The organism is Aquimarina litoralis (genome assembly GCF_039523995.1).
Lineage (GTDB): Bacteria > Bacteroidota > Bacteroidia > Flavobacteriales > Flavobacteriaceae > Aquimarina > Aquimarina litoralis.
On record NZ_BAAAGE010000001.1, the window covers coordinates 2,059,780 to 2,117,450 of the forward strand.

The 57,671-nt window shown below is 33.2% G+C and carries 54 protein-coding genes (2 of these 54 only partly in view); 37 read left to right on the forward strand and 17 right to left on the reverse strand.

Going from position 1 to position 57,671, the window contains the following annotated elements; translation table 11 throughout:
- From ABD077_RS08390 to ABD077_RS08445, 12 genes are all read left to right on the forward strand, one after another.
- Positions 1 to 1,394, forward strand: partial view of an aldehyde dehydrogenase family protein gene (locus ABD077_RS08390; RefSeq protein ID WP_343911875.1) — the 3' portion only. The gene continues 46 nt to the left of window position 1, outside the view; the window shows 1,394 of its 1,440 coding nt (coding positions 47-1,440); the start codon falls outside the window, past its left edge; the stop codon is at positions 1,392 to 1,394.
- A 2-nt stretch (positions 1,395 to 1,396) separates the two neighbouring features.
- Positions 1,397 to 2,347, forward strand: a complete 951-nt coding sequence (locus ABD077_RS08395) for a 2-dehydro-3-deoxygalactonokinase (RefSeq protein WP_343911876.1) — start codon at positions 1,397 to 1,399, stop codon at positions 2,345 to 2,347.
- Positions 2,340 to 2,975, forward strand: coding sequence for a bifunctional 4-hydroxy-2-oxoglutarate aldolase/2-dehydro-3-deoxy-phosphogluconate aldolase (locus tag ABD077_RS08400; protein WP_343911877.1), 636 nt, complete (start codon positions 2,340 to 2,342; stop codon positions 2,973 to 2,975). Before ABD077_RS08395 ends, ABD077_RS08400 begins: the two co-directional genes overlap by 8 nt.
- Before the next feature lie 4 nt (positions 2,976 to 2,979).
- Complete coding sequence (locus ABD077_RS08405; RefSeq protein WP_343911878.1) at positions 2,980 to 4,464, forward strand: sulfatase family protein; 1,485 nt, start codon at positions 2,980 to 2,982, stop codon at positions 4,462 to 4,464.
- A 53-nt stretch (positions 4,465 to 4,517) separates the two neighbouring features.
- Positions 4,518 to 6,506 (forward strand): glycoside hydrolase family 127 protein, encoded by a 1,989-nt coding sequence (locus ABD077_RS08410; RefSeq protein ID WP_343911879.1) that lies wholly within the window; start codon positions 4,518 to 4,520, stop codon positions 6,504 to 6,506.
- Positions 6,507 to 6,744: 238 nt separating this feature from the next.
- The gene (locus ABD077_RS08415; RefSeq protein ID WP_343911880.1) at positions 6,745 to 8,571 is read left to right on the forward strand and encodes a Xaa-Pro dipeptidyl-peptidase; all 1,827 of its coding nucleotides are present in this window, start codon (positions 6,745 to 6,747) and stop codon (positions 8,569 to 8,571) included.
- A gap of 274 nt (positions 8,572 to 8,845) precedes the next feature.
- On the forward strand, positions 8,846 to 10,366 hold the full coding sequence (locus tag ABD077_RS08420) for a pyridoxal phosphate-dependent decarboxylase family protein (protein WP_343911881.1): 1,521 nt from the start codon (positions 8,846 to 8,848) through the stop codon (positions 10,364 to 10,366).
- 1 nt (position 10,367) lies between these two features.
- Positions 10,368 to 11,702, forward strand: a complete 1,335-nt coding sequence (locus ABD077_RS08425) for a lysine N(6)-hydroxylase/L-ornithine N(5)-oxygenase family protein (protein ID WP_343911882.1) — start codon at positions 10,368 to 10,370, stop codon at positions 11,700 to 11,702.
- Between the two features lie 14 nt (positions 11,703 to 11,716).
- A complete protein-coding gene (locus ABD077_RS08430; protein WP_343911883.1) occupies positions 11,717 to 12,901 on the forward strand; it encodes an MFS transporter in 1,185 nt (394 codons plus the stop codon).
- A 10-nt stretch (positions 12,902 to 12,911) separates the two neighbouring features.
- Entirely contained in the window at positions 12,912 to 15,359 is a 2,448-nt protein-coding gene (locus ABD077_RS08435) for a GNAT family N-acetyltransferase (RefSeq protein WP_343911884.1), read from the forward strand.
- A gap of 13 nt (positions 15,360 to 15,372) precedes the next feature.
- Positions 15,373 to 17,817, forward strand: a complete 2,445-nt coding sequence (locus tag ABD077_RS08440) for a GNAT family N-acetyltransferase (RefSeq protein ID WP_343911885.1) — start codon at positions 15,373 to 15,375, stop codon at positions 17,815 to 17,817.
- Between the two features lie 48 nt (positions 17,818 to 17,865).
- Positions 17,866 to 18,996 carry a heparan-alpha-glucosaminide N-acetyltransferase domain-containing protein gene (locus tag ABD077_RS08445; protein WP_343911886.1) on the forward strand — a complete coding sequence of 377 codons (1,131 nt, stop codon included), beginning with the start codon at positions 17,866 to 17,868 and terminating at the stop codon, positions 18,994 to 18,996.
- Between the two features lie 33 nt (positions 18,997 to 19,029).
- On the opposite strand, the gene ABD077_RS08450 is transcribed toward ABD077_RS08445, so the two are convergent.
- Positions 19,030 to 20,055, reverse strand: a complete 1,026-nt coding sequence (locus tag ABD077_RS08450) for a helix-turn-helix transcriptional regulator (protein WP_343911887.1) — start codon at positions 20,053 to 20,055, stop codon at positions 19,030 to 19,032.
- Between the two features lie 115 nt (positions 20,056 to 20,170).
- Between ABD077_RS08450 and ABD077_RS08455 the strand changes: the two genes are divergently transcribed.
- The 3 genes from ABD077_RS08455 to ABD077_RS08465 all read left to right on the forward strand — a co-directional run bounded on the left by ABD077_RS08455 (position 20,171) and on the right by ABD077_RS08465 (position 25,228).
- Complete coding sequence (locus ABD077_RS08455; protein ID WP_343911888.1) at positions 20,171 to 22,546, forward strand: TonB-dependent receptor; 2,376 nt, start codon at positions 20,171 to 20,173, stop codon at positions 22,544 to 22,546.
- 30 nt (positions 22,547 to 22,576) lie between these two features.
- A complete protein-coding gene (locus ABD077_RS08460) occupies positions 22,577 to 23,860 on the forward strand; it encodes a DUF4374 domain-containing protein (RefSeq protein WP_343911889.1) in 1,284 nt (427 codons plus the stop codon).
- Positions 23,861 to 24,058: 198 nt separating this feature from the next.
- Positions 24,059 to 25,228: a PepSY-associated TM helix domain-containing protein gene (locus ABD077_RS08465; protein WP_343911890.1), complete on the forward strand. Its 1,170-nt coding sequence runs from the start codon at positions 24,059 to 24,061 to the stop codon at positions 25,226 to 25,228.
- Between the two features lie 46 nt (positions 25,229 to 25,274).
- On the opposite strand, the gene ABD077_RS08470 is transcribed toward ABD077_RS08465, so the two are convergent.
- On the reverse strand, positions 25,275 to 25,706 hold the full coding sequence (locus tag ABD077_RS08470) for a hypothetical protein (RefSeq protein WP_299602829.1): 432 nt from the start codon (positions 25,704 to 25,706) through the stop codon (positions 25,275 to 25,277).
- Positions 25,707 to 25,742: 36 nt separating this feature from the next.
- Positions 25,743 to 25,964, reverse strand: a complete 222-nt coding sequence (locus ABD077_RS08475) for a hypothetical protein (protein WP_299602827.1) — start codon at positions 25,962 to 25,964, stop codon at positions 25,743 to 25,745.
- A gap of 217 nt (positions 25,965 to 26,181) precedes the next feature.
- Here ABD077_RS08475 and ABD077_RS08480 point away from each other — a divergent pair, with 217 nt between their 5' ends.
- The 4 genes from ABD077_RS08480 to ABD077_RS08495 all read left to right on the forward strand — a co-directional run bounded on the left by ABD077_RS08480 (position 26,182) and on the right by ABD077_RS08495 (position 28,795).
- Entirely contained in the window at positions 26,182 to 26,964 is a 783-nt protein-coding gene (locus tag ABD077_RS08480) for a patatin-like phospholipase family protein (RefSeq protein ID WP_343911891.1), read from the forward strand.
- A 5-nt stretch (positions 26,965 to 26,969) separates the two neighbouring features.
- Complete coding sequence (locus ABD077_RS08485) at positions 26,970 to 27,602, forward strand: Crp/Fnr family transcriptional regulator (protein WP_343911892.1); 633 nt, start codon at positions 26,970 to 26,972, stop codon at positions 27,600 to 27,602.
- 82 nt (positions 27,603 to 27,684) lie between these two features.
- A complete protein-coding gene (locus ABD077_RS08490; RefSeq protein WP_343911893.1) occupies positions 27,685 to 28,101 on the forward strand; it encodes a rhodanese-like domain-containing protein in 417 nt (138 codons plus the stop codon).
- Positions 28,102 to 28,150: 49 nt separating this feature from the next.
- Positions 28,151 to 28,795 (forward strand): Crp/Fnr family transcriptional regulator, encoded by a 645-nt coding sequence (locus ABD077_RS08495; RefSeq protein ID WP_343911894.1) that lies wholly within the window; start codon positions 28,151 to 28,153, stop codon positions 28,793 to 28,795.
- On the opposite strand, the gene ABD077_RS08500 is transcribed toward ABD077_RS08495, so the two are convergent.
- Complete coding sequence (locus ABD077_RS08500; RefSeq protein WP_343911895.1) at positions 28,796 to 29,401, reverse strand: class I SAM-dependent methyltransferase; 606 nt, start codon at positions 29,399 to 29,401, stop codon at positions 28,796 to 28,798.
- Positions 29,402 to 29,627: 226 nt separating this feature from the next.
- Between ABD077_RS08500 and ABD077_RS08505 the strand changes: the two genes are divergently transcribed.
- From ABD077_RS08505 to ABD077_RS08520, 4 genes are all read left to right on the forward strand, one after another.
- Complete coding sequence (locus tag ABD077_RS08505) at positions 29,628 to 29,834, forward strand: YgaP family membrane protein (RefSeq protein ID WP_343911896.1); 207 nt, start codon at positions 29,628 to 29,630, stop codon at positions 29,832 to 29,834.
- A gap of 136 nt (positions 29,835 to 29,970) precedes the next feature.
- Positions 29,971 to 30,444, forward strand: coding sequence for a methyltransferase family protein (locus ABD077_RS08510; protein WP_343911897.1), 474 nt, complete (start codon positions 29,971 to 29,973; stop codon positions 30,442 to 30,444).
- A gap of 68 nt (positions 30,445 to 30,512) precedes the next feature.
- Entirely contained in the window at positions 30,513 to 31,073 is a 561-nt protein-coding gene (locus ABD077_RS08515; RefSeq protein WP_343911898.1) for a YeeE/YedE family protein, read from the forward strand.
- A 2-nt stretch (positions 31,074 to 31,075) separates the two neighbouring features.
- The gene (locus ABD077_RS08520) at positions 31,076 to 31,489 is read left to right on the forward strand and encodes a DUF6691 family protein (protein ID WP_343911899.1); all 414 of its coding nucleotides are present in this window, start codon (positions 31,076 to 31,078) and stop codon (positions 31,487 to 31,489) included.
- Between the two features lie 97 nt (positions 31,490 to 31,586).
- Here ABD077_RS08520 and ABD077_RS08525 read toward each other — a convergent pair whose 3' ends face one another.
- On the reverse strand, positions 31,587 to 31,733 hold the full coding sequence (locus ABD077_RS08525; RefSeq protein WP_219006587.1) for a hypothetical protein: 147 nt from the start codon (positions 31,731 to 31,733) through the stop codon (positions 31,587 to 31,589).
- Between the two features lie 921 nt (positions 31,734 to 32,654).
- Here ABD077_RS08525 and trxA point away from each other — a divergent pair.
- The 7 genes from trxA (at position 32,655) to ABD077_RS08560 (ending at position 37,800) form a co-directional block, all read left to right on the forward strand.
- On the forward strand, positions 32,655 to 32,954 hold the full coding sequence (gene trxA, locus ABD077_RS08530) for a thioredoxin (RefSeq protein WP_343911900.1): 300 nt from the start codon (positions 32,655 to 32,657) through the stop codon (positions 32,952 to 32,954).
- Positions 32,955 to 32,967: 13 nt separating this feature from the next.
- A complete protein-coding gene (locus ABD077_RS08535) occupies positions 32,968 to 33,240 on the forward strand; it encodes an acylphosphatase (protein ID WP_343911901.1) in 273 nt (90 codons plus the stop codon).
- A 168-nt stretch (positions 33,241 to 33,408) separates the two neighbouring features.
- Positions 33,409 to 34,284: a sterol desaturase family protein gene (locus ABD077_RS08540; protein ID WP_343911902.1), complete on the forward strand. Its 876-nt coding sequence runs from the start codon at positions 33,409 to 33,411 to the stop codon at positions 34,282 to 34,284.
- A gap of 18 nt (positions 34,285 to 34,302) precedes the next feature.
- Positions 34,303 to 34,488: a hypothetical protein gene (locus ABD077_RS08545; RefSeq protein WP_299895710.1), complete on the forward strand. Its 186-nt coding sequence runs from the start codon at positions 34,303 to 34,305 to the stop codon at positions 34,486 to 34,488.
- A gap of 74 nt (positions 34,489 to 34,562) precedes the next feature.
- Positions 34,563 to 35,948: an MBL fold metallo-hydrolase gene (locus ABD077_RS08550; RefSeq protein WP_343911903.1), complete on the forward strand. Its 1,386-nt coding sequence runs from the start codon at positions 34,563 to 34,565 to the stop codon at positions 35,946 to 35,948.
- Positions 35,949 to 36,148: 200 nt separating this feature from the next.
- Complete coding sequence (locus ABD077_RS08555; protein ID WP_343911904.1) at positions 36,149 to 36,955, forward strand: zinc-dependent peptidase; 807 nt, start codon at positions 36,149 to 36,151, stop codon at positions 36,953 to 36,955.
- A gap of 140 nt (positions 36,956 to 37,095) precedes the next feature.
- Positions 37,096 to 37,800: a Bax inhibitor-1/YccA family protein gene (locus ABD077_RS08560; RefSeq protein ID WP_299895717.1), complete on the forward strand. Its 705-nt coding sequence runs from the start codon at positions 37,096 to 37,098 to the stop codon at positions 37,798 to 37,800.
- 102 nt (positions 37,801 to 37,902) lie between these two features.
- On the opposite strand, the gene ABD077_RS08565 is transcribed toward ABD077_RS08560, so the two are convergent.
- The 6 genes from ABD077_RS08565 to ABD077_RS08590 all read right to left on the reverse strand — a co-directional run bounded on the left by ABD077_RS08565 (position 37,903) and on the right by ABD077_RS08590 (position 42,750).
- Entirely contained in the window at positions 37,903 to 38,877 is a 975-nt protein-coding gene (locus tag ABD077_RS08565; RefSeq protein WP_343911905.1) for a YpdA family putative bacillithiol disulfide reductase, read from the reverse strand.
- The gene (gene rpe, locus ABD077_RS08570; protein ID WP_343911906.1) at positions 38,877 to 39,536 is read right to left on the reverse strand and encodes a ribulose-phosphate 3-epimerase; all 660 of its coding nucleotides are present in this window, start codon (positions 39,534 to 39,536) and stop codon (positions 38,877 to 38,879) included. Before rpe ends, ABD077_RS08565 begins: the two co-directional genes overlap by 1 nt.
- Before the next feature lie 42 nt (positions 39,537 to 39,578).
- A complete protein-coding gene (locus ABD077_RS08575; RefSeq protein ID WP_343911907.1) occupies positions 39,579 to 39,995 on the reverse strand; it encodes a BLUF domain-containing protein in 417 nt (138 codons plus the stop codon).
- 113 nt (positions 39,996 to 40,108) lie between these two features.
- Entirely contained in the window at positions 40,109 to 40,534 is a 426-nt protein-coding gene (locus tag ABD077_RS08580) for a BLUF domain-containing protein (protein ID WP_343911908.1), read from the reverse strand.
- Positions 40,535 to 40,743: 209 nt separating this feature from the next.
- Positions 40,744 to 41,607 (reverse strand): sigma-70 family RNA polymerase sigma factor, encoded by an 864-nt coding sequence (locus ABD077_RS08585; RefSeq protein WP_027395748.1) that lies wholly within the window; start codon positions 41,605 to 41,607, stop codon positions 40,744 to 40,746.
- Between the two features lie 174 nt (positions 41,608 to 41,781).
- Complete coding sequence (locus tag ABD077_RS08590; protein WP_343911909.1) at positions 41,782 to 42,750, reverse strand: hypothetical protein; 969 nt, start codon at positions 42,748 to 42,750, stop codon at positions 41,782 to 41,784.
- 243 nt (positions 42,751 to 42,993) lie between these two features.
- Here ABD077_RS08590 and ABD077_RS08595 point away from each other — a divergent pair, with 243 nt between their 5' ends.
- The 6 genes from ABD077_RS08595 (at position 42,994) to ABD077_RS08620 (ending at position 48,084) form a co-directional block, all read left to right on the forward strand.
- Positions 42,994 to 43,758, forward strand: coding sequence for an LA_2272 family surface repeat-containing protein (locus ABD077_RS08595; protein ID WP_343911910.1), 765 nt, complete (start codon positions 42,994 to 42,996; stop codon positions 43,756 to 43,758).
- 2 nt (positions 43,759 to 43,760) lie between these two features.
- Complete coding sequence (locus ABD077_RS08600) at positions 43,761 to 44,150, forward strand: hypothetical protein (protein WP_299602773.1); 390 nt, start codon at positions 43,761 to 43,763, stop codon at positions 44,148 to 44,150.
- Between the two features lie 153 nt (positions 44,151 to 44,303).
- Positions 44,304 to 45,401, forward strand: coding sequence for a fatty acid desaturase family protein (locus tag ABD077_RS08605; RefSeq protein WP_343911911.1), 1,098 nt, complete (start codon positions 44,304 to 44,306; stop codon positions 45,399 to 45,401).
- A complete protein-coding gene (locus tag ABD077_RS08610; RefSeq protein ID WP_343911912.1) occupies positions 45,391 to 46,446 on the forward strand; it encodes a fatty acid desaturase family protein in 1,056 nt (351 codons plus the stop codon). The genes ABD077_RS08605 and ABD077_RS08610 overlap by 11 nt, the downstream gene beginning before the upstream one ends.
- 180 nt (positions 46,447 to 46,626) lie before the next feature.
- Complete coding sequence (locus tag ABD077_RS08615; RefSeq protein ID WP_343911913.1) at positions 46,627 to 47,181, forward strand: hypothetical protein; 555 nt, start codon at positions 46,627 to 46,629, stop codon at positions 47,179 to 47,181.
- Between the two features lie 183 nt (positions 47,182 to 47,364).
- Positions 47,365 to 48,084 carry a hypothetical protein gene (locus ABD077_RS08620; RefSeq protein WP_343911914.1) on the forward strand — a complete coding sequence of 240 codons (720 nt, stop codon included), beginning with the start codon at positions 47,365 to 47,367 and terminating at the stop codon, positions 48,082 to 48,084.
- A gap of 53 nt (positions 48,085 to 48,137) precedes the next feature.
- Here ABD077_RS08620 and ABD077_RS08625 read toward each other — a convergent pair whose 3' ends face one another.
- From ABD077_RS08625 to rpsO, 3 genes are all read right to left on the reverse strand, one after another.
- Positions 48,138 to 50,645 (reverse strand): chondroitinase-B domain-containing protein, encoded by a 2,508-nt coding sequence (locus ABD077_RS08625; protein ID WP_343911915.1) that lies wholly within the window; start codon positions 50,643 to 50,645, stop codon positions 48,138 to 48,140.
- A 137-nt stretch (positions 50,646 to 50,782) separates the two neighbouring features.
- Positions 50,783 to 52,972, reverse strand: coding sequence for a polyribonucleotide nucleotidyltransferase (locus tag ABD077_RS08630; RefSeq protein ID WP_343911916.1), 2,190 nt, complete (start codon positions 52,970 to 52,972; stop codon positions 50,783 to 50,785).
- Positions 52,973 to 53,216: 244 nt separating this feature from the next.
- Positions 53,217 to 53,486 carry a 30S ribosomal protein S15 gene (gene rpsO / locus ABD077_RS08635; protein ID WP_299602757.1) on the reverse strand — a complete coding sequence of 90 codons (270 nt, stop codon included), beginning with the start codon at positions 53,484 to 53,486 and terminating at the stop codon, positions 53,217 to 53,219.
- A gap of 164 nt (positions 53,487 to 53,650) precedes the next feature.
- On the opposite strand from rpsO, the gene ABD077_RS08640 reads away from it, so the two are divergent.
- A complete protein-coding gene (locus tag ABD077_RS08640) occupies positions 53,651 to 54,481 on the forward strand; it encodes a hypothetical protein (protein WP_343911917.1) in 831 nt (276 codons plus the stop codon).
- Positions 54,482 to 54,547: 66 nt separating this feature from the next.
- Here ABD077_RS08640 and accD read toward each other — a convergent pair whose 3' ends face one another.
- The 3 genes from accD to tamL all read right to left on the reverse strand — a co-directional run.
- On the reverse strand, positions 54,548 to 55,414 hold the full coding sequence (gene accD / locus ABD077_RS08645) for an acetyl-CoA carboxylase, carboxyltransferase subunit beta (RefSeq protein ID WP_343911918.1): 867 nt from the start codon (positions 55,412 to 55,414) through the stop codon (positions 54,548 to 54,550).
- Positions 55,415 to 55,479: 65 nt separating this feature from the next.
- Entirely contained in the window at positions 55,480 to 56,547 is a 1,068-nt protein-coding gene (gene fbaA, locus ABD077_RS08650) for a class II fructose-bisphosphate aldolase (protein WP_343911919.1), read from the reverse strand.
- A gap of 87 nt (positions 56,548 to 56,634) precedes the next feature.
- Positions 56,635 to 57,671, reverse strand: the final stretch of a protein-coding gene (gene tamL / locus ABD077_RS08655; protein ID WP_343911920.1) for a translocation and assembly module lipoprotein TamL. It continues 1,528 nt past the right edge of the window; the window shows 1,037 of its 2,565 coding nt (coding positions 1,529-2,565); its start codon lies beyond the right edge, outside the window; its stop codon occupies positions 56,635 to 56,637.

The following is a 57,671-nucleotide window of genomic DNA, read 5'->3' on the forward strand; positions in this document are numbered from 1 at the left end:
ATGCTACAGATAATAAGAGTTTTGATGTAGTTTCTCCTTTAGATGAAACTACTGTAGCTACCTTAAGTTGGGCCACAAAAGCAGATACACTAAAAACCATAGAGGCAGCTCAAAAAGGATTTATGTATTGGTCTAAATTATCAGTCGAAGATCGCGAAGAGTGGATTTTAAAATTACGTGATAAGATTCTAGAAAAATCAGAGATTCTTAGAGAGATGATGATGTATGAAATGGGTAAAAGTTGGAAAGGTTCTGAGGAAGATATTACGAGTATCACGAACTCTTTAGCATTCTACTCAGAAGAGATCAAGAATAAAATTGATATTCCAATCGCTGATAAAGAAGGGACTCACGCACATAAAGTAATTCATCAACCCGTAGGAGTAGTAGTAGCTTTTTTAGCGTATAATTTCCCATTATTGAATTTAGGGTTTAAACTCGGTCCGGCATTAGCTGCTGGATGTAGTATTATTTTAAAACCTTCAGAGTTTTCACCACTCTCAGCATACATGATTGGAGAAATTTGTGAAGAAATTGATTTCCCAAAAGGGGTTATCAATGTCATATGTGGTGATGTAGAGGATGTTGGGATTCCATTGTGCGAGAGTACTATTCCAAAATTAATTACGATGATTGGTTCTACGGAAACAGCTCAGAAATTAATGGAACAGAGTAGTAAAACATCAATAAAGCGTTTCAGTATGGAGTGTGGCGGTAATGCTCCTTTTGTAGTGTTTGCAGATGCTGATATTGATAAAGCTGTGTCCGATGGAGTAGCTTTAAAATTTGGAAATAGTGGCCAGGTATGTGTAGCACCCAATAGATTTTATATTGAAGATTCCGTTTTTGAAAAATTTGTAGAAAAATTTGTTCAGCAAGTTAAAGAAATAGGAATTGGTTATGGTAAAGATAAAGAGGCTGTAGTTTTAATGGGGCCTTTAGCGAATAAGAAGTCTCTAAAAAAGGTAGGCGATATAGTAAAAGAAGCACAAGAAGAAGGTGGCGAATTATTATACGGAGGCGATAGAGTAGAAAGAAATGGGTATTATTATGAACCTACCGTAATTGCTTTTGAGAATAATGAAGCAAAAATATTGCAACAAGAAATTTTCGGACCAGTAGCATTTATTACTTCTTTTTCTTCGATCAAAGAGAGTATTGCATTAGCAAATAGTGTGGATGTAGGTCTTGCTTCCTATGTATACTCATCGAATGAGAATACACTTCGTCAATTCACAGAAGAATTGGAATTTGGAGAGGTTCACCTCAATGGATTCAAATATGATATCTACCTTCCTCATGGAGGAATAAAAAATAGTGGAATCGGGGTTGATTGTTCTGTATTTGCACTCGATGATTATTTGATTAGAAAGAGAGTCACCAAACAATTGTAAAAATGAATTTACCAAAACAATTTGTGAGTTGTGATTGGGGTACCTCTAATTTTAGAATAAGATTGGTGGATTCAGAAGATTTAATAATAATCCAAGAGCACAAAACTAATGTAGGAGTAAGCAAATTGTATCAACAATCTCTGAACCAGAAGGAAGTATCACAAGAAGATTTTTTTAGAAATTATCTATTAGAACAGTTGGATGTATTTACTGAACTACCTAAAGATCATATATTGATCATAGCTTCTGGAATGATAACTTCCTCCATAGGTATGAAAGAGTTGCCATATGCATCGGTTCCGCAACCATTTAATGGAGTAGATGTCAATTGTTCTTTGTTTTCATTGGATGAAAAGATCCAAACATTATTAATATCTGGAATTCGAACAGAATCGGATATCATGAGAGGAGAAGAAACTCAGGCAATTGGAATTATAGATCATGTATCAGATGCGTCTGAAGGGGTAATTATCATGCCAGGAACACATTCTAAGCATATTAGATTTTCTGGAGATGAAATTGTCGATTTTTCCACTTATATGAGTGGAGAACTTTTTGAAATCTTAAGTACTACAGGTTTATTATCCTTATCCGTAAAAAACGGAGAATGGGATCCAAAGTTCTCTGGGATTTTTCTAGAAGGAGTACAAAAAGGAATAAACGATGAATTTATGAAAACACTTTTTTCAATTAGAGGGAATGATATTTTGAAGAGGACTTCAAAGGAAATGAATTTTTATTTTCTTTCTGGATTAGTTATCGGTAGTGAGCTTTCTTACCTAAAGAAAAATAATCAAAAAATCTTTTTGGGAGCTTCAGGAATGCTGCGAGAACTTTATTTGCTAGCGTTGGTTTCCAATTTGCCACCTGAGAGATTTACTTGTTTTAGACCAGAAATTATAGATAATGCACTATTAAAAGGTCAAAAAAAAATAGCACAGTCTTATGCTTAATCAAAAATTTTCTTGGGAAAGATTTGAAAGTACACCTGTCGTTGGGATTCTTCGCGGTTACTCTTTAGATACTGTTATGAATATTATGCCTGTATATAAAGAAAATGGATTTTCTACTGTAGAAATAACTATGAATTCTCCCAATGCAGTCGATATAATTAGAGAGTTGCTGAATAGTTTTCCCGAATTGAATATTGGAGCAGGTACAGTCTGTACTATGAAAGAACTAGAAGAAGCTTTACAAGTAGGAGCACAGTTTATTGTTACTCCTATTACAAATGAAGAAGTGATTACCACTTGTGTGGCTAAAAAAATACCTGTGTTCCCTGGAGCCTTTACACCAACAGAAATTTATAAAGCATGGAGTTTAGGAGCGGATATGGTAAAAGTATTTCCTGCTACTCAGCTTGGAACTCAGTTTATAAAAGATATAAAAGGACCTTTGAATGAAATCAAATTAGTACCTACTGGAGGTGTTTCTAAGAATAATATAGCAGATTTCTTTGCAATAGGATGTCAAGGTGTAGGGATGGGAAGTTCTCTTTTTGATAAGAAGGCTATTGCTCATAATGATTTGAAGTTTTTAGCACGGCATTTTAAGGAAATTAAAAGGATGATAAAACAATAATAGTATGAATTCTAATCTATATAAGATCTTAATTTGTTTTGGGATCATTGCATGGAATACTTCATGTAAAAAAAGCGTACAGGTTGAGATTAAGAATCAAAATATTACAGAATCATCCAAAAGTGATCGGCCTAATATTGTATTAATTTTATGTGATGATCTTGGATATGCAGATGTAGGATTCAATGGTTCTGAGGATATTAAAACACCAGAATTAGATGCTTTGGCAGGCAATGGAATCATTTTTTCTTCTGCTTATGTAGCACATCCTTTTTGCGGTCCTAGTAGAGCAGCATTAATGACAGGAAGATATCCACATCAAATAGGTTCTCAGTACAATTTACCAAGATCACATAATAATGCAGGGAAAGGGATTTCATTGCAAGAAACTTTTATTAGTAAAGTACTTCAGCAAGCGGGATATTATACAGGAGCTATTGGTAAATGGCATCTTGGAACTGTAAATAAATATCATCCTAACAATAGGGGTTTTGATGACTTTTATGGTTTTTTAGGAGGAGGACATAACTATTTTCCAGAGCAATTTAAAGCAGCATATCAAGAACAGAAGAATGCTGGTAATACAGAAATTTGGGATTATATTACTCCCTTAGAATATAATGGAACCGAAGTTGATGAAAATGAGTACATCACGGATGCATTATCACGAGAAGCATCAAAATTTATAAATAATGCTTCAGAGAAAGAATCCCCTTTCTTTCTGTATCTTTCTTATAATGCTCCGCACACTCCTTTAGAAGCTAAAGAAGAAGATTTGAAAGTATATGCTCATATCAAAGATGAAAAAAGAAAGACCTATGCTGCCATGGTACATGCCGTGGATAGAGGAGTAGGACAGCTAATAAATACTTTAGAAAAAACTGGACAATTAGAAAATACCCTTATTGTATTCCTAAGTGATAATGGAGGCAGGACAGATCAAGGTGGAAACAATTTTCCGTTAAGAGGAAGAAAAGGAAACACTGCAGAAGGGGGAATCCGTGTTCCTATGTTTTTTCATTGGCCAAAACAAATATCAAAAGGGAAAACTTTTGATTATCCTGTATCTGCTTTAGACTTTTATCCTACGTTCGCAGGATTAGCCGAGGTAGAATTGCCTGATCACAAAATAGTGGACGGAAAAGATATATGGAGTGATCTTATCGTAGGGGAAAATCCTAGAAAAGGAGTACCTATTCTTACACTTAGACATCGAAAAACAAGTAATGAGGTAGGAGTTCGTTTAGATCATTGGAAAGCATATAAACCTGAACGTGCTCCCTGGAAATTGTATGATATCGAAAAGGATATTGGAGAAGAGAATGATATCAGTAATCAACATCCTGATATACTAAAGGAATTGATTGAAAAATCAAATGAATGGGCAAAAACACATACAGTTCCAGAATGGTTTCATAATGAGGAAACGGAAGAGAATTGGTATAAAATGAAAATGCCAAAGTTTGAAGAAACTTTTCAACTGAATTAACAGCTAATTACTAGTAGATTAAACCAATTTAATAAAGTATAAACCTTACAATGATGAATATTGATTTGGAAATAGAGAAAAGAAATGAATTAAAATCTGTGGAAAGCCCATTTAACAAAATGAGAGCGTTAGAAGTTACGGATTGTGAATGGACGGACGGTTTCTGGGGAAGTAAGTTTGATAAATTGTATGAGACAATGCTACCGTATATGGGAGAGGTATTATGTGGAGATATTGGTCATGCATTGAATAACTTTAAAATAGCGGCAGGAGAAAAAACAGGGAAACATCAAGGAATGTTCTGGCATGATGGAGATTTCTATAAGTTTTTAGAGGCAGAAGCATATGTTTATGCTAAAACTAAAGATCCTAAGCTATTAGAAAAATTGGATGAATATATTCGGATCATCGGCAATGCACAAGAAGAAGATGGATATATTCATACGTATGTGCAAACTACTGATGGAGTTGATCGATTCGAAAATAGAAAATATCATGAGATGTACAATATAGGTCATCTTTTGATCAGTGCTTGTGTTCATTATAAAGCAACCGAACAAAGAAGTTTATTAGATATAGCTATAAAACAAGCGGATCTGTTATGTACCATTTTTATGCCAGAAACAAAACATTATGGGCGTTTTGGGTTTAACCAAACGCAAATAATGGGATTAGTAGAACTGTATCGGATTACCATGGATAAAAAATACCTGAGCTTAGCAGAACGCTTTATTGACAATAGAGGAAAATATGAAGTAGAACATCATGCTACTACCGAAGGGTATCCAATTGGCGATATGGTACAAGAAAGAACACCCTTAAGAGAGGCTACAGAAGCTGTGGGTCATGCTGTTCTTGCATTATATTACTATGCTGGAGCTGCAGATGTATATGCAGAAACTGGAGAAAAAGCTTTAGTCGATGCATTAGACAGATTATGGGAAAATGTGACGGGTAAAAAAATGTATGTTACTGGGGCTGTTGGTCAAGCGCATTATGGAGCTTCTACTAATCTAGATATGATCGAAGAAGGTTTTATAGATGAATATATGATGCCTAATATGACTGCATATAATGAAACCTGTGCCAATCTCTGTAACGCCATGTTCAGTTATCGAATGCTACAAATTCATGGAGCATCGAAATACGCTGATATTATCGAGTTAGTTTTATATAATAGCGCGTTATCAGGGATAGGCATAGAAGGTAAAGATTATTTTTATGCAAATCCGCTTCGTATGATTCATAATACTAGAGATTATCAAGCACATGAGAATATCACAGAAACTCCCTATAGAAAACCATACTTAGATTGTTTTTGTTGTCCTCCAAATTTAGTAAGAACACTGGCCAAACTTTCTGGATGGGCTTATAGTCTTACAGATAATGGAGTATCGGTAAATTTATTCGGAGGAAATCATTTAGATACTGCAATGATCGATGGATCCAAGATTAAACTAAAACAAGATACAGAGTACCCATGGAAAGGTATTGTAAAAATTACTGTCGAGGAATGCAAGACAACTGATTTTGAAATAAAAATTAGAATTCCGATTTGGGCAACTGGAAGTACCTTAAAAGTTAATGGTGAAACGGTGACCATAGATGTTGTTCCTGGAAAATATGCAGTAGTAAATCGCGCATGGAAAGCAGGTGATGTGATCGTTTTAGATATGCCAATGGAAATCACTTTTGTAGAAGGTCATCCGCGTATAGAAGAAGTTCGTAATCAAATAGCGATAAAAAGAGGTCCGATCGTTTATTGTATAGAATCTCCTGATCTGCCTGAGAATACCAGTATTTTGGATGTTTATATAAAAGGAAGTGAAGATTTTAAAGCAAATCATAGAGAAGATTTCTTGGGGGGAGTGACGACTATAGAAGGTGAAATTTTGATTCGCTCAGATAAATCAACAGATATTTATAATGTAGTAAAACGACCAAATTGGAGTGCATATAAAACACAACTTGTTCCCTATTTTGCTTGGAGTAACAGAGGACAGGCAGAAATGACTGTATTTATGCCAGTAGTTTGGGGTTAGAGTATAGAATAAAGTTCAAGCTATTCTAAATATTAAAGTGAACTATAGGGGTTTGGTTCATGAGATTTGAAAAGTCTACAATGTAATTGTAGGCTTTTTTTAGTAGAACAATTAGATTCCCATCAAAAAATCATAATTCTATTCTATATTTGTTATATACAAAAATTAGATTACCATTTTTGAACGGAAATCTTTTGCATCTAACTAAAGGTGGTTGTAGTAACAAATCTCAATTGTAATGACTCATAAAAATAATACTCATTTTCTAATAGTATTTCTATTCCTAGTAACACTCATAACAGCACAAGAAAAAGCGGTTCCTGTATTTAAAGATGGAGAAGCACAAATTGTCGAAGCTTTTAATAATCCTGGAAAATGGATTCGTCATGATCTATGGGTACCAACAGAATTTGATACCGATGGTGATGGAGTGTTGGATAGAATGCATGTCTCCGTAACACGTCCATATCAAACAGAAGAAGAAGGATTAAAGTTACCCGTCATTTATGTTTCTAGTCCTTATTTTGCAGGTGTCGCGGCAAATGCAGATGGATTGTTTTGGGATGTACACCATGAACTTGGATCGCAACCAAAACCAAGAACGCATGTAGAAGTGATACGAAGAGGACAAAGACCAATCATTTCCAATTCACATATTCATAAATGGGTTCCAAGGGGATATATTGTAGTACATTCTTCTTCTCCAGGAACAGGATTATCGCAAGGAGCTCCAACTGTTGGCGGGGATAATGAATCCTTAGCTCCAAAAGCTGTGATTGATTGGTTATGTGGTCGCATTGATGGATTTTCAGAACCAGTAGGAGGAGACAAAGTGAAGGCGTATTGGTCTACAGGGAAAGTTGGAATGACCGGTACTTCGTATAACGGAACTATTCCTTTAGCCGCTGCTACTACAGGAGTAAAAGGTCTAGAAGCTATTATTCCTATCGCGCCTAATACTTCGTATTATCACTATTACAGATCTAACGGTTTAGTGCGTTCTCCTGGTGGGTATCTAGGAGAAGATATCGATGTGTTATATGATTTTATTCATAGTGGAGATGAATCGAAACGTCCTTATAATAACAAGACAGTTCGAGATACGGAAATGAAAAATGGGATGGATAGAATTACTGGTGATTACAATGATTTCTGGTCAGGTCGAGATTATTTAAATGATATAAAACCTATGAAAGCTGCACTATTAATGTCACATGGTTTTAACGACTGGAATGTCATGCCAGAACATAGTTATAGAATCTATAAGAAAGCAAAAGAAATGGGGATTCCTTCTCAGATCTATTATCATCAGAATGGACATGGTGGTCCACCACCAATGACCTTGATGAATAGATGGTTTACTCGATATTTACATGGAGTAGAAAATAATGTTGAAAAAGATGCACGTGCCTGGATTGTTAGAGAAAATGATCCACAGGATAAACCAACAGCTTATAAAGAATATCCTAATCCTGATGCTACAGATGTCACTCTTTTTCCAAATAAAGGAGGACGAGAAATAGGAGCGTTAGGTAACAGTAAACCAATCAAACAGGGAAAAGAAAAATTAATGGATGACTATACCTTTTCTGGAGATTCTTTAGCAGCATTACCATCATCTAATCACCGTTTATTGTATACAACACCCATACTAAAAGAGGATATTCATATATCTGGAACTTGTAAGATGAGCATAAAATTGGCTAGTAGTAAACCTGCTGCTAATCTTTCTGTTTGGTTGGTTTCCTTGCCTTGGAAAAAGAAAACAAGAAAGATTACCAATAACATCATTACTCGTGGTTGGGCAGATCCACAAAACTATAAGTCCTTAACGGAAAGTGAACCTCTAAAGCCAGGAGCTTTTTACGAGTTGTCTTTTGAACTACAACCAGATGATCAAATCATTAAAAAAGGACAACAAATCGGACTGATGATTTTTTCAAGTGATAGTCAATTCACTTTATTACCCAAGCCTGGAACAGAACTTACTATTGATCTTGATGAGACCTCTGTTATCATTCCTATTGTTGGAGGTACTAAAGCATTTGAAAAGGCGGTAAAATAAGTTAAGTAAGGATTGATTCGAATGAATCCATCTAATAATGTTAGTTTGGGACAATATTAGAAGGGTTTGATACTAAGGGAAATGTTGTTTTGATATATCTACCTTGCTAAAACCTTTACTCTGGTATTTTCTTTAATATGCTAATAAAGAGAGGTGTGTTTTTGAAAAAATCTCTCACATATCAATTACGTCTTTTTTTATCCTAGATACGTCATAAATATATTTTTGTTTGCATCTACATTTGCAAAGCTTATTTAGATCAAATAAAAATAAAATGTTATTCGATACTCAAACGAACCTGACCGTTGATCAAAAAGTTGATCATTTTTTCGATGCTCAATCGAAATATACTTACGAAAATTATATTCATAAGGCTTTACAATACGTAATGTCTTTCTTAGATAGAGATCATTTTTATCCAGGAGAAATATGTGATTTTCAGGAGAAAAAACACCTGTTATCCTCTGATACTAATGAAACACTTTCTATTGCAGAAGCATTAGAAGAAATCAAGGAATTGTATTTAGATCATACCATTGCTTTTCATCATCCAAGTTATGTAGCACATTTAAATTGTCCTGTCTTGCTTCCTGCTTTAGTAGGAGATTTGATAGCTTCTTCAGTAAATACTGCTGTAGAAACTTGGGATCAGAGTATTTCTGCCACCTATATAGAGCAGGAAATGATTCGATGGATTTGTAATAAAATGAATTTACCTTCCACATCAGATGGAGTGTTTACCAGTGGCGGTACACAGTCTAATTTTATGGCGTTATTGATCGCTAGAGATGATTATGCTTTTAGGCATTTTGGTCTAAATCTAAAAGAGAATGGCTGGTCTGATGAGGTATCTAAGTTTCGATTTTTTTGTTCGGATAAAGCACATTTTAGCATTAAAAAGAATGCTGCATTAATGGGAATGGGATATGACGCAGTAATTCCAGTGAGTACTGATGAGAAAATGAAGATGAAACCAGAAGCATTAGTGCAGGCAATTGAAAAGGAAAAACAATTAGGAAATATACCAGTAGCAGTTGTAGCAACAGTAGGAACTACCGATTTTGGAAGTTTCGACCCGATTGATATCATTGCCAAAATTGCCAAAGAATATGACATATGGTTTCATGTAGATGGAGCCTATGGTGGTAGTTATGTGTTAACCGAAACGCATCGCCAGCTTCTAAAGGGAATAGAACATGCAGATTCTGTGACTATAGATTTTCATAAAACCATGTTTCAGCCAGTTTGTTCCAGTGCCTTTTTAGTAAAGGATACGAAATATTTTAAATATGTTTCTTACTACGCAGATTATCTAAATCCATTAGAGCATAGAGATTTGGAATGTCCAAATCTGATAGAAAAATCTATTCAAACAACAAGAAGATTTGATGCGCTGAAACTTTGGTTTACCCTAAAGATGACAGGAGAGAAAAACATTGGAGCTTTTCTAGAAAAAGTACATTATCTGGCACTCGATCTCTATTACAGTATTAAGGATGACCCATATTTTGAACTTGTACATAAACCAGAATTAAGCACATTAGTATTTAGATTTAACGATCCTGAAATTGAATCTGATAGTGTGCTAGATATCATCAATTTATATATCAAAAACACCTTGTTCAAATCAGGTCAAGCATCTGTAGTAAGTACAAAATTTGACCAGAAAATCTATTTGAAGTTTACATTATTAAACCCGAAAAGTACCATTGATGATCTGTTGTATATCATTAGAATGATTAAAGAAACAGGACTGAATTACCTCGCAGAAAAGTCATCATTAATTGAAAAGTAACATGAAGAACGAAGAAAAGATATTTGATTTTATAGCCGTTGGAGTAGGTCCTATGAATTTAGGATTGGCTTGTTTAACGAATCCAATTGCCGAACTAGATGGACTATTTCTGGATAAAAAAGATAAGTTTGATTGGCATCCAGGAATGATGCTTCAGGATACTACATTGCAGATTCCTTTTATGGCAGATTTGGTAACCTTAGCAGATCCAACCAATCCTTTTAGTTTTCTAAACTATATCAAAGAGCAAGGTAGAATCTATTCATTTTATATTCGAGAAAACTTTTTATTGTTACGAAAAGAATACAATCAATATTGTCAATGGGCAATTGGGAAATTATCGAATGTTCAGTTTTCAACAAAAGTATTAGAAATTGCTTATAGTGAACAAGAAAGATGTTATACCGTATTTTCTAAATGTACGAAGACAAACAATCGAAAAGTTTTCAAAACGAAAAGACTTGTATTGGGTACAGGTACTAGCCCTTATATTCCTAATTGTTGCAAAGCATTAAAAAATGAAGCGATTCATTCTAGTGCATATCTTCCGAATAAGGAAAAGTTACAGTCCAAAAAATCCATAACAGTCGTAGGAAGTGGACAAAGTGCGGCAGAGATTTTTTACGATTTATTACAAGAAATAGACGATAAAGGGTATGAATTAAATTGGATTACAAGATCGCCTAGATTTTTCCCTTTGGAATATTCCAAATTAACCTTAGAAATGACTTCTCCAGAGTATGTAGATTATTTCTATAATCTATCAGGTGCTAAGCGTAATCAATTGATTAAAAATCAAAAACACTTATATAAAGGAATCAATCAGGATCTTATTGCAGCTATTTTTGATATGATCTATACCAAAAGAGTTATAGGAGGTAATATCAACATCAATCTACGTACTAATTCTGAGTTAAAACATGTTGTTTATGATGATACATTAAACAAATTTTATGTAGAAATACATCAACACGAACAGGATAAGTACTATAAGCATACCACGGAAGGATTAGTGCTAGCGACAGGATATCAGTATCAGCAACCACAATTTATTGAGGGTATTAAGGATCGAATTCGATGGGATGAACAAGGAAGATATGATGTACATCGTAATTATGCAATTGATCACGAAGGGAACGAAATCTTTGTGCAAAATGCGGAGTTACACACCCATGGTTTTGTTACTCCAGATTTAGGTATGGCTGCGTATCGCAATTCTTATATTATCAAAGAACTTACAGGGACAGACTATTACCCAATTGAAAAAAGAATTGCATTCCAACAATTTGAGGTTACAGAAGAAGAAGAAATTACGGAAGAAACATCCGTATTGTAGAAAAGGATATTTAAATGAGGAACTTTTTGATCGTAATGACATTGGTAGCTGTGGTAAGTGATTATTTACTACATCCGTTTTATCCACAGTTTTTTGAAGCTCGGTTTGGCGTTAAAAATCCAGAGCTGGTAGGATATTATTTTGCAGCGATTTGTTTTATGGTGATGATTGCATTTCCGTTCTGGGCATATGTTTCAAAAAAAATAGCAGAGCTTCGTATTCTCGTATATACCCAATGTATTGCTGGAATTTTAGCACTCTGTTGTTATATCACTGATTCTTACATCAATTTCTGGATCATCTCGCTAGTGATGGTACTGTTTAAAGGAAGTTATTTATTAGTCTATCCGTATATCCTTAAAATTATTTCTAAAAAAGAGCATCCAACTACGATTGGGATATTATCAGTAGTTGTGCATCTTGGAGGTATATTAGGAGCAGTTATCGGTGGTGCCACAGTAGATTTTATAGATGCGAGTTATATATTTTTAATCATGGCTCTTGGGGATTTTGTCCAAATGGGCATGAGTGCTTTTCTTTTAAAAAGTAAAAAATATAATACCACTAAAATTTCTGAACCAGAAAATACTAATACAGAAACTAAAAAGAAGGTGATTCCAAAAGGATTTATATTAAAAATAGGAATCATTACGATGATTCTTTACTTCAGCGATTTTTTGATAAGACCTTTTTTTGTAGCCTATTGGGAAAATATATCTGGATATAGTTCCAAACTTATTTCGGGAGTGATGTATGCGATTCCTGGATTTGTTGCATTAACGGCATTATGGATCAATACAAAAAGAAAACAATCTGATAGTCAGTTTGGAGCGATAATTCCAATACTAGTATTGGGGATTCTAGGGCTGTTGCTACAAGGAATCCCTGATACGACTACCACAATTTTCGGTAGAATTATTTATGGCTGGGCTATTTTTCAAGGTGTTGTGAAATTTGATGTATTGCTTTTTGAACTTAGTACACCAGATTCTTATGCCATGGATTATAGTAAAGTTCACTTTTTTCAAAATTTGGGAGTATTACTGTCTTCTTTTTCTGTAGGTCTATTAGTAGAATATAACGGATTACAAATTCCATTTATAGTAGCGCTTGGTGGTTTTGTGATTACCTTATTATTGTACTATTTCATTTTCAAAACAGGTGTAAAACGGACTTCTGAATTACTCCTAAAATCATAAGATATTCTAAATGGAAAAATTAGAAAACCATATTCAGTATTCATATCACAGTGTCTACTCAAAATTCTTTTCAAATTTTGGTACTATCGATATAAGACCTTTTCGGTTATCCGAAGATTCAGAAATTTTGTATGAATGGGTAAATATGGATTATGCATTCTTTTGGGGAATGAAAGGATATAATTTGCAGCAGGTACGACAAGAATATGCTCAATTGATGGAACCAGAACATTATGATGTATTTGTTGGCGTTTTTGAGGGGAAACCAGTTTTTGTATTAGAACGATACAATCCTAAAGAAGATATCATACATACCTTATATCCATCAAAACATGGAGATTGTGGGATTCATATTATTGTAGCTCCTCCGCATGTTAAGATTCCAAATTTTACTTGGTATTTGTTCACTGCCATCATGGAGTTTGTATTTAAAGATCCAGTTGTTGACAGAATACTAGTAGAACCCGATATCCGCAATAAAAAGATGTTTGCCCTATGCCAGCGCATAGGTTTTCAGTTAGATAAAATTATTGAGCTCCCAAACAAAACTGCACAACTTGCATTTTTAACAAGGGAATCATTTGAAAAAATGAAGTCAATTTCAAAAATAAATAAGAGAAGTGCTATGAATACATTAGACAATGCCGTTTCACCCCAACAATCAATAGCTCACTTACAACCAGAAGTATGGAATAAAGTGAATACTCTTTTTGTAACGAAAGCCATTACAGAATTTAGCCATGAACTGCTGATACAACCTGTTGTTTTAGAACAGTTAGAAAATGGCTGGAATAGTTATATATTGAAAACAGACAATCCTACCATACAATACCAGTTTAATGCAAAACCACTCGCATTAAATCACCTTTGGATTCGTTCAGAGTCCATTAAAAAATATGATGAGAGCGAATCTGTTAGTATCGACGGAATTCTGTTTATTAAAGAATTTAGAAAACAATTGGGTATAAAAGATACTCAAATGCCAGTATATCTTGAAGAAATCATAAGTACGCTGTACGGAAGCGCATTTAAATTTTTAAAAGGAAATCCAACTTCAGAGGAGCTTGCTACCTCAGATTTTCAAACTATCGAACAGTCTATGACCGAGGGACATCCTGGTTTTGTCGCTAATAATGGGCGTATTGGATTTGATAGTAGTGATTACAGGTCGTATGCTCCTGAAGCTGGAAATTCTTTTTCATTACTTTGGCTAGCAGGTCATAAAAGTAGAGCAGTGTATGCTGCCATAGATTCGTTACCCTACGAAACTTTGATACAACAAGAGCTAGATGCGGATACCATCCGAGTATTTAAAGAAACTATAGAAAATAGAGGTTTTGATCCAGATGAATACTTCTTTATACCAATGCATCCATGGCAATGGTTTAATAAGTTAGCCAATATATTTTCGCCTGAAATTGCTACTGGAAATTTGATTTGTTTAGGATATGGACCAGATCAATATCTAGCACAACAGTCTATAAGAACTTTATTTAATAATACGAATCCCAAAAAGTTCTATACCAAAACAGCACTTTCCATTTTAAATATGGGGTTCATGAGAGGACTTCCTTTATATTATTTAGGTACAGCTCCTAAAATGGCAGTTTGGTTAGAAGAGCTGTTATATCAAGATTCATATATTAAGGAAACAGGCTTTAGAATGCTAAGTGAAATTGGTTCTGTAAGTTATGTAAACCCTTATTTCGAAGAATTTGGACCTCACAATGATTACAATAAAATGTTAGCATCGCTTTGGCGAGAAAGTCCTGCGGCAAATATTACAGAAAAGCAACAAGCCATGACCATGGCAGCTTTCCTACATGTTGATCATATAGGGGAAGCATTACTTCCAAAGATTATTCAAAAGTCTGGATTGTCAATCGGAGGATGGCTAGAAAAGTATTTGAAAGCGTATTTAAGTCCATTACTACATTGTTTTTATCATTTCGATTTAGTGTTCATGCCGCATGGAGAGAATATTATCATGGTTTTAGAAGATCATATTCCTGTAAAGGTATTTTTAAAAGATATTACAGAAGAAGCCTGCATTTTAAACCCAGATGTAATACTGCCAGATCATTTGAAACGTATGTACGCTCCAGTACCTGAAGATGTGAAACTGTTATCTGTTTTTACAGATATATTCGATGGTTTTTTCAGGTTCATGTCACAAATATTAGAAGCGCATGCTGATTTCGAGGAAACAGAATTTTGGAAAGTTGTTGCTCAAGTAATTCAAGAATATCAAGATCGTTATCCAGAAAAAGAAGCAAAGTTTCAGCAATATGACTTGTTCGCTCCAGAATTTCATTTGTCCTGCTTGAATAGACTACAACTAAACAATCATAAACAGATGATCGATTTAGATGATCCTGTTGCTTTACTTCAGTTTGCAGGTAAGTTAGAAAATCCAATTGCAGCCTATAGAAAAGATTTAGTCAATGTTATCTCATAATTCACTTTATATTATGGAAAATATAGGAGCCATTCAAAATATCGTGTTCTCTAGGACGATAGAAAATTTTGGAACTATACATCTACGTCATTTAGATTTTGATAGCGACATCAATACGATCCATCTATGGGTGACAAATCCGTATGCCAAATATTGGGGAATGTTAGATAGCACATTAGCTGAAGTTCGGTCTGAATATGAAACACTAGTTTCCAGAAAGGACTATGATGTGTTTGTAGGTGTCTATAATGGAGTTCCCATCTTTTTAATGGAAAAATACAAAGCATCTACCGATCGAGTTGCAGAACATTATGCTGTTAAAGACACAGATTATGGGATGCACATTTTGGTTGCGCCCTCAGAAGAAAGGATTACAGGATTTACCTGGAATGTTTTTAGTACGGTGCTTGAGTATTTTTTTCAATTACCCGAAGTGGAAAGAGTAGTTGTGGAACCAGATGTTAGAAATGAAAAGATTCATAAGCTGAATAAAAAAGCAGGGTTTGTTTATCAAAAAGAAATAGAGCTTCCAGAAAAAACGGCAGCCTTAGCTTTTTGCGAACTAGAAGATTATAAAATAGCAAAGAAAGCTTTGCACGAAAATAATAATCCAATGACCAACTTAGATACCAACCAACTAGAAACCTCAGATACTCACCTTAATCCAACTACTTGGGCCAAAGTAAATAGATCTTTAGTGGCTAAAGCCATTAGTGAATTTACCCATGAATTACTTTTAAAACCAGAACAACAAACAAACCATAGCCAGTTTAATACGTATCGACTGAAAGCTGATAATCCATCTATTGTTTATGAATTTAAAGCCAAAATATACGCACTAGATCATTGGGATGTGGATGCACAATCTATCATTAAGAAAGTTGATCATAAACAAATGCCTATTGATGCATTAAAATTTGTAGTAGACTTTGTATATACCTTGGAAATACCAAAACACTTGCTACCAGTATACTTAGAAGAAATTTCTAGTACACTTTCTAGTGCTGCTTATAAAGAAGTGAATAGTACTTTTTCTGCTAAAGAATTGGTCAATAATTCTTTTCAAGTTATCGAACATGCGATGACAGAAGGCCACCCTTGTTTTGTAGCTAATAATGGTAGAATAGGTTTTGATCATCAGGATTATCTACAGTATTCTCCAGAAGCAGATACACCTTTTAAAATCTATTGGGTAGCGGGACATAAGAGTAAAACTACTTTTACCTCAGTAGATTCATACGAGTATAAAACTTTTATAAAAGAAGAACTTGGAATACAATTAATTGCAAAATTTAATACCAAATTAGAGTCTTTAGGATTAGATACAAGCTCTTATGTTTTTATTCCTGTGCATCCATGGCAATGGAATAATAAGATATTTCAAGTATTTGCGGCAGATATAGCAAATCAAAATTTGGTGTTTTTAGGAGAAGGTGAGGATTATTTTTCTGCACAACAATCTATCAGAACATTGTATAATAAAAGTAATCCTAAAAAGATGTATACCAAAACGGCCTTGTCTATCCTAAATATGGGGTTTATGCGTGGACTTTCGCCTTCTTATATGCAAAGCACGCCGCATATAACCACTTGGATAACTGATTTGTTGGAGAAAGACCAATATTTAGAAAAACAAGGTTTCACAATGCTAGGTGAAGTAGCTACCGTAGGTTTTCAAAATACCTATTATGAATTATTGGGCAAAACAAATGCCCATAATAAAATGTTATCTGCTTTATGGCGAGAAAGTCCGCATAGCAAAATACACGAGGATCAACAATTAATGACTATGGCAGCGTTACTTCATAAGGATTCGCTTGGCAACTCTTTAATTGTTGCATTGATCAATGCTGCTTCTTGTGAAGTTAACCTTTGGGTCAGAAAATATTTAAGTGCTTATCTGTCTCCTTTATTACACTGTTTTTATAAGTATGGGTTCGTTTTTATGCCTCATGGCGAAAACATTATTGTGGTATTAGAAAATTATCTTCCTGTAAAAATTTTGATGAAAGATATCACAGAAGAAGTTATTGTTTTTAACCCAGAATTGGAATTGCCTAATAAGGTAAAACGATTGTATACCGAGACTTCTGATAAGATGAAAATCTTAAGCATTTTTACAGATGTCTTTGATTGCTTTTTTAGGTTTTTGACTCCTATTTTGGAAAAAGAGTTATCATTTCGAGAAGAAGATTTTTGGAAAGAAGTTGCATTATGTATTCATTCTTATCAGCAGGAACATCCAGAATTACAATCCAAGTTTGATAGGTATGATCTTTTTGTACCAGAATTTGATAGGTGTTGTCTCAATAGATTACAGCTTAAAAACACGCAACAAATGCTAAATCTTGCAGATCCAATGGCAAGTTTAATCTTAGAAGGAACCTTAGAAAATCCCATAGCTCAGTTTAAGAACATAGATCACTTAAGGGACAAAGAAGAAGTTGCTATAGTGTAACCCATTTTAATGTATTTAAAATTTTAACAGAAATCCAAACAAACTAACATGGAACTACAAAAAAAGACATCACACGCGACACTAAAAAACAATAGGATTTTAGCTATTGATTTTGGGAGAGGATTTAGTGTAATTGCCATGATAATGGTACATACCTTATGGATTCATGCTCAACAAAATGTTCAGTCAGATACTTTGTTAGGACATTTTATTCATTTTGTAGGAAGAGGTACACCAGTTTTTCTAATAACGATGGGTGTATCTTTTATGATCTCTAGAAATCAGAGTATGCAAAGTGCAGTGAAACGTGGAATATTAATTCTTGGAGTAGCTTATTTAATGAATTTTCTAAAGTTTCTCGTTCCCATTTTGATTGGACTTATGCCAGATAGTTTTATAGCTGCATATGGTTGGGAAAATCCTCTAGATATTGAAAAATATGTGTATCTCTTGCTAACAGGTGATATCTTACAATTAGCAGGAATATCCTTATTGATATTGGCATTTGTAAGAGCTTATCTTAAAAATAAATTTTTGATTTTAGGATTGGCCATTATAATCGCCTTTTTGTCTGTAGAATTAAGAGAGTTTCAATCAGGAATAGTAGGATTAAGCTATATTACTCAATTGTTGTGGAGTGATGGATACTGGGTGTATTTCTCTGTATTTCCTTGGATTTCATTTATACTATTAGGGATGTTTTTTGGACGATGGTATATAGAAATGGACTACGATCAAAATAAGTTATTTAAGAGAATGTTTATAGGCGGTATCATATGCGTACTCGTTGGAGGGCCTTTAGTGTTTATAGGTGAAAAGTATCATTTCAATGATTTTTTCCATTTAGGACCAGGAGGAGTTATTTACCTTGCAGGTTGGAACTTTGCGGTATTATCTTTATTTCATTGGTTGCTTGCAAAAACTAAAAATAATTGGGTATATAGAACCTTTTATTATTGTAGTAAGCATGTTACCTCGTTATATGTGATTCAATGGGTTTTAATTTGTTGGGGGATGATATTTTTTGGGTTTCAAAGTATGAATGAATTGGATACAATTCTATTAATGCCATTGTTTATGGGACTAACATTTATGATGCACTTCATTTTTATCAAATTGAAAGAAAATTTTACATCTAATAGGTATTTCTTTAAACGAAAATTATCCGTAGAAAGTTAGTAATTTAAGAAGAGTGTAAGGATAGAATGATAGTTAAGATAAATTATTTTCAGAAGATAATTTTGTTCTATATTTTTTTGGTGTTATGCCTTCTATTTTTTTGAAAGCAGCTGTAAAATGAGTAGAGTTTTTATACCCTACTAATTCTGAAATTTCATAGATCGGTTTTTTGCTATGAAGTAGTAATTGTCGGGCTTTATTCATTCTTAATTCCGTAGCATATTCAAAGATTGTTTTGCCAAACAGTTCTTTAAATTCTTTTTTAAGAATGAAATCATTAATACCCACTCGTCTAGATAAGTCATGAATAGAGTATTGCTTAGACAGATCGGAGCTGATCAAATGTTGAATATTATAAAGCTTTTTAACAATATGATCGGTAGCAGTAATGTGATTAGTTTTAGATTGCTTAGAAGTGTCTTCCAGTTTTAAGGCAACAAGTTCTAGTACCTTGGATTCAAGGAATAACCGCTTTAATAATCCGTTTCTTTTGTCTATTAAAATTTCGGTAAGAATGTTCTGAGTTTTGGAGCATAATGGTTTTAAAAAATTCTCTTTTAGTTTTAATAAGGAGTGTGTTTCCAGAATATTGTATTCTTCATCTAATCGATGTCTTTTGATAAACTCTTTACTCATTCTTACCTTAACTTCTTTTAATCGTTTCCTTTTGTGATAGGAAATACTTCCTTTTATACGTTCTAAATACAATAGATAACATTCTTGACTTTCATAAATTAGATCTTTTGATATACCGTCGATTCTGATGATTTGTTCCCCTTCAATCAAAAAAGACATTTCTAAAAAGTCTCTAGAAGTAGCACCTTCGATGCGCAAGTCTTTTTCAAATAAAACATCAAAAATCGTGATAGATAATCCTTCAAACTTATGTTTTAGAAAATACCCAACACCATAGTCCTTTAAAAACTGAAATTTTTTAGAGCTAATTCCGCAGCGATCATAGGTGTTTATAAGCTCAGAAACAGTATATAAAGTATTCGTTTTTTGAGCATTGTCCATCTCTTTATAAGTCAAATTATTTTTACGTCTTTTTTTATCCATAATGCGTCATTTTTCTCTTCCCTTAGATCCTAATTTTGCATTTTAAATTTATTTAGACTAATTATAAATAGTTATTGTTTGGGTCGCTAAAATAGATAAAAAATCGTTACAGTCAGTGGTTATTTTAAAAAGAAAAATTAATGTCTTTTTAATGCTTTTGGTTACACTTTGTTGTCAAAGTCAAGCATTACTTAAAGGAGTGGTGGTGGATGAAAAATCCCAACCAATACCCGAAGCTTCTATACGTGTTTTGGAACTAAATAATATTGGTACTACCACTAATTTTGATGGGAAATTTAATCTTTCGATTCCAGAGGGTAATTATACTTTACAGACTAGTTTTATTGGTTTTGAAACAAACTTTTTAGAGGTAAGAGCTGATGCTAATAAAGAAAGATTTATTCGTATTGTTCTAAAGGAAAACATTGAAGAGCTTAACGATGTCATTGTTAAGTCTAAAACTGCGGGTCAGAAAGCAAAAGAAAAGGCTTTTGAAGTAGAAGTGATTGAAATTAAGGAGCTTAAAAACACTAGCGCGGATATCAATTCGATTTTAACTACGATCCCTGGTGTTAATGTGCGACAACGTGGTGGTTTAGGCTCTGCTTTTGATTTTTCGTTAAATGGTTTATCCGGAAAACAGGTAAAATTCTTTATAGATGGAATTCCCATTGAAAATTTCGGAAGTTCTTTATCATTAAATAATTTTTCTGCCACTCTGATAGAAAGAGCAGAAATATATAAAGGTGTTGTTCCTATTCATCTGGGAACTGACGCTTTAGGTGGTGCAGTAAATATTATAACCAATAGAAGAAGAAAGGATTACCTTGATGTATCGTATGATGTTGGTTCTTTCAATACCCATCGAGCAACAATTAATGCCCAACATTACAGTAAAAAAGGATGGATGTTTCAGCTGTCCTCTTTTTATAACCATTCTGATAATAATTACACGATTGATGATATTGAAGTAAGAGACGAATTAGGTAATGATACAGGAATTAGACGTGATGACGTAGAACGATTTCATGATGCCTATAATTCTCAGATGATTACGGTTAAGACCGGAATGTTAGAAAAATCATTCGCAGATCGATTGATCCTTGGATTTACGGCTTCAGCTAACGAAAATGAAATACAGCATCCTATAGATCCACAAAACCCATTTGGAGAAGTGTTTTCGGAAAATGATATTGTTTCTGGGTCTATTGAATATGAAAAAAACAGTCTTCTTAAAGATAGGTTGAGGTTAAAAATCTACGGATCCATTACAAGAAATAGAGAGAAAGTGGTAGATACTTCATCTAGGAAGTATGATTGGTTTGGAAATTTTATTGAACGTGGTGATCAAACCTTAGGAGAATTTGAAGCAAGTAAAACCTTATTCGAATTTAAAGATAATTTGCATTTGATAAACGCTTTAGCTAGTTATAATTTAAGTGATAATCATTCAGTAAGTATTAATTACACTAAGAATTATATTCGACGCAAAGGAGAAGATGAAGCACGAACGGGAAGGATAGCATTTCAAGACCCGCATATTGTAAATAAAAATATTATTGGACTTTCTTATGATTTAAGTGTATTAGACAATAGATGGAAAACCGCCATTTTTTCTAAAGGATATCTCCTGAATTCAGAAGGGATTATAGAGGATCTTTTCGCCAGTACTGAGGAAGAACGCTTTACCAAAATTGAAAATACTTTTGAAGAGTTAGGATACGGTTTAGCAACGACTTTTAAGATTATACCTGATTTTCAGCTCAAAGGATCCTTTGAAAGAACATTTAGAATTCCTGAAGGATATGAAGTTTTTGGTGATGGATTTTTGCTGAAATCAAATCCAACATTATTACCAGAAGAAAGTTACAATGTCAATCTAGGCGCTCTTTTTAATACAGAAATAAATAAACTCAAGCTCCAGCTGGATAGTAATATCTTTTTTAGAGATGCTAAAAATTTTATTGCCATAAGATCTGAAGGTATCTTCTCTAGATATTATAATACTGCGGATGCCCGAAGTACGGGAATTGAAGGAGAAGTTAGAATGCTGTATAATAATTCTTTCTTTTTAGATCTCAATGCTACTTACCAAAACATCATTGATAGGAATGCTGGAGAAAATGCAGGTGTTGATTTTTTAAAAAATCAACGTATCGCCAACATCCCTTATCTATTCGGCAATGCTCGAATAGGAGGTAGATTCAAAAACGTATTGGCTGCAAAAGATCAATTCAATATTTCTTGGAATACTTACTACGTGCATGAATACCCACTTACTTCTTTTGTAGAAGGGAATCCGGAAGATAGGGATATCATTCCAGAGCAATTGTCACATAATCTAGAGTTGGGATATTCTTTCAAAGAGGGAAGGTATAACCTATCAGTGTTAACGCGAAATATAACAGATGCTAAGGTTTATGATAATTTCGAAATTCAACAACCTGGAAGAGCCTTTTATGTAAAACTTAGGTACTATATATCAAACTAAAATAATTTTTAAACATCAAAATCATATACAATGAAAACAATAAAATGGATACAAAGTGCAATGCTAGTCGTAGCAATTGCTATGATTGCTACTTCTTGTAGTAGTGATGATAATGGAGGTACGATTACTGATCCAGATCCGGATCCAGTAGCTGTATCAAAATATGTAGTGGGATTTGAAGCATTTCCTGTAGGTGATGAGAGTCCTGTAGATTATATTTTGGAATTACCTTCTTTAGAGTCTTTAACTACTGGAGAAATTTCTGTAGAAGGACAAGGAATCCCTTTAAGAGGATGGAGATTTTTTCATGGAGCTGGTAATACTGTTTTTACAGCAGGATATTCTGATGATGATAAATGTATTGCATATCAGCTAGATGAAAATGGAGATTTGGTAGAAAAAGCAAATTTTGCTTTTCAGTCAACACTAGATAATTATGCTGCCATTGATGATAATACATTAATTGCTGTAGAACTTACCTATGGCGGACTTTCAGATAAGCGTTTTCACATCGTAAATGCAGAGACAGGACTTTTAGAAGAAATAAAAGAGCATCCAATAGATATTGATATGGGTGATGGAACTGCAACAAATCCAGGATCTATTCCTTGGGTTACAGGAATGGTGCTTAGAGATGGGAAGTTATTTGTTTCATACCATAAATGGTTAGCAGATGGATCATTTATTACTCCAGATGTGGATCGTGCTTATGTTGCGGTATATAGCTATCCAGCATTCGAATTAGAAAAAATAATCGAGGATGATAGAACAAGCCCAATCGGTGTTAATGGTCATAGTACAGGAATCGAGCAAACAGAAAATGGAGATATCTATTCTTTTTCAACTTCTGCATTGAGTGCTGGTTTTACAGCAGCTTCAAAACCTTCTGGTATTTTAAGAATTAAAAATGGAGAAACAGAATTCGATTCGGATTATTTCTTCAACGTAGAAGAAGCTCTTAATGGAGGAAAGATATTCTGGATGGACTATGTAGGTAATGGAAAGGCCATTGCAAGAATTATTCTGGATGATACCAATGGAGCCGGAGAATGGGGAGCGTTTTTTAAGAAAGATGTTTTCAAAATGGTAGTTATTGATTTGGTAAATCAGACAGTAACTGATGTAGCTGGAGTACCAACACATGGTCATCGTTATACTTCTCCAATGTTTGTAGAAGATGGAAAAGCGTATATCAGCAGCTCTACCGATACAGAGACGTATGTATATATAGTGGATCCAGAAACGGCTACCGCTACGCAAGGAGCAAAAGTTTTAGGTCTTGGACTTAAAGGAATATTTAAAATAAGTAACTAATTAACTCAACTGTGATTCGTACTGGGTACTAAGAAATGTATGTGCATTAATGCTAAGACAACTATCCGAATAATAGTGTTTTTAGGTTTCGATAGATGGTCTTTGAAAGTAACTATGTTTTGTTTGCAAACCTTTTTAAAAACCCCAATAACTAGTTATCATTTTTTAGCTATCCAGTATGATTTCATTCATCTATAAATGACTAGTAAAAAGAAAAATAACAGGCGAAAGAGAATATTACAAATCCATAAAATACTTGGACTAACAACAGGTTTGGTGCTTTTTGTTGTTTCTATTACCGGTTGTTTATGGGTTTTTAAAGAAGAAATAGAAAGCTTTTATGATGATTATAAATATGTAGACGTTCAGGATCAGAGTTTTTTAGTAGCATCAGAGATCAAAAAGATAGCTGAAAAAATTATACCGAATAGAACTATCCATGGAGTTGTATACGGCCAACCAGGTGAAGCAATAGAGGTGGTGTTTTACGAATCAGAACCAGAAGTATTTTATCAGAGTGTGTATTTGAATCCTTATTCAGGAGCATTTATCAAAAGAGTAGATAATGATGCAGGTTTTTTTGGCTTTGTCCTAAAAGGTCACTTACGATTATGGTTACCAGATGCGATCGGCTCTAGAGTAGTATCCTATTCCGTTTTACTATTTCTAGTTATTATTATCAGCGGACTTATCCTTTGGTGGCCAAGAAACAAGAAAAATTGGCGACAGAGATTACGATTTGATTGGAATAAAAATACTAGATGGAAGCGTAAGAATTTTGATCTACATACCGTTGTAGGCTTTTATGTATCCTCCTTTGGATTGATACTGGCATTTACTGGATGTGTCATGGCATTTAATTGGTTTTATTTCATTGCTTATAAGGCTTCGGGAGGTTCTAATGATCCAAGGTTTGTGATCCCAGAAAGTGAGCAAGTCATAGCATCAACCATAGCATCTAGCTACCCTTATGATCAATTGATTCCAATACTAAAGGAAAAGTATCAGAATGCTCATAGTTTCGAACTACATTATCCAGAAAATGATACTACTTCTGTTTTGGTAGAGGTAAGTAATTCTAAGGGATTGTATTACAATATGGATTATCTATTCTTTGATCAGTATACGCTTAAAGAAATAGAAACTCCAAGTATTTATGGGAAATATAAAAATGCCAGTTTTGCTGATAAGGTAATTCGTATGAATTATGACATTCATATTGGGGCAATTGGTGGACTAGCAGGTAAAATCATTGCGTTTTTGTCCAGTTTACTTTGTGCCTCTTTACCAGTAAGTGGAGTGTTGTTATGGTATGGTAGAAAATATAAAAAGAGAAAGAAGCATAATGCCTCTTTGGTCATTACATAAGATTCTTAGATACATAAATACAAGAATATTCTATTTTAGAAAATATCTATAAAGAATCTACATGCGGATATTGCTGATCATATTCGGTTTTTAAACGGATCATCTTTTTAAAAAATAATGCATTTTCCTTGTGTGTACGATTGTTTCTGAAATGGACAAATTTCCCCTGTGCGTGTATGCTAATACCGTTAGTTTTGTAAAGATAAAATTGATAATAAGGAATAACCCAAGTGTAATTTTGTAAACCTTTGGTAATAGCTATCAAAATTCCATACGGACGTAATTCGATATTGCCGTAATTAAGATCAGAAACTGAATTAAGGATCTTTCTCAAGTTAGGGCTAACTTCTTCTATGATCATTCGTTTAGATCCAATGCCGCCCATTTTGATTGATTGTAATATAGAAAAGGGTTTTCCAACCAGATCATTAATGAGCTCCTTATTTTTTTTATTTTTATAGGTAGTTTCTAATAACATTTGTGATTATTCCTTATGCTGGTAATTAGTAATGGTTTATACTGTTGGAACACCTTTCAGGCGTTTTTCAATTTTCTTTTTCTTTACGGTTAACAGCTTCATAATATCCATCAATTTAGCATCCTTTGTTTTTTTATAAATTTCGTTGATTGCCAAAATCAATGTCTTTGCTTCTCTAGAGGCTTTTACTCTATCACTGGTAGTCATATTACTCATCTTTCTACCTTCAAATTCCAATGCTTTCTCTATTAATTCCATATTTTTCTTATAAAGATAAAAAATGTTTAACTTTTTATAAAAATTATTAAACAAGATTAACGTTTGTTTATTAACTAGTTTTGTTTTGTTTTAGAAAGACGGATGGATAATACTTAAAATACGCTGGATAGTATCTTTAAATTTATCTAAATAAATAGGTAGTATTTCAGGAATACTTTAAATTAGAATCCTAACAATATTTTGCAAGAAAAGTAAAATGAAAGTTCCAAGTAATATAGGTTTGGTTTTGTCTGGAGGAGGTTTCAGAGGTTTAGCGCACATAGGTGCTATTAAAGCAATTGAAGAGGCTGGTATATTTCCTAATTTTGTTTCTGGAACTAGTGCAGGAGCAATAGTAGGAGCATTGTATGCTGCAGGAAATTCAGTTCCTGGGATCAAAGACTTTTTTAACAAAACACCGGTTTTTAAACTCAATAGATTCACAAGAAGAAAACCTGGGTTTTTGGATTCAGAGAAATATTATGATGACCTTATAAATCATTTTGTAGATAATACATTCGAAAGTTTAGAAAAGAAACTTTTTGTAACAGCTACAGATTTGGTAGAAGGGCGGGTAAGTGTATTTAGTACTGGAGAATTGATAAAGCCAATACTTGCATCGGCAGCTTTTCCAGGTGTTTTTTCTCCCGTTATGATAGATGGACATCTGTATTCTGATGGAGGGATTTTGGATAATTTTCCGATAGCACCTATTATGGATATGTGTGATATGATCATAGGTATTGATGTTTCTCCAATTCGAAAGCCTAAGATTACGGATTTTAAGCATGCGCATAATGTCATGCAAAGAGCTTATTACTTGCGTGCAATGCCTAATTCGGAAGCAAAGTTGACAAAATGCGATATTATTATACATCCAAAGAAAGTAAGTAATCATGGAGTATTCAATACAAGTAATTTAGATCAGGTTTTTGAAATCGGATATGAAGAAGCTAAAAAACAACTAGATCGTTATTTTGAGAATCAAAAATTATACTAATCATTGTGATTGAGGAATTAAATAATAGTTATTCGCACCTTTTTGAAAAGGAGCTGTTAGAAGAAATCAATAAGGTAGCTATAGCCAAAGAAGTTCATGAGGGCACAGAACTGATACGATCTGGGAGCTATATCAAATCAATGCCGTTAATCATTCATGGAGCTATTAAAATTTTGAGAGAAGATCAAGATGGAGATGAGTTACTTTTATATTTTTTAGAAAAGGGAGATACTTGCGCAATGACATTATCTTGTTGCATTGGACATCACAGGAGCGAAATTAAAGCAATTGCCGAAATGGACTCCAAGTTGGTGATGATCCCAGTAGAAAAAATGGAAGAGTGGACAACGAAGTATAAGTCCTGGAGGAATTTTGTGTTCGAGAGTTATCATAAGAGATTAATGGAAGCTATTGAAACGATTGATAGCATTGCATTTTTAAAAATGGATGAACGATTACTAAAGTATCTAAAAGATAAAACTAAGATTAGTAATGATCCTCTTATAAGTACTACGCATCAACAGATTGCTTATGATCTTCATTCTTCTCGTGTTGTTATTTCCAGACTATTAAAAAAAATGGAAAAAGAAGGTATTATCAAATTGAATCGAAATAGTATTGAAATTTTAGAGGCTTAAATCGTGTAACTTTTGTTACTTGATACTAATGAAGAGATCCCTATTTTAGCCAAATACGGTTCAAGAAGTTTTAATAACGATTATGATAAGAATATTAAGTTTTCTATTGCTATTGTATGTTTCTACATCTTGTGCACAACAAAATGCAAGCAATACAGGAGAAGATTCTAATCCTATACACTCGGAAAAAGTTGTGGTTATAGATATATCTGTAATACAAAAAGAAGTGCTAGGAAAAAATGTACAGTTTATAGATATCCGTACTCCCAAAGAGTATCAAGAGGGTTTTATAGATGATGCTGTAAATATTAGTTTTTCGGATAAAGAAAATTTCGCATCTAAATTTGAAAACTTAAATAAGAACGAGCCGGTTTATATCTATTGTTATTCTGGCTGGCGAAGTCACCGGGCGGCTAAATTATTGGCTACTTTGGGTTTTGAAAAAGTTTATGATTTTAAAGGAGGGTATAAGGCTTGGACCGAAAACACAAAAAGATAATCTTAGCTTGATAGTGAAGGAATTATTACCTTAGTAAAAAACCAACAGATTGATTTCAGAAGCGATAGATAGGTGTTTTCCGAGACTGGCCACAATGCCAGAATTAAAAGCAGAACTCGTTAAAATCAGTCAGCTTCATAGATTCGAAGCTGGTACCGTTATCTTAAAACAAGGATCATACATAAAAGTGATCCCATTACTTATTTCTGGTTTAGCTAAAGTGTTTAAAGAAGAACCAGAAGAAGGCAATGAAGTTTTACTGTACTATATTAAACCCGGAGAAAGCTGTGTGATGTCTGTTACTACATTAGTCAAAAACCAAACTAGCCAGGTAAAAGCAGTCATCGAAGAGGATTCCGAAGTAGTCATCATTCCGGCGGAGCAAGCACTTGCAATTGCCAAGAAGTATCCGAAATGGAATGAATTTATTTATGATCTTTTTAATTTGAAGTTCGAAGAATTATTACAAGTGATTGAGATACTTACTTTTTCCAAAAAGGATAAACGATTGCTGGAGTACTTAAAGAAAGAGGCGAAATTAAAAGACCGCAGGATATTGCATACTACGCATCAACAAATCGCTTATGATTTAGGATCCTCGAGAGAGGTAATATCCAGATTACTCAAAAAACTAGAACAAGAAGGTTTTATTCACCTAAAACAAGGAGCAATAGAAATAGTTGATAACACTTAATTAAGAAGGATCTTTTTGTAGAATCAATGTCGACATAGATCTAAGGTCGTGCACATTTGTGGACTTTAATGGCTCTAAGAAAGACAACGAGTGTTTTTTCATAAGATTTGACAATATTTCCCTAGTTAGTAAAAAACGATAAGATTCATCGCCTAAAAGGTAGACTCCATCGTTTACGGGAGTTATTTTATCTTCTATTCCAATATTAGAAGTCATACGAATAAATAGTGTTCCAAAAGGTTTCAGTACTCTTATGAGCTCAGAGAACATAGCTTCGAAATGTGTCATATCAGATGCAAAATGAAGAACAGCACTGCAAATGATATGATCGAAGTAATCATTTTTAAACTTTAGTTGTTCTAAAGCGCAAACCTCCATTTTTCTACTCCATTTTGGATACACACTTTTTATATAATCAATCGATTCTATTTCTTTATCTACGGCGTATAAATTGTATTCATTATTGTAAAACCAATGCAAGTTTCTTCCGCTTCCACATCCTGCATCTAATATCTTATCGGTTTTATGATATCGTTCTTTAAGTATTTGATCCAATAAGTAAATATCAATATTTCCTAAGGTGGTTTGTAATTTTTGGACAGCCATTATAAAATAGTTTGTGTTGTAACAATTGTCACAGCTTTTGTGTTTCTGCTTTTCTAAGTTTGTAATGTAAATATGAATAAAAAAATAGAAATATAATCATAACTAGAGAATACATGAAGTTACATAAGGGAGTAAAACTTTTGATAGTTTGTGTTTTATGTATAAGCATTATTACAATAGTTACACTTCTAATAGAATTTCTAAACGCTCATTAAAATATAATACTATGAAAAAGAATATGGGAAATACAGATAGGATCGTAAGGTTTATAGTTGCAATAGCAATTGCATTACTGTATTATTTTGGAATACTTCAAGGTACATTAGCCTATGTTTTATTAGCATTTGGCGGAATACTTTTAGTAACTGGTTTTGTAAGTATTTGTCCGTTATATTCAATCGTTGGACTTAATACTTGCAAGGTGAAGAACTAAGCTTAACGTTCTGATTATTAACTTAGAAATCTGACTTTTCTCTGGGAAGTCAGATTTCTTTTTATATAGAAGTATTAGTTTTTATATAGAAATTAGTGTAAGTTGATTGTATTAAAAGCACTCAAAAACTGCATTCATGAAATTGGATTATAAGGATTTTGTATATGTTATTATTCAAGGGATATTGTTTGTATGCTATCTCTTAAATCCTAAAGTGATCAATTTCGATTGTGCATCTTTATTATATATGTTAGGACTTTTATTACTTGGTATTGGGATGGTTATTATTGTATATGCCTTATTTCAGCTTCGAGAAAGTTTATCTCCTTTTCCTTCGCCCAGAGCAGATGCAAAATTTATTCAAACAGGGCTTTACAAATTTATTAGACATCCAATTTATACAGGAATATTATGTGTGGTATTTGGTTATGCGGTATTTACTTGTTCTTCATTTAAAGTAATAATATCTTTTAGTATCTACATACTTTTTCATTTTAAAGCAAAGTATGAAGAAAAGAAATTAACCATCTTTTTTTCTGAATATGCAGATTATCAAAAGACTACAGGGAGATTTTTGCCGAAAATATCCACATTTTTAGCTGAAAAATAGTGTAATGTAACAATAGTTACTGACTTTCCTTTTTTAAATCCAGTAGTTTGTAGAGAAAATAAAATTGCATGAATTGGATACAACAACCTTGGCCATGGTATGTTGCAGGACCATTAATTGCACTAGTGATGATTTTATTGCTAATGCTTGATAAAAAAATGGGAATGTCATCTAACCTTCGAACACTCTGCGCTATTTGCGGAGCTGGAAAGACAACGAGTTTTTTTAGATTTAATTGGAAAGCGCAGCGATGGAATCTAGTTGTTGCTTTGGGAATGGTATTGGGAGGTTTTATTGGAGAAAATTTACTTTCTGAAGATCCAACGGTCCATATAGCGTCTAATGCAATTACAGAAGACTTAAAAGAAATGGGTTTTAGTGATGTTGATAATGCTTACGCACCAGATAAATTATATGCTGATAATGTATTCAATGATCCAATAATATTACTAATTCTGATAATAGGTGGTTTATTGGTTGGTTTTGGAGCTAGATATGCTGGAGGATGTACCTCTGGTCATGCGATTTCGGGATTAAGCGATTTGCAGTTACCTTCTTTAATAGCCGTTATAGGATTCTTTATAGGTGGTTTACTAATGGTTCATCTTATATTCCCATTAATATTTTAGATATGAGAACAGTAATTTATTTAGGTGTCGGAATTTTATTTGGGATTGTTCTTTTTAAATCAGAAGCAGCCTCATGGTTTAGAATTTACGAAATGTTCCAGTTTGGATCTTTTCATATGTATGGAATTATTGGTTCTGCAGTTGTCATCGGTAGTGTTTTTATCCAATTCGCGAAAAAAGGAAAGGTAACATCCTTCTCTGGAAATAAAATCAACATGATTCCAAAAGAAAGAGGATTTTATAGATATCTATTAGGAGGAATAATTTTTGGCTTGGGTTGGGCTTTAGCTGGAGCTTGTCCAGGTCCTTTATTTGTTTTGGCTGGAGCTGGTTATGTACCTATTGTCATTGTAATAATAGCATCAATATTAGGGACATTTTTGTACGGATTGTTAAGAGATAAATTACCACATTAATTTAGAGTAATTGATAAGAAGAAAATATTAAAGTCGTTGCTATGAAAGAGAAGGGCTGAATTTTAAATTAATTTTTAAGATTCAGCCCTTTAAATGATCATTCTGTTTGATACGTATATCTCTTATTTCCGGTAATAATATTTCCTTCATAATCGTAAAATTGTGTTATATAATTTACGAATCGATTGTATTGTGGAGTAGCACTATTTCGGGATCGATTCCTTATGTTTTGTAATGTTCTCATGATGATTAGATTTTTGATTGATAATTGATTTTATAATTACCTATAACGCCTTTTGGCATTCCAGATATTTCCTTTTGTACTTTTTAATTTGTTCGAAATTTGATTGTTGTCTAAAGTTCTCATGATGTTGATTTTTTTGATTGATGAATAATTGATTTGATTGTTTATCTGTAGCGTCTTTTAGCATTCCAGATATTTCCTTTTGTACTTTTTAATTTGTTCGAAATTTGATTGCTGTCTAAAGTTCTCATGATGTTGATTTTTTTTGATTGATGAATAATTGATTTGATTGTTTATCTGTAACGTCTTTTAGCATTCCAGATGTTTCCTTTTGTACTCTTTAATTTGTTCGAAATTTGATTGCTGTCTAAAGTTCTCATGATGTTGATTTTTTTTGATTGATGAATAATTGATTTGATTGTTTATCTGTAGCGTCTTTTAGCATTCCAGATGTTTCCTTTAGTATTTTTTAATTTGTTCGAAATTTGATTGCTGTCTAAAGTTCTCATGATGTTGATTTTTTTTGATTGATGAATAATTGATTTGATTGTTTACCTGTAACGTCTTTTAGCATTCCAGATGTTTCCTTTAGTGTTTTTTAATTTTTTCGAAATTTGATTGTTGTCTAAAGTTCTCATAATTGATATTGTTTTGAATTGTTATATACTTACTAGACAACGAAACTTCATTTTTGTTACAGTACTATGTATAAAAAGGTACTATTTTAACACTTTTTAACCAAAATACAGGTCTTTTCAGACGTTTTTTAGAAATAAATTAGATGTTTCTTTGAAAAAAGAGCTACTTTTCCTCAATAACAATAATTATATATGAAATAAGCCATAACAATAAGATGATACCCACAGATATGATTAGATGGCGATTCCATCTGACCATAAAAAACAATAAAATTATAGACAGATGAAAGATAATTTTAGTAATATAATTAATTCAACCACTCCTGTTCTGATCGACTTTTATGCAGATTGGTGTGGTCCATGTAAAATGTTAGCTCCTATATTAAAGGAAGTAAAGGAGGAATTAGGAGATTCTATTAAAATTGTAAAAATAGATGTGGACAAAAACCAAACTTTAGCAGCAAAATATCAGGTGAGAGGAGTTCCAACAATGTTACTCTTTAAAGATGGTAAGCAACTTTGGAGACAATCTGGAGTATTGCAAAAGCAAAATATTATTTCAATAGTCAATTCTTATACATAATACTAGTAGTGATATGATTAAGCATTATAATATTATTGTAAAAGGTAAAGTACAAGGAGTTTGGTATCGCAAAAGCACTTTGGAAAAAGCGCAAGAATTAGGAATAAAAGGAATTGTAAAAAATTTACCTAATGGAGATGTGTATATTGAAGCCGAAGGAGATGAAGGTCAGTTATCACAGTTGTTGGCATGGTGTGCGGATGGTCCGGAATTTGCAAAAGTTACCAATGTGAATAAAGAGGAGGCACCAGTACTTTCTTTTAAAGAGTTTCAAATACAATATTAAAGCAAGCTGTGTCTTAGTTGTTTTTGGATTGTAACTTTTGTTACTGAAATCAAAGTTCTCCTTTTATACATTTACCGTTCTAAAAACTAATTCTTCATATAGTGTATGAAAGGAATCATTTACTCGACATATGATAAGGTAAGCGGTTTTCTTTAGTAAATTTGTATTATGGATAAATATGTGAATGTATTTATTGATGCGTTTAAAAATAGTCTTCAATGGACTTGGAACTCAATTCTTTTTGAAGTTCCTTGGTATACCAACTATTTCTGGGGATTAATAGCTATTTCATTATTAGTTTGGAGTTTGGAATTGTTATTTCCATGGAGGAAAGACCAAGAAGTTTTTAGAAAAGATTTTTGGTTGGATGGATTCTATATGTTTTTCAACTTTTTTGTGTTTTCTATTGTAATAAGTGGGGTTTATGAATTGTTGAGTTTATTTTTTAACAACTTAGGAATATCACATCAAAGTCTCACGATTTTGAATATATCAGACTTACCGAAATGGTTGCAGTTGCTCGTATTTTTTATTATTCTAGACTTTGTACAATGGTTTACACATGTATTATTACATAAGTTTTCTTTCTTTTGGCGATTTCATAAAATACATCATTCTGTAAAGGAAATGGGGTTTGCCGCACATCTTAGATACCATTGGATGGAAAACATATTATACAAACCTCTTAAAACTATTGGAGTCATGATTTTAGGAGGGTTTGAACCAGAACAAGCTTATATAGTGCACTTTTTGGCAATTGCTATAGGACATTTTAATCACGCGAATATTAAGATTACTTGGGGACCACTTAAGTATATTTTAAATAATCCAGTGATGCATTTATATCATCATGCGTATGTGTTGCCTAAAAATTCTTTTGGAGTAAATTTTGGAATTAGTTTAAGTCTTTGGGATTATATCTTTAAGACAAATTATATTCCAGAGGATAGCGGAACTGTTAAGATAGGTTTTCCGGGAGACGAAAATGTACCTAAAAGTTTTTTAGGACAGTTACTATATGGTTTTAAATACCCCAAAAAATAGGGTTTATCCTACTATAAGATGAAAGAAAAAGTACAGAAAAAAGCTTCTTCAAATACTGTTTATGGATTAGGTATTATTGGTGCTTTGATCTATTATATTAGTCATGCAACAAGTTTTTGGATGGGTTTATTAGGTGTGGTGAAAGCAATAGTATGGCCTGCTTTTCTTGTATATGAATTACTGAAATTTCTTGGTGCTTCATAAATGGGAGTAATAGCTTGTGGTATCTTTAATTAATTATAAATTTGAAAAATTTTTGATATTTATTTCTGAGAAAAATGAGAATTGAACAAATGTATACCGGTTGCCTTGCACAAGGAGCATATTATATAGAAAGTAATGGAGAAGTGGCAATAATTGATCCACTGAGAGAAATAAAACCATATATAGACAAATCAAAGGCTGATAATGCCGAGATCAAATATATTTTCGAAACACATTTTCATGCGGATTTTGTGAGTGGACATCTTACACTTTCTAAGGAATCTAAGGCTCCAATTGTATATGGACCCAATGCGCATACTTCTTTTGATGCAATCATTGCAGAAGATGGTCAGGAATTCAAAATAGGAGATGTAACTATTGTGTCCTTGCACACTCCAGGACATACCTTAGAGAGTACTACCTATTTATTAAAAGATCCAGAAGGAAAAGATCATGCTATTTTTAGTGGAGACACCTTGTTTTTGGGTGATGTAGGGAGACCTGATCTGGCGCAAAAAGCAGCAAATATGACCCAAGAACAGTTGGCAGAGATGTTATTTGATAGCTTGCGTACCAAAATAATGCCACTAGGAGATGATGTTATTGTGTACCCAGCTCATGGCGCAGGTTCAGCATGTGGTAAAAACATGAGTTCGGAAACTGTAGGAACCTTAGGAGTGCAGAAGCAAACCAATTATGCGTTGAGATCTGATATGACCAAAGAAGAGTTTGTAAAAGAAGTTACAGATGGTTTATTACCGCCTCCATCTTATTTTCCACTTAATGTGAAAATGAATAAAGAAGGATATGATGATATACAGGTAGTATTAAACCGCGGAACCCAAAAGTTAGATCCAGATACTTTTGAGCAAATAGCAAATGAGACTGGAGCAGTAATTCTAGACGTAAGGCATCAGAATGATTTTGTTAAAGGGCATATTCCTAGATCAATTTTTATCGGTATAGATGGTGGTTTTGCACCATGGGTGGGAGCATTGATAGGAGATGTGAAACAACCCATACTCTTAGTTACTCCAGAAGGTAGAGAAGAGGAAACGGTCACTAGATTATCCAGAGTTGGCTTTGATCATACATTAGGATGTTTAGAAGGCGGTTTTGAAACTTGGGTACAAGCCGGAAAAGAAACCGATCAATTAGATTCTATTACTGCAGATACATTTAAAAATAAACTTACCGAAAACACACCTGTTTTCGATGTACGTAAACAATCTGAGTTTTCTGGGGGACATATACCAAAAGCTTCAAATACTCCTTTGAGTATGATTAATGATTACTTAATGGATTTTCCAAAAGATGAAACCTTTTATGTGCATTGCGCAGGTGGTTATCGTTCGGTGATTGCAGCGTCTATTTTAAAAAGTAGAGGGATTCATAATCTGGTAGATGTGGCAGGTGGGTATAAATCCATCAAAGAAGTAGGAATTAATACCACCAAATAGTTAGATTTAAAGACCTTATTTGTAGGTTTTCTTTCATACTATTCGTTAAGGTTTAGCGTTTTAGTTACTGATTTAACAGATTTTTTATTTCAAAACCTTTATTATTGTAACTTAATAAACCTACTTTTAGCTTTTTGAATCTTTATTTTTTATACATTATTTCCCTTCAGGAACAACCTGAACCTGGGATACCGAAATTTTTGGCTGTAATACTAGCCATGACTATTGTTGCTATATGTCTTTATTATATCTCAAGATATCTCGAAACCGTATATGCAAATAAATATAAGAAGCCTTTCTTCGTACATTTTTACATTACTCCTAAAAAATTACCCAAGCACTTGGTGCCCTTTTTGGCTACTAACTCATTGTATAATAGACTAGATAAACAGAAAAAAAATTTTTTTGAACATCGTGTAGTTCGGTTTTTAGAAACGACAAAGTTTGTAGGAAGAGAAGGGGTGATTGTAGATGATGAAAAACGTATGCAAATTACGTTATTGGTGATTCAGATGACTTTTGGGATGCGTAATTATTTACTAGAATACGTAGAGACTATTATCTTATATCCATCTTCGTATTATTCTATTCTAAACAAAACAGAGAACAAAGGAGAATTTAATCCAAGATCTAAAGCTTTAGTGCTGTCTTGGGAGCATTTTAATCTTGGAAATTTAGATCAGGATGATGGTATCAATTTAGGAATTCATGAAATAACGCATGCGATTCATTATTGTTCCCTAAAAAGTAATAATATAAGTTCAGAAATATTTCATGATACTTTTCTGGAGTTGGAAGATCATTTATCCTCAGTTACGTTAAGGAATAAGATTATAGATAGTAAATTACTAAGAGAATATGCATTTACGGATAAATTTGAGTTTATCGCTGTGTTGGTTGAGGTCTTTATGGAATCTCCTGATAAGTTAAGAGATCAATTTCCTGATATCTATCTATATGTAAGCAGGATGCTCAATTTCCGTTATTTTGAAACTCAGATTAATTAATTTATATGTTACTTTTTAAGTGACCTATCAGTTAAATGTAAAAAAAAGAAGAAATCAGGGTAACATTTTGCGCTATATTGACACTTATGTTTAACGATAAAAAGTATCTTAGTACGTATAACAAATTAAAAAAATAAAAAATGGAAGAATTTCAGCAAGTAGCTCCAGTAGTAAGTTCTCTTACTGACGAAAAAAGAGTGGCTTTTTACAAAAAGACATATACGCATCTAGCGATGGCAGTATTATTATTTGTAATTGTAGAATGGGTGTTTTTTCAGATAGAGCCATTAGTGAATTTTGCCTTTTCTATGACACAGGGATGGAGATGGTTATTAATGTTAGGAGGGTTTATGCTGGCAACTAATTACGCGGAAAGAATGGCGCATAAAACTCATGATATTAATAAGCAATACTTAGGTCTTGTATTATACGTGGTTGCAGAAGCGTTTATTTTTATTCCTTTAATTGGGATAGCTATGATGATTGCTGAGAGTGGTGGTGCTAATATATTAAATCAAGCAGCTATTCTTACGTTAGCATTGTTTACTGGTTTGTCTGGTGTCGTACTCCTGACAAAAAAAGATTTCTCTTTTCTTAGATCTATGTTAACAATAGGTTTTTTTATTGCCCTTGGTTTAATTGTAGCGGGAATGTTATTTGGTTTTAATCTTGGTTTATGGTTTAGTGTTGGGATGGTAGTTTTAGCTTCGGGATCAATTTTATACCAAACCTCTAATATGGTTCATAAATACTCAGAAGATCAATATGTAGGTGCTTCATTAGGTTTGTTTGCATCATTAATGTTATTATTCTGGTATATTCTAAGTATCTTATCTAATGACTAACAGCTAAGATTAGATAAAATAAAACATTAAAAAGCGGGAGTTTATATAAAAACTCCCGCTTTTTATTATAGCGAAATTTTGTTCTTTTTCTAGTAGAAACCTTTAAGACTCTTGTTTAGTAGTAACAATGTGGTTTAAGATAGTTTTTGCATGTATTCTAGAGTTTTCAATAAACCAAACATGTGTATCCATTCCACCGCAAATCACTCCGGCCAAATAAAGACCATTGATGTTAGACTCCATAGTCTTTTCATCATACTGCGGATACTTCTTTTTGTCATCCGAAAGTTCAATACCGATGTTTTCTAAAAACTCAAAATTTGGCATGTATCCAGTTAATGCCAATACATAATCATTTTCTATTGAGATTTCTCCATCAGGTATTGTAATGATCAGTTTATCCGAATGTATTTCTTTTATATTCGCGTTGTAAAAGGCTTGAATGCTTCCTTCTTTGATTCGGTTTTCGATATCAGGTCGTACCCAATATTTCACACGTTTTCCAATTTCTGGAGATCGAACTATCATGGTAACATCTGCCCCTTTGCGATAACATTCCAAAGCGGCATCCACTGCAGAATTACTAGCACCAATAACTGCTAATTTTTGCTTTGCAAAAAAATGAGGGTCCTTATAATAGTGAGATACTTTGGGTAGTTCTTCACCAGGAACATTGATCTTATTTGGAATATCATAAAATCCTGTGGCAACTATAATGTAATTAGCTGTATACGTATCCTTTTCCGTTTGGATATGGAAAAGATTTCCTTCTTTTTTAGCAGAATATACTTTTTCGAATAAGTTTATAGTAAGATTATTAGAAGTAACAATTCTTCGATAATATTCTAGAGCTTCATTTCTTTTTGGCTTTGCTTCATTGCTTATAAAAGGAATATTATCAATTTCCAATTTTTCTGAAGAAGAGAAAAATTGCATATTAACAGGGTAGTTAAAAAGAGAATTAACAATTGGACCTTTTTCTATAATGAGGTAATCTACACCCTTTTTCTGAGCTTCTAGACCACAAGCAATACCTATTGGACCACCACCGATTATAATAAGCTCAATGTGTTTCATTACCCGATGATCTCTTTTAGTCCTTTTACAGTTTCAATAGGGTTTTCACTCTTAAAAACGTAGCTACCAGCAACCAATACATCTGCTCCAGCATCAACTAATTGCTTTGCGTTTTTGTTAGTAACTCCACCATCAATTTCGATCATAGTACTGGCGTTATTACGAACAATTATTTCTTTAAGCTGTTGTACCTTTTTATAAGTGTTTTCTATAAAAGATTGACCTCCAAAACCTGGATTTACACTCATAATACAAACTAAATCAATATCGTTGATCGTATCTTCTAATAAACTTACATTGGTATGTGGATTGATCGCAACTCCTGCTTTCATACCTTCTGCCTTTATTGCCTGCAATGTTCTATGAAGGTGTGTACAAGCTTCGTAATGAACGGTTAAAATATTACTACCCAAATCTGCAAACGTTTTAATATACCTGTCTGGATCTACGATCATTAAATGAACATCAATAGTTTTTGTTGCATGTTTTACGATATCTCTTAGTACCGGCATACCAAAGGAAATGTTAGGTACAAAAACCCCATCCATGATGTCTATATGAAACCAATCAGCATCACTGTTGTTTATCATTTCAACGTCTCTTTGTAGATTAGCAAAATCCGCAGCTAATACAGAAGGGGCAATTAATTTAGAAGCCATATTTAGTAAAATTTGCTGCAAAAATACTATTTAAGTTTAAAACTATGAGAGCTTCATAAATTTATTCGCGATGTAAGATATATTTTTAAAGTTTTTTGGATTATAACTCTTTTCAGATTCTAGAAAACGTTCCAGTTCTAAATAATCTTTCTCTTTATTTACGACGGTATAGGAATTCTCAAAAGTTTTAAAACATCGAACCTCTGTAGACCGATCAAATATTTTAATAATATCAAAATGTCTAATATCACGAACTATCTTTTGATATAAATTTTTAATAGTTGTTACTTCTCCTTCGATAATTTGAAAGAAATTTTGTTCAGAATACATCAAAATTCCTGTAATTCCTAAGTCATTATTTTTCAGTTTTGTAGTATTTAATAATTCGTTTATTTCATGATCAGAAAGCTCGGAGCAAGTGCTAACATAAGATATGGTATGGTAAATAGGTTTTTTCATATAACTTAAAGTTATAATTTTGAAAGGGAATTTTCCTGCAAAAAAATGGATTTAACAGTTGTTTTTAACAGTCGTTTAGTAAGACATGAATTTTCACTCTACTAAATAATTATCTAGGAAAGTTTCATGAACTTTTTAGTAAGATAGGATACACTTTTATAATTATCTGGATTATAAGACTTTTCTCCTTCTAAGAAATTCTGAAGTTCATTATGACTGTAAGATTCTCCAAAAACCTTAAAATCTGAGTGGTATTTTGAAAAGCAAGGGTTGATAATCTGTCGATCAAAAATTTTAATAACATTATAATGGCGTTCATCCTTTTCTATCTTAGAAAATAGCTCATGTATATAAGTCTTCTCACCTTCTAGAATTTGCATGAAATTACCATCCGAATATAAAAGTATACCGGTAATGCCTAGATCATTGTTTTTTTGTTTAACGAGTTGGAAAAGGTCTTCCATTTCTAAGGTAGTCAATGATGGATCTGCAGTACTTACATAACTAATGGTTTGCCACATAATTTCCTTTATATACATTTAAAGGTACAGTTTTTTTAGAAAATTTGGGAAGTAATAAGATTTAATAATCATAATATTACTGTTAATTGTGGTTCAACAGTAATGTGTAAAAGTACAGATATTGTACAAGAAAAAACCTCCGGTAATCAGCCGGAGGTCATTCATCAATCAAAAAACGAACAGTTATGTTATAAACTGTTTGTAACCGCAATTTAGGAAATTAAAAGTTATCCTAAATAAGTTTTTAATATTTTACTACGAGATGTATGTTTTAATCTACGAATAGCTTTCTCTTTAATCTGTCTTACACGCTCACGAGTTAAGTCAAAAGTTTCACCGATTTCTTCTAAAGTCATAGGATGTTGATCTCCAAGACCGAAGTATAAGCGGATTACATCAGCTTCTCTTGGTGTTAGTGTTTCTAAAGCACGTTCAATTTCTGTACGAAGTGATTCATGCAATAGAGATCTATCAGGATTCGGAGATTCTCCAGAATTTAATACATCATACAAGTTAGAATCTTCACCTTCTACTAAAGGAGCGTCCATACTTACGTGACGACCAGAATTTTTCATTGATTCCTTTACGTCATTGATCGTCATGTCTAATTCTTTAGCGATCTCTTCTGCACTTGGCGGTCTTTCGTGAGATTGCTCTAAGAAAGCATATGTTTTATTTATCTTATTGATCGAACCAATTTTGTTTAATGGTAATCGAACGATACGTGATTGCTCTGCTAATGCTTGTAATATAGATTGACGAATCCACCATACAGCATAAGAAATAAATTTAAATCCTCTAGTTTCATCAAAACGCTTAGCAGCTTTGATTAAACCTAAGTTTCCTTCATTAATCAAATCAGGTAATGTCAATCCTTGGTTTTGATATTGTTTTGCAACAGATACCACAAATCGAAGATTGGCTTTTGTTAATTTTTCAAGGGCTCTTTCATCTCCAGCTTTAATGCGCTGAGCTAATTCTACCTCTTCATCTGCAGTAATAAGATCTACCTTACCTATTTCCTGCAAATACTTATCCAGCGATGCAGTTTCACGATTCGTTACCTGCTTCGTAATTTTAAGTTGTCTCATCTATGTTATCCTTGAAATTTAATATTGTGAATATTTAGGGCTTCTCTTTTATTAATTATACGTAAGGTGTTACGAAAATGTTACAAAAAAGTAAAATTATTTTTTTACAAGCACTATTGCTACCTTAAATATAGTTAATACATTAGTCTTAATATGAGCTAAAAGTTTACGGGCTTATTCGAATTCTAGTACGTTTTTAGCTATAATTAATGAACGTAAGGCTTCAATTTTTTTCTGCATTTTATTAAAAAATAAATTTCTTTCCTTCTCGCCAGCGGTACTTAATAATTTAGAACCCTCCATTTGTATATTAAGAAATTCTTCGGCTTGATCACAAGTGATCACATCGTTGGTCCTATAATAAGAAAGAATGGTAAAAGGGACATAGAGCGATCTTTCGGTAGGTGTTTTTACCAATACACGGTTGTTCATGAGTAACAATTCATTATAGTAGAACTTAAAATTATCTTTTTGTTCAATTATTTTTCTAGAAATTTGATGTAATAACTGTTGCAGGTCATCACAGATTTGTAAAGCATCTTTAGAAGTAAGAGAATCGGATTCGAAATAAAAGTGTATCTGTTTTAATGTACTATTAATAGTAGTGATGTCCCAAATTTCGATAGAGTTAAGATCATTATACATTTTTCCTAATCTTTTAGCAGCCTCAATTAAGGATAGAGAAGGATTAAATCCAGTGAATTTTACATCACCAAGTTCAGAATCCATAATTTTTAACCATACATACATCTTAAATTTAGAAAGTAGATTATCATCAGAAGTATAGAATATTGGTAAATCTTTGGCTGAATAAATCATCTCGACATTCGGATTGTTGATGAGCGGAGATAAAGATTTATAGGAGTTTTCATAGTATGCCAGTAAGCTTTTCATATCCTGAACTGGAGCTGTTTTTTTTACTGCCACAATATGCTCATCTTCACTGGAAAACAACTGATCAATAGATAAGCTGAAGTATTTGGCCAGTGTTACTCCTTCTTCAAGAGATAACTTACTTTTTTTACTAATTCTTCTATGAGCAGCATCATAGCTTATGTCTAAAGCTGTTGCTACTTCATCGATGAGCGAAGTTTTAGAGCAGATTTGTTTTTTAATAAGCTCTAAAAAAATTTCTTGTATCATTCCTTATTTTTTTATGATTGATGATAGTGCGATGGAAAAATAAGATAGAAAAATAATTCAATTTTGTGATTTTCGCAAAAAGTATAAAGTCTTCTTGTGATTTTTAATTTTTTCGCAAATACAAAATTGGGAGATATTAATTTGCGAAAATCACAAAAAAATAAAATCCTTTTCGCGCTTATCACTTTTTGTCTTGTACTTATCACAATAGTTTTGACTTAAGAAATTTTAAAAACAAGAAAAATGAGAATTAGTATTTTGACCTTAATGGTATTGGTAATAAGCAGAATTACTTTCGGACAAGACAATAAGGTAGTAGCACCAATTGGTTTTTTTAATAGTACAAATACGGATGTTTATGGTTTGTCGATTGGTTTGGCACAAAAGAAAGTAGAGCCAGACACGAGCACAACAAAATCAAATGGGTTGAGAATTGAACCTTTCGGTAAAGGTTTTTCGATATTTTTTACTCCCAAAATCGGACTACCTGATAAAGAAAGTGAATTTGAAAATTATTTCAATCGGCAACCTACGGAGATCGTAAATGGAATAAATGTTTCTGGTGGAACTGTATCATTTATGGATATTAATGGGATTTCTGTTTCTGGCGGAGTTCAAGCTTTAAGAAGAATGAATGGGATTTCTATAACAGGATTCGGTAATTATTCTTACAAAGTAAATGGAATTCAATTAGCTGTTTATGGCAGTTCTACTTATGTTTTACGAGGTGTTCTCTTTGGAATGCTTGGTAGTTTTGTTGTGGATGGAAAAGGAATTCAAATATCAGGATTTAATGACTTTAAGACATTTAAGGGATTGCAAATAGGTGCTTGGAACGATATTGACTCCAAAAGTGAAAGTTTTGAAGGGGTTCAAATAGGAATTCTTAATAATACAAAAACACTAAAAGGTATTCAAATTGGGCTTTGGAATAAAAACGAAAGACGCTCTTTGCCTTTTATCAATTGGCAATTTTCTAAAAAGAAAAATAAATCAAAAACATCTTAGTAATGATGAATATCACTAGCAACTTAAGCATCGAAGGGGACTATGGTTTCGAAGCTTTTTACGTACTTACTGGAAACTTGGTTGGTCTTATTCCGGTAAAAGAAAAATTGTACACTCGCATTAAAGTGTTGGATAAAGAGACATTAAAAATTTGTTTAATGAAATCTGAAACACTAAAAGTGTCAAAATATATTAAAGGATCACTAAAAGATGGGATTTTTAGTGTTTCCTCTTCTAATAAGATTACTTCTGTATTATCATTTATTAAACATTGGCGGACACAGAAAATAAATGCGAATTCTAAAAAAGAACAACTATTGGTGTTCTTATCTAAAACAGGAAATGTTCAACTAGGGGTTTTTAAGGATATTACTTCTAGAAAAAAGAAGTAGTATGTTGAATGATCTAAAAAGGAGCACTTAGTTTATACCCTATAAACTCTTCGTATTAATTCTAGTTAATTCACTATATGTTGGAATGTGAGAAGGTATGCCTTCTCATATATCCAAAGGACTGTTGTATGTCTAATTTTTAAAGAAATAATTATGCAAAAAATAAAATTTTCTAAAGATGAAGGTTCTGAATTTTATAAAGAACTTACCGAGAAGATTCGAGAATATTTTGAGTCTAATCGTATAGAGAAATTCGGAAATACTAAGATGATTTTTAAAATCATTCTATATTTTATGATGGTAGTCTTGTTGTATGTTCTGATGATAACGTCATCAAATATAATCGGTTTTTACTTGTTGTATTTAGGTCTGGGAATATCAGTTTTGTTAACAGCATTTAATGTATCTCATGATGCAGCGCATGGAGTGGCAGTAAAAAGTAAATTCTGGAATAAAATTTTGTTTCAGTTAAGCTTTAATTTACAAGGCAATAATGCATATGTATGGGGCAAAAATCATAATGAATCCCATCATTTGTATACTAATATTGAAGGAAGTGATATCGATGTGTTAAACAATCCTCTTGTTAGGATGACAACAAGTCAAAAGGTACGTTGGTATCATAGATTTCAATATTTATATGTGCCATTTTTATATTTGTTTTATTCTCTTAATTGGTTTTTGTTTAGAGAGTTTTTAATGATATTTAATCGCTCGAGTAGGACAATTAAGGTTGCAATTCCGGTATGGGAAATCGTAAAGCTTTTGTTCTTTAAAGTATTTTATGTGGGTTACATGATTGTTATTCCTGGCTTGTTATTGCCATTTGGTTGGGAGCATATTGTAGTAGCTTTTATGCTCAATCACTTTCTAATTTCTATCATATTTACTGCGGTTTTAGGAGTATCTCATTTATCGGATTTTGTAGCACATCCCGAAGCTGATAAAGAAGGTAATTTGTCGATGAGTTGGCCAAAGTTGCAGATGTGTACTTCGGTTGATTATAATGTGGATAGTAATTTTTTAAACTGGGTTTTAGGAGGATTTAATGCACATGCTTTACATCATTTATTACCAAATATATGTCATGTACATTATATAAAATTGGCTCCGATATTTAGAGAATTAGCAAATAAACATGGTATTACGTACATGGAGATGCCATATCGCGATGCCCTAAAATCACATTTTAGGTTTCTAAAGAAAATGGGAACACAGGAATCACCAAAACCTTTGCAATATGAAATCTAAGCATTTATATATTAAAGATCATGTAGAGCTTTTTGGTGCTATTCAGGAAGAGATCTATAAAAAAATTAATTTCTGTAATCGAAGATTTCAGAAAAAGATGTTCTTAAAGGGATTCATTTATTTTTCCTTTACACTAATTTCATATAGTTTTATTTATCAAATATCACAACCGCAATTGTTGGTATTGGCTTATGTTGTTTTTGGGTTAGTTTCTATGTTATTCGCATTTAACTTTGCGCACGATTTTTCGCATAACACAATTTTTAAGAAAAAGGAGTTAAATCATAAATGTTTCATTGCTCTTTATACGATGGTAGGAGCTCATGCAGAAGCATGGAAAGATAGGCATGTAACATCCCATCATCATGCTCCTAATGTTGAAGGTTATGATACAGATTTAGAAATTACGAACTTAATAAGAGTAGTTCCTGATTCGAAGATGAAATGGTTTCACCGTTTCCAATATTTGTATGCTCCTTTTTTGTATACAACGTATTCATTGTTTTGGGTGTTTATTAAAGATTTTAAGGTGTTTTTTAGCGACTTTGGTAATCACAAAAAGCATTCTTTAGCATACAAGTTTTCTTTCTGGTGTCAAAAAATAGTTTATCTAAGCTATTTGGTGTTATTGCCTATGATATTTATTGACCTAAAATGGTATTGGGTAATTGTAGCATTTATAAGTATGCATATGGTACAATCGTTATTTTTATTGTTTACCTTTTTTATGACACATCACATAAAGGGTCTGGCATATCCAGAAAAAGATACTTCTGGAAAGATAAAAACATCATGGTTCATGAATCAGGTGCAAAGTTCAAATGATTTTTATCCTTTTAGTAGGTTTGCAAATTTTATTTTTGGAGGGTTTAACAATCATATAGCACATCATCTATTTCCACACATTCATCATGTTTATTATCCGGAACTTAATAAGATTCTATATAAGGTTTTAAAGAATCATCATATCATTCCGAATCAGACTTCTTATTTAGGTGGAGTAGTAGCTCATTTATCACATCTAAAAAGATTAGGGATGGAATAATAAATTTTTGCAAACAATAAAATAAGATTGAAGCACCTTCATTTTTTTGAAGGTGTTTTTTTATGAACATACCCGAATTGTGATTATCACAAGTATAAAATTTTATACTCGTGATTTTGACAATTGTAGTTCTTAGATAGAAAGTATGTTTGATTCACTAAACAAGTTAAATATTTTATTATGGAAAGATTGATGAAAGTGGCTATTGTGTTACTAATTTCAAAGATGTCCTTTGGACAGGAAAATGATGCGTCTGATAAGGGGAAATTTAGATTCAGATCTATCGAGGCTGGTTTTGGTTTTTATGAATCAACTTACAAAGAAAGAATCAATTCTTCTGGCCATAGTGGAATTGATTTAAGTGTAAGAACATCCTTTTCATTAAAAAGGAATATTTTTTCCTTGGATTTAAAATTAGGAGAAGAAGTGAGCTTTTTTGGAGGTGGAGATAGTTTTTATACGGTTAATATTTTGTATGGAAGACAATGGGATTTAGCAGCTTGGTTTGCAATAGAAACTCATTCGGGATTAGGAGTATTTGCTAATAGTAGATATGATGTTAGTGGTGATTTTGGAAGGGATACTAAAACAGAGGAAAGTCTAGGAGTTCCTATTGATCTAAAATTTATGTTGTATCCCAAAGGGTTTACTATCGGACTTAATCCGGGAGTTAATTTTAATTCTATTGGTAATACTTTTTACGGGAATCTCATTTTTCAATATAATTTCAACTAATCCATAGTATTCTATGATAGATAATCCTTATAGACTAGTTCTAAAAAGTCTGTTGCTGTTTTTTAGCACTGATCACTTTGCTCTTGTGATTATCGCAAAACCAAAATTTCATACTCGTGATTTTGACAACTAAGACTGTGGAATTGCTATTATGTTTACATCACTAAACAATAAATTTTTAATATGATGAAAAAGTTGGTCAGTGTTACAATTCTATTCTTATGTGTTTCAAAATATAGTTATAGTCAGAATTTAGATAACGATCAAAAACAAAGAAGAGAGAAGAAACCAATTGCCTTTACCAATGGTTTTAGCTCTATTGCCAGTGATGAAAGTAATGAGCTGGATATTTACGGAGGTATTATGTTTGAACGAAAAAACGGATGGGGATATGGATTTGATTTTACAAGATCTGCCTACACCGCAGAAAGTACAAAAGGTATCCCTCCAATAGATGAGATAGAAAACTTTGAAGGAACAGAATTACCTGAAGGAATTGAAAAAAGATTTCCTTATAGCGGTGAGAGGGATAATAGGTTGTATGCTTTGTCTCCTAATTTATTTAAGTCTTTTGTTCTTAACAAGAAAAGCTCTTTTAAGATATTTGCCATGCTAGGTCCTTCTATTATCTATAGCGAAGACTATGAGTATGCTGTTGAATATTCTCCAGGATCTACTTGTGGTTTTGGAGGTTTTTGTTTTCCCGGTTCATCGGGACCATCTTTGGATTATAGGAGAGTACAAGAAAGTAAGAAAATCATTCTTGGGGGATTTTCTAAGATATCTTTGCGATATACATTTAATAGTGTAGTAGGTCTCGAACTTTCTACTTATGGTAATCTCAATGGGGTTAAAAGTGTATATGGCTTTCAGTTTGGTGTTGTCTTAGGAAGACTTTTCTAATAGAAAAAACAAACCATCTTTAATACCTATTAAAGATGGTTTGTTTTTTGTTGTTATTGTATCACAAAACGACCGTAGGCTCCTTGTATTTTAGCAATATAAGTTCCACTACTTAAGTTATTAGTGTTAATCGTACCATTGGTACTATTAAACTCTTCTTTTAGGATTGTTCTACCTCTAAGATCAAAGACTTGTACTAAACCGATCGCTGTCTTAGAAATGATTTGGATCGGTTGGTTTTGTGAAGGAACAGGGTATAATAAAATACCCTTACTAGCCAGAGTGGTTTCATCTACTCCTAAGGTAGCATCACATTCTAGGTCACCATAGATATTAACTTCTACAATACTTGCAAAACCAGATCCTGTATTGGTACCATTGGAAGTAAACTTGATATATCTTCCTGTTACATTGTTAAGAGCAAATAACTGCTCTGTATTTTCAGCACCACTTTCGATGGTACTATCTTGTCCTGTTAATACATTGGTAAAAGGACCATTTTGATCATCGGCAACAGCAATATCGAAATTAATCGTTCTTTCATCAGCTTTTAAAACATGAATTCCTATTTGACTAAGTGTTCTTATACAAGATACATCAAATGTTATCGAAACTTCAGGTTCGGTATTTGCATCTCCTGACCAGTACTCTGATGCGGTTACATTATCATCCCAAGCAAATTGAGGTCCAACATTAGGTTTTCCTTGTTCAGTTCCAACAGCAGTAGCATCTACTATGGTGATTTCTTCTGAAAAAAGATTAGACTGTATAATATTTACCGTAGTGGTTAAATCACTTCCTCCAGGAGTCTCATTAATGGTTAAGGTTGCGGTACGCTGTGCAGCAGTATTATTCTCTGTATAGTCAACTGTAATTATCGCAGAGTTGCTTCCCGAAACATTATCAACTGTTATCCAAGCGGAGTTTTCGGTGATGGTCCAGTTAACATTAGCATTGATTTCAAACGAAATGTTTCCACCACTTCGATTTGCATTCAATGTTGTTGGAGTAGCTGTTAGTCTTGGAGTATCCATTCCAGTTCCACCAAAACCAATACTCACGCCTACATCGGCAGTTGTGTATGGAATACGAGATCCACCTGAATTGAATTCTTCTGCACCTGCATCAAGACTTCCAGAACGAGTACCTCCTAAGATGTCCGTAGTAACAAAAGGGTAGTTACCAACTGCTGCGTCGATCGCAGGACTGTTAGAACCTAATTCATAATAAAGAGGGCCATTTTCTAAAAGTCCAGATGTTACTACTTGGTTACTATTAGTGCCTGTTGAAAGATCCCAGGAACCATTTTGTGTTATATTTCCTTGATATACGGATGTTCCTGTTGGGGCTGTTTGCTCGTCAACTGCACTTTCAGCAGTGTTAATCATGATATTATTTGCAATAATTAAGTTTTCTGGTGCTAAACTCAAGTTACCTCCAACATTGGTTCCGATTCTAAAACCATAATCACAGTTTACAAAAGTATTATTTACTATAGTAGCATCAATAACCTGATAATATCCATTAAGGGCTGTATTAGGTCTTCCATTACTAACATTAATAGCTCCAGCTGTACTAGTGTTGCTACCATCTGGTTTTTCAGAATTTACTCCGTCAATATAGTTGTTATATACTCTATGTCCTTCCCCAATTACACGAATACCGCCTGAAAAAAGATTGTTTTGCGCAAAAAAGAAGTTGTTGTATACTTCACAGTTATCACCATGGCGTAATGTTAACGTTCCTTGATAGTCTCTAAAAGTATTATTGTAATATTTGTTTTCACCACTTTTGTTTGAAATAATTTCTACTTCTCCAGACCAGTTGTAAAATAGATTGTCATAAACTTCGGTATTAGAAGGATGTAAAGAGGTGCTACTATTTCCTATTCTAATAGCATCTTGATCATTATCCTGATTAACCTCTCTAATTGGGGTGCGGTCAGCAAAATAATTATGATGAATTTTTGTAAAATCAGGCTCTGCAAATTCAGTAGAAGTAGCATTTCTATTGTCGTTGATTATACTACCAATACCATGTTTTCCGATAAATGAACTGAAGCTAATTTCGTTATATTGTCCATACACTACAATCCATTTGAAAGTTAAGGTTTCTTGTGATGTAGTTCCATTATAACTATCTACTTTTATATTTGTAACTGTACAATGATCACATTCATTGTTACTGCTATCTCTAAACTCAATTATAGGTTCTATTGTACTTCCGCTAGTGCTTAAGTTTGATGGATTTTGAAAAACTACTCCTTCAAAAACAACGTAGGAGCCACCCATACTTACTCTAGAATTACCTTCGAAAAAAACTGAACCTGGAGTTTGTGCTTTGATAGTAACTGGATTTGTTTCCGTGCCATTCTTATTGATATTTATGACCACATTGGACCAAGTCCCATTAGCTAGTGTAATGGTAGATCCTGCGGATGCATTAGTGATAGCGCTTTGTAATTCAGAATTGTTAGAAACTGTTTGTGCAAATATTGGGGTATTTGCAAAAGTCAGCAATACACAAATGACGATTGTGCTTGTTAAGATTTTAATGTTCATGATTTAGGGTCTTCAATTAAATTGGTCAACCAATTTGGTCAACCAGACAAATATACTATTCATTTTTGTAAAACCAAAAAACGCTTTCAAAAATAATGAAAGCGTTTATTATTAGGTGTTTAGAGAAATGTTATAGTCTACTTCTCTTTTTTGTCATTGTTTCTAGGTTTTCTATCACCTCTTGGTTTATCACCATCTTTTCTTGGAGGTCTAGGTAATAAAGCTTTTCTGGAAACTTTTTCTTTTCGAGTTCTAGAATCAATACCAAAGTATTTTACATCCATTACATCACCCATATTTACCACGTCACTTACATTTTCAGTACGTTCCCAAGCTAATTCAGAAACGTGGAGTAGTACTTCATTTCCTGGAGCTTCCATATATTCTACAACGGCTCCGAAGTCAAGCATTTTTACAACTTTCACTTCATAGACACTTCCTACTTCTGGTTTGAAGGTAATAGCATTTATTTTTGCTAGAACTTTTTCAATTCCTTCTTGATCTGTACCAAGGATTTCTACAATACCTTCTTCAGTAACAGGATCTTCATTAATTACAATAGTTGTATTTGTTTCCTTCTGAAGTTCTTGAATAACCTTACCTCCAGGTCCGATAAGAGCACCAATATATTCTCCAGGAATGGTTCTGGTAACCATTTTTGGAGCGTGTCCTTTTACATCTGCATTTGGAGTAGAAATTGTATCGGTTATTTTTTCGAGAATGTGTAAACGTCCATCACGAGCTTGTTTTAATGCATTTACTAAAATCTCATAGCTTAATCCTTTAATTTTAATATCCATCTGGCAAGCAGTGATACCATCTGCAGTACCAGTAACTTTAAAATCCATGTCTCCTAAGTGATCTTCATCACCTAGAATATCTGATAATACTGCATAATTACCTGTGTCTGGATCGGAAATTAATCCCATCGCAATACCTGAAACTGGCTTTTTTAGTTGAACTCCAGCATCCATTAGTGCCATGGTTCCAGAACATACTGTTGCCATAGAAGAAGATCCGTTAGATTCTAGAATTTCAGAAACTACACGAACTGTATATGGACAGTCATCAGGAATCATTCCTTTAAGCGCACGTTGCGCTAAATTACCATGTCCGACCTCTCTTCTTGAAGTTCCCCGAATTGGTCTTGCTTCTCCTGTAGAGAAAGGAGGGAAGTTGTAATGTAGATAAAATGTTTCTTCTCCTTCGTAAGAAGGCATATCTATCTGATTAGCTTCTCTAGAAGTTCCTAAAGTTACAGTTGCTAAAGCCTGTGTTTCACCCCTTGTAAATATAGAAGATCCGTGTGTAGATGGTAGATAGTCTACTTCACACCAAATTGGTCTAATTTCGGTTGTCTTTCTTCCATCAAGTCGTAATCCTTCGTTTAGTGTCAAATCACGAACTGCTGCTTTTTCGGCTTTTCCGTAATATTTAGAAACTAAGTCTCCTATGTCTTCTAATTCTTCTTCGGAAAAAGTAGCTAATATTTCTTCTTTGATTTCTGCAAATGCAGCACCTCTTTCTTTCTTAGAAGAACCTTGTTTTGCTACAGCATATACTTTATCATATGCCATATCATGAATTTTCTGAGCTAGATCTTCATCATTTCTTTCTGGCTCGTATTCTCTAACTTCCTTCTTTCCGAATGCCTCTGCTAATTTTCTTTGAGCAATACATTGCGCCTTAATAGCTTCATGTGCAAACTTGATAGCTTCAGTCATTTCCTCTTCGGAAATTTCATCCATTTCTCCTTCAACCATCATAACAGAATCTTCGGATGCTCCGATGACCATATCAATATCAGATTCGTCTAATTGAGCTCTTGTAGGATTTACAATAAACTCTCCATTAATTCTTCCTACTCTTACTTCAGAAATTGGGCATTCAAATGGAAAATCAGATAATTGTATAGCTGCAGACGCTGCCAATGCCGCCATTGCATCTGGCATAACATTCTCGTCATGAGACATTAACTGTATCATTACCTGAGTTTCAGAGTGATAATCCTTAGGGAATAGTGGACGTAGTACACGGTCTACTAATCTCATTGTTAATACCTCTCCATCACTTGGTCTCGCTTCTCTCTTGAAGAATCCACCAGGATATCTACCTGCAGCTGCAAATTTTTCTCTATAGTCTACAGTTAATGGAAGAAAATCTACATCTGCAGCTTTATAGTTAGAAACTACAGTACACAATAGCATACACTTTCCTGATTGTACAACAACAGAACCATGTGCCTGTTTTGCTAATTTTCCAGTCTCTAGACTAATTTCTCTTCCATCACCTAGGTCAATGACCTCTCTATACACTTTTGGAATCATATTCTTTTTTTGATTCTAATCTCGATATATAATACTCTTGCATTTGTTATATCAAGATTTCATTAAACATTGGTTTCCGTCTTACTCGGACGGACAAGGTTGTGTTGTTGTAGTTGTTGTGCGACCAATGAAAAACTAAGGCATTCATTTTAATCTTCTCTGGATCAAAATGTTTTATTAAATTTTATCAAAAAGAAAATAAGAGTATAATTAAAAAGAGAGGCATACAGCCTCTCTTTTTTGATTATTTTCTTAATCCTAATTCTTTTACGATTGCACGATATCTCATGATATCTTTCTTTTTAAGATAGTCTAAAAGATCTCTACGCTTACCTACTAATTTTACTAGTGAACGCTCAGTGTTAAAATCTTTACGATTCTTTTTTAAATGTTCAGTTAAGTGTGAAATTCTGTGTGTAAACAATGCAATCTGTCCTTCAGCAGAACCCGTATCGTTTTTACCTTTACCGTGTTTTGCGAAGATTTCTTCTTTAATTTCTTTTGTTAAATACATTCCAATATTATTTAAATGATTTTTATGTATAAATAGCATTCTGCTATTAGCGTGCAAATATAATACTTTTTCGACAAGAAACTCTTTTTATGAAAAAAAACGTCCTTAATTAAACCTTTTTTAAATAGGTAAGTCCTAGAGAAGTAACATTAAAAATTAAGATAATGAAGAACAACATTTTAAAATTTGGATTTATTGCATTCTTTTCTGTGGTTTTAGTGGGGTGTAATAGCGAAGAAGTAGCAGATCAATTATCATTTGATGCTATAGATACTACGGAAGCTTCCTTAACAGCGAGTATTGATGACGGTTCTGAGGTAATAAGTGATCTTACATTGCAAGGTTTCGAGGATGAAGAGAACTTAGGAAAAAGAAGTAATAATCGTTTTTTGCCTGATTGTGCTACAATAACTGTGGTTTTAACTGATACTTCTAAGGAGGTAACAATTGATTTTGGAACAGAAGGTTGTGAGGTGAGAAGTGGGCATATTGTAAAAGGAAAGATACTGATGTCTTATCAGCTTGATGTAGATGCTATGTCATTGGTTATTAATTATGGTCTAGAAGATTTCTTTATAGACGATATGCAATTTGAAGGTTCTAGAACAATTACAAGATTAAAATCAAACACTAATGGGAATCCACAGTATTCAATGGGTTTAGATCTTACAGTAACTTTTGCTGATGGTACACAAGCATCAAGAACAGGTAGTAAGACTAGAGAATGGATAGAAGGTGCCTTTAATGGTAATTGGGGTGATAATGTGTTTTTAGTTACGGGATCTTGGCAAACAAATCTTGCAAATGGTAATATGCATAGTACAACGATCACTACGCCTATAAGAAGAGAAGCTAGTTGTAGATTTTTAGTTAGTGGGGTAGTAGAGTTGGTGAGAACTAATTACAGTGGTACTTTAGATTATGGAGATGGTTCTTGCGATAATAAAGCAGTGTTTACAAATTCAGATGGAGAACAAAGAGAAATTGTGTTGTAATTATTTGGTTTTAACAAAGAAAAAGCGTCCTTATTTCAAGGACGCTTTTTTGTTTGTCTAAAAATCTTATCTCCAATTAGAAGACAAAGGTCTGTTTAGGATAAGATCAAGATATAGGTTTATTTTTTCTTTTAGATTTTGTCTAGGACTTATAAAGTCTAAGAACCCATGTTCTTTAAGGAATTCTGCCGTTTGGAAACCTTCAGGAAGTTCTTTTCCTGTGGTATCGCGAACAACTCTTGGACCAGCAAATCCTATCAAAGCTCCGGGTTCTGCAATATTAATGTCTCCGAGCATTGCAAAAGAGGCAGTCGTTCCTCCTGTAGTAGGATCTGTACATAAAGAAATGTAAGGAATTCCTGCATCTGCCAGTTGAGCAAGTTTAGCAGAAGTTTTTGCTAACTGCATAAGTGATAATGCTGCTTCCATCATTCGAGCACCTCCAGATTTAGAGATGATCATAAATGGTATGTTATGTTTTAAAGAATGATCTGCAGCTCTTGCTATTTTTTCTCCAACAACACTTCCCATAGATCCACCGATGAATGAAAAATCCATACAAGCAATTACAATGTCATTACCATTTGATTTTCCTACTGCAGTTCTAACAGCGTCTTTTAAGTTTGTTTTCTCTTGAGCATCTTTTAGACGTTCAGTATACTTCTTTTTGTCTTCGAATTTAAGAGGGTCCTTAGAGGAAAGGTTTTTGTCTAATTCTTTAAATTTATTATCATCAAAAAGAATTTCGAAATATTCTTTACTACCGATTCTTACGTGATATCCGTCTTCGGGACTTACATAAAAGTTCTTTTCTAGTTGTTCTGCATCAACTATTTTCCCAGTTGGAGATTTATACCAAAGTCCTTTTGGAACGTCTTTTTTGTCCTCAGTAGCGGTTTGTATACCTTTTTGAGTTCTCTTAAACCAAGCCATAAATTATTTGTATTAAAAAAGCTGAAACTCTTTTTATTCAGAGTTTCAGCTTGGTTGTCTATTAGTTATAATGTATTTACATTATTTAAATCCTCGAACGCCTTTTTAAGACGGGTTTTAAAGGTAACTTCACCTTCTCTTAACCATTTTCTAGGGTCGTAATATTTCTTATTAGGTTCATCGGCCCCTTCTGGATTTCCAATTTGCGTTTTAAGATAATCAATCTTACCAGTCATGTAATCTCTAATCCCTTCATTAAAAGCAAACTGTAAATCTGTATCAATATTCATTTTAATTACTCCGTATCCAATCGCTTCCCTAATTTCATCTAGAGTAGAACCGCTTCCTCCGTGGAACACGAAGTCAATGTGGTTATGTTCTACACCATATTTTTCAGAAATAAACTCCTGAGAGTTTTTCAGAATTTTTGGAGTTAATTTTACATTCCCTGGTTTATACACACCATGAACATTACCAAAAGCAGCTGCTACAGTAAATTTATCACTTACTTTGCTTAACTCTTCATAAGCATAAGCAACTTCTTCAGGTTGCGTATATAATTTAGAATCATCTACATCACTATTGTCCACACCATCTTCTTCACCTCCGGTAATACCTAATTCTATTTCTAGAGTCATACCCATTTTGCTCATACGAGCAAGATATTCTTTACAGATTTCGATGTTTTCTTCAATAGGCTCCTCTGATAAATCAATCATATGAGAGCTATACAAAGGTTTTCCTGTTTCCTTGTAAAAAGCTTCTCCTGCTTCTAACAATCCGTCTATCCAAGGAAGTAATTTTTTTGCACAGTGGTCAGTATGCAAAATTACAGGTACCCCATAAGCTTCAGCCATTAGGTGTACATGTCGAGCTCCTGCAGTAGCACCTGCAATTGCAGCTTTCTGGTCTTCATTAGAAAGTCCTTTTCCTGCATTAAATTGAGCTCCTCCATTAGAGAATTGAATAATTACCGGTGAGTTTAATTCTGCTGCAGTTTCTAATACAGCATTGATAGAATTGGATCCAATTACATTTACCGCTGGTAAGGCGTAAGCATTTTCTTTTGCATGATTAAAGATAGCCTGTACTTCGTCTCCTGTTGCAACTCCTGGTTTGATGTTGTGACTCATAATTTACTTTTAGTTAATAAGCCTACAAAAATAATAAAATAATACGGAATGAATTTTAATTTTAAAGACGAAAAGTGTGATTGTTTTTTAGAAAGGATAATTAATCCCCACATTGTAAACACCTTCAGAAAAATTATAACCTTTAAACCATCTTTGATCTTCTAAGCGAGCAGGGTTGAATGTTTTAAAACCAAGATCTAATCTAACTACAAAAAAATCAAAATCATAACGTAATCCTAAACCACTTCCAACAGCTATTTCCTGAATATCATCTAATCTTGAAAAAACGGCATCTTCTTCCTCCACACTATCTAAAACGTTCCAAATATTACCGGCATCTACAAAGAAAGCTCCATTAAGTGAGCCTAAAATATTGTATCTAAACTCTGCGTTTAGTGCAATTTTCATATTGGCTTCGTTAAATTCATTCCTACCGCCACTACTTCCAGGTCCTAAATCGTAGGGAAGCCAAGCACGGTTGTCATTTGGACCGCCACCAAAGAAACTTCGAGCAAAAGGAATACTATTAGCATTTCCATAAGGTAGTGCGATCCCACCAAAGGCTCTAAAGGCTAAAACACTTTTTCCACCGAGATCCCAATGTTTTATATAATCCAATTCTGTTTTTACATATTGTGAGAATTCTACTCCAAAGATCTCGAAACGATCGTTAGAGTTTTTGTTTAATCCTGTTAGGTTAGAAACTGTATTTAAAACGTTTCCAGCTAATTCTATTTTTGCTCTGAAAATAGAAAAATCCTCATCATAAAGATTTTCTCTATTATTTTTTAAATAGGTATAGCTAGAAGCAAAAATAAGGTTGTCTTCTGTAAGTCGTTCTTTTCGCTCGTTGATATTTCTGATTTCTTGTAATTGTTCTGAAGTAAGATCAGGATCAGGAGTTTCGCTGAGCGATTCTATTATAAAGCTATTGGCACCAGATGGAATTGATAATCTAGTCTCATTCTCGTTTTCAGGATCAAAAAATGGTGAATTTGAATCTAATACATCATTAGCAATATTATTTAATCTGCTGAAAGAGTTGGAGTATACGTTGAAATAGTTTCCTGTATTTAGATTTCTAACGTATTGAATATCAACTAAATCAATCTGATTTGTAAGTT

Excerpts from the sequence above, each read along its gene's own strand:
- ABD077_RS08395 (WP_343911876.1), top strand. The coding sequence starts at position 1,397 with ATGAATTTACCAAAACAATTTGTGAGTTGTGATTGGGGTACCTCTAAT.
- ABD077_RS08400 (WP_343911877.1), top strand. The coding sequence starts at position 2,340 with ATGCTTAATCAAAAATTTTCTTGGGAAAGATTTGAAAGTACACCTGTC.
- ABD077_RS08405 (WP_343911878.1), top strand. The coding sequence starts at position 2,980 with ATGAATTCTAATCTATATAAGATCTTAATTTGTTTTGGGATCATTGCA.
- ABD077_RS08410 (WP_343911879.1), top strand. The coding sequence starts at position 4,518 with ATGAATATTGATTTGGAAATAGAGAAAAGAAATGAATTAAAATCTGTG.
- ABD077_RS08415 (WP_343911880.1), top strand. The coding sequence starts at position 6,745 with ATGACTCATAAAAATAATACTCATTTTCTAATAGTATTTCTATTCCTA.
- ABD077_RS08420 (WP_343911881.1), top strand. The coding sequence starts at position 8,846 with ATGTTATTCGATACTCAAACGAACCTGACCGTTGATCAAAAAGTTGAT.
- ABD077_RS08425 (WP_343911882.1), top strand. The coding sequence starts at position 10,368 with ATGAAGAACGAAGAAAAGATATTTGATTTTATAGCCGTTGGAGTAGGT.
- ABD077_RS08430 (WP_343911883.1), top strand. The coding sequence starts at position 11,717 with ATGAGGAACTTTTTGATCGTAATGACATTGGTAGCTGTGGTAAGTGAT.
- ABD077_RS08435 (WP_343911884.1), top strand. The coding sequence starts at position 12,912 with ATGGAAAAATTAGAAAACCATATTCAGTATTCATATCACAGTGTCTAC.
- ABD077_RS08440 (WP_343911885.1), top strand. The coding sequence starts at position 15,373 with ATGGAAAATATAGGAGCCATTCAAAATATCGTGTTCTCTAGGACGATA.
- ABD077_RS08445 (WP_343911886.1), top strand. The coding sequence starts at position 17,866 with ATGGAACTACAAAAAAAGACATCACACGCGACACTAAAAAACAATAGG.
- ABD077_RS08450 (WP_343911887.1), bottom strand. The coding sequence starts at position 20,055 with ATGGATAAAAAAAGACGTAAAAATAATTTGACTTATAAAGAGATGGAC.
- ABD077_RS08460 (WP_343911889.1), top strand. The coding sequence starts at position 22,577 with ATGAAAACAATAAAATGGATACAAAGTGCAATGCTAGTCGTAGCAATT.
- ABD077_RS08465 (WP_343911890.1), top strand. The coding sequence starts at position 24,059 with ATGACTAGTAAAAAGAAAAATAACAGGCGAAAGAGAATATTACAAATC.
- ABD077_RS08470 (WP_299602829.1), bottom strand. The coding sequence starts at position 25,706 with ATGTTATTAGAAACTACCTATAAAAATAAAAAAAATAAGGAGCTCATT.
- ABD077_RS08475 (WP_299602827.1), bottom strand. The coding sequence starts at position 25,964 with ATGGAATTAATAGAGAAAGCATTGGAATTTGAAGGTAGAAAGATGAGT.
- ABD077_RS08480 (WP_343911891.1), top strand. The coding sequence starts at position 26,182 with ATGAAAGTTCCAAGTAATATAGGTTTGGTTTTGTCTGGAGGAGGTTTC.
- ABD077_RS08490 (WP_343911893.1), top strand. The coding sequence starts at position 27,685 with ATGATAAGAATATTAAGTTTTCTATTGCTATTGTATGTTTCTACATCT.
- ABD077_RS08500 (WP_343911895.1), bottom strand. The coding sequence starts at position 29,401 with ATGGCTGTCCAAAAATTACAAACCACCTTAGGAAATATTGATATTTAC.
- ABD077_RS08505 (WP_343911896.1), top strand. The coding sequence starts at position 29,628 with ATGAAAAAGAATATGGGAAATACAGATAGGATCGTAAGGTTTATAGTT.
- ABD077_RS08510 (WP_343911897.1), top strand. The coding sequence starts at position 29,971 with ATGAAATTGGATTATAAGGATTTTGTATATGTTATTATTCAAGGGATA.
- ABD077_RS08515 (WP_343911898.1), top strand. The coding sequence starts at position 30,513 with ATGAATTGGATACAACAACCTTGGCCATGGTATGTTGCAGGACCATTA.
- ABD077_RS08520 (WP_343911899.1), top strand. The coding sequence starts at position 31,076 with ATGAGAACAGTAATTTATTTAGGTGTCGGAATTTTATTTGGGATTGTT.
- ABD077_RS08525 (WP_219006587.1), bottom strand. The coding sequence starts at position 31,733 with ATGAGAACATTACAAAACATAAGGAATCGATCCCGAAATAGTGCTACT.
- trxA (WP_343911900.1), top strand. The coding sequence starts at position 32,655 with ATGAAAGATAATTTTAGTAATATAATTAATTCAACCACTCCTGTTCTG.
- ABD077_RS08535 (WP_343911901.1), top strand. The coding sequence starts at position 32,968 with ATGATTAAGCATTATAATATTATTGTAAAAGGTAAAGTACAAGGAGTT.
- ABD077_RS08540 (WP_343911902.1), top strand. The coding sequence starts at position 33,409 with ATGGATAAATATGTGAATGTATTTATTGATGCGTTTAAAAATAGTCTT.
- ABD077_RS08545 (WP_299895710.1), top strand. The coding sequence starts at position 34,303 with ATGAAAGAAAAAGTACAGAAAAAAGCTTCTTCAAATACTGTTTATGGA.
- ABD077_RS08550 (WP_343911903.1), top strand. The coding sequence starts at position 34,563 with ATGAGAATTGAACAAATGTATACCGGTTGCCTTGCACAAGGAGCATAT.
- ABD077_RS08560 (WP_299895717.1), top strand. The coding sequence starts at position 37,096 with ATGGAAGAATTTCAGCAAGTAGCTCCAGTAGTAAGTTCTCTTACTGAC.
- ABD077_RS08565 (WP_343911905.1), bottom strand. The coding sequence starts at position 38,877 with ATGAAACACATTGAGCTTATTATAATCGGTGGTGGTCCAATAGGTATT.
- rpe (WP_343911906.1), bottom strand. The coding sequence starts at position 39,536 with ATGGCTTCTAAATTAATTGCCCCTTCTGTATTAGCTGCGGATTTTGCT.
- ABD077_RS08575 (WP_343911907.1), bottom strand. The coding sequence starts at position 39,995 with ATGAAAAAACCTATTTACCATACCATATCTTATGTTAGCACTTGCTCC.
- ABD077_RS08580 (WP_343911908.1), bottom strand. The coding sequence starts at position 40,534 with ATGTATATAAAGGAAATTATGTGGCAAACCATTAGTTATGTAAGTACT.
- ABD077_RS08585 (WP_027395748.1), bottom strand. The coding sequence starts at position 41,607 with ATGAGACAACTTAAAATTACGAAGCAGGTAACGAATCGTGAAACTGCA.
- ABD077_RS08590 (WP_343911909.1), bottom strand. The coding sequence starts at position 42,750 with ATGATACAAGAAATTTTTTTAGAGCTTATTAAAAAACAAATCTGCTCT.
- ABD077_RS08595 (WP_343911910.1), top strand. The coding sequence starts at position 42,994 with ATGAGAATTAGTATTTTGACCTTAATGGTATTGGTAATAAGCAGAATT.
- ABD077_RS08600 (WP_299602773.1), top strand. The coding sequence starts at position 43,761 with ATGATGAATATCACTAGCAACTTAAGCATCGAAGGGGACTATGGTTTC.
- ABD077_RS08605 (WP_343911911.1), top strand. The coding sequence starts at position 44,304 with ATGCAAAAAATAAAATTTTCTAAAGATGAAGGTTCTGAATTTTATAAA.
- ABD077_RS08610 (WP_343911912.1), top strand. The coding sequence starts at position 45,391 with ATGAAATCTAAGCATTTATATATTAAAGATCATGTAGAGCTTTTTGGT.
- ABD077_RS08615 (WP_343911913.1), top strand. The coding sequence starts at position 46,627 with ATGGAAAGATTGATGAAAGTGGCTATTGTGTTACTAATTTCAAAGATG.
- ABD077_RS08620 (WP_343911914.1), top strand. The coding sequence starts at position 47,365 with ATGATGAAAAAGTTGGTCAGTGTTACAATTCTATTCTTATGTGTTTCA.
- ABD077_RS08625 (WP_343911915.1), bottom strand. The coding sequence starts at position 50,645 with ATGAACATTAAAATCTTAACAAGCACAATCGTCATTTGTGTATTGCTG.
- ABD077_RS08630 (WP_343911916.1), bottom strand. The coding sequence starts at position 52,972 with ATGATTCCAAAAGTGTATAGAGAGGTCATTGACCTAGGTGATGGAAGA.
- rpsO (WP_299602757.1), bottom strand. The coding sequence starts at position 53,486 with ATGTATTTAACAAAAGAAATTAAAGAAGAAATCTTCGCAAAACACGGT.
- ABD077_RS08640 (WP_343911917.1), top strand. The coding sequence starts at position 53,651 with ATGAAGAACAACATTTTAAAATTTGGATTTATTGCATTCTTTTCTGTG.
- accD (WP_343911918.1), bottom strand. The coding sequence starts at position 55,414 with ATGGCTTGGTTTAAGAGAACTCAAAAAGGTATACAAACCGCTACTGAG.
- fbaA (WP_343911919.1), bottom strand. The coding sequence starts at position 56,547 with ATGAGTCACAACATCAAACCAGGAGTTGCAACAGGAGACGAAGTACAG.